50 protein-coding genes, 17 tRNA genes and 3 rRNA genes (1 of these 70 only partly in view) are annotated in these 57,671 nt (G+C 37.9%); 56 read left to right on the forward strand and 14 right to left on the reverse strand.

The features are described from left to right. Window positions 1-42: 42 nt before the first annotated feature. From MHH73_RS06475 to MHH73_RS06485, 3 genes are all read right to left on the reverse strand, one after another. Window positions 43-1,320: a PucR family transcriptional regulator gene (locus MHH73_RS06475; RefSeq protein WP_191817149.1), complete on the reverse strand. Its 1,278-nt coding sequence runs from the start codon at window positions 1,318-1,320 to the stop codon at window positions 43-45. Window positions 1,321-1,761: 441 nt separating this feature from the next. After that, entirely contained in the window at window positions 1,762-3,231 is a 1,470-nt protein-coding gene (gene putP, locus MHH73_RS06480) for a sodium/proline symporter PutP (RefSeq protein WP_191817150.1), read from the reverse strand. Window positions 3,232-3,587: 356 nt separating this feature from the next. Further along, window positions 3,588-4,703 carry an IS4 family transposase gene (locus tag MHH73_RS06485; protein ID WP_016201461.1) on the reverse strand — a complete coding sequence of 372 codons (1,116 nt, stop codon included), beginning with the start codon at window positions 4,701-4,703 and terminating at the stop codon, window positions 3,588-3,590. A 325-nt stretch (window positions 4,704-5,028) separates the two neighbouring features. Between MHH73_RS06485 and MHH73_RS06490 the strand changes: the two genes are divergently transcribed. From MHH73_RS06490 to MHH73_RS06525, 8 genes are all read left to right on the forward strand, one after another. After that, window positions 5,029-6,174, forward strand: coding sequence for an ABC transporter substrate-binding protein (locus tag MHH73_RS06490; protein ID WP_191817151.1), 1,146 nt, complete (start codon window positions 5,029-5,031; stop codon window positions 6,172-6,174). Between the two features lie 30 nt (window positions 6,175-6,204). After that, the gene (locus MHH73_RS06495) at window positions 6,205-7,080 is read left to right on the forward strand and encodes a branched-chain amino acid ABC transporter permease (RefSeq protein WP_191817152.1); all 876 of its coding nucleotides are present in this window, start codon (window positions 6,205-6,207) and stop codon (window positions 7,078-7,080) included. Window positions 7,081-7,095: 15 nt separating this feature from the next. Continuing rightward, window positions 7,096-8,073, forward strand: a complete 978-nt coding sequence (locus MHH73_RS06500) for a branched-chain amino acid ABC transporter permease (RefSeq protein ID WP_191817153.1) — start codon at window positions 7,096-7,098, stop codon at window positions 8,071-8,073. Next, the gene (locus MHH73_RS06505) at window positions 8,045-8,818 is read left to right on the forward strand and encodes an ABC transporter ATP-binding protein (protein WP_191817154.1); all 774 of its coding nucleotides are present in this window, start codon (window positions 8,045-8,047) and stop codon (window positions 8,816-8,818) included. The genes MHH73_RS06500 and MHH73_RS06505 overlap by 29 nt, the downstream gene beginning before the upstream one ends. After that, window positions 8,811-9,521 (forward strand): ABC transporter ATP-binding protein, encoded by a 711-nt coding sequence (locus MHH73_RS06510; RefSeq protein WP_191817155.1) that lies wholly within the window; start codon window positions 8,811-8,813, stop codon window positions 9,519-9,521. Before MHH73_RS06505 ends, MHH73_RS06510 begins: the two co-directional genes overlap by 8 nt. 340 nt (window positions 9,522-9,861) lie before the next feature. After that, the gene (locus MHH73_RS06515; RefSeq protein ID WP_191817156.1) at window positions 9,862-10,443 is read left to right on the forward strand and encodes a TetR/AcrR family transcriptional regulator; all 582 of its coding nucleotides are present in this window, start codon (window positions 9,862-9,864) and stop codon (window positions 10,441-10,443) included. A gap of 15 nt (window positions 10,444-10,458) precedes the next feature. Then, window positions 10,459-10,812: a DMT family transporter gene (locus tag MHH73_RS06520; RefSeq protein WP_191817157.1), complete on the forward strand. Its 354-nt coding sequence runs from the start codon at window positions 10,459-10,461 to the stop codon at window positions 10,810-10,812. Next, window positions 10,812-11,123 carry a DMT family transporter gene (locus tag MHH73_RS06525; protein ID WP_191817158.1) on the forward strand — a complete coding sequence of 104 codons (312 nt, stop codon included), beginning with the start codon at window positions 10,812-10,814 and terminating at the stop codon, window positions 11,121-11,123. The genes MHH73_RS06520 and MHH73_RS06525 overlap by 1 nt, the downstream gene beginning before the upstream one ends. A 44-nt stretch (window positions 11,124-11,167) precedes the next feature. Here MHH73_RS06525 and MHH73_RS06530 read toward each other — a convergent pair whose 3' ends face one another. Then, complete coding sequence (locus MHH73_RS06530) at window positions 11,168-12,001, reverse strand: squalene/phytoene synthase family protein (RefSeq protein ID WP_191817159.1); 834 nt, start codon at window positions 11,999-12,001, stop codon at window positions 11,168-11,170. Window positions 12,002-12,369: 368 nt separating this feature from the next. On the opposite strand from MHH73_RS06530, the gene MHH73_RS06535 reads away from it, so the two are divergent. Further along, window positions 12,370-14,100, forward strand: a complete 1,731-nt coding sequence (locus MHH73_RS06535; RefSeq protein ID WP_191817160.1) for an ABC transporter ATP-binding protein — start codon at window positions 12,370-12,372, stop codon at window positions 14,098-14,100. After that, complete coding sequence (locus MHH73_RS06540) at window positions 14,090-15,907, forward strand: ABC transporter ATP-binding protein (protein WP_318245529.1); 1,818 nt, start codon at window positions 14,090-14,092, stop codon at window positions 15,905-15,907. The genes MHH73_RS06535 and MHH73_RS06540 overlap by 11 nt, the downstream gene beginning before the upstream one ends. A 68-nt stretch (window positions 15,908-15,975) precedes the next feature. Here MHH73_RS06540 and MHH73_RS06545 read toward each other — a convergent pair whose 3' ends face one another. Continuing rightward, window positions 15,976-16,104 carry a YfhE family protein gene (locus MHH73_RS06545; RefSeq protein WP_191817161.1) on the reverse strand — a complete coding sequence of 43 codons (129 nt, stop codon included), beginning with the start codon at window positions 16,102-16,104 and terminating at the stop codon, window positions 15,976-15,978. Window positions 16,105-16,184: 80 nt separating this feature from the next. On the opposite strand from MHH73_RS06545, the gene MHH73_RS06550 reads away from it, so the two are divergent. After that, window positions 16,185-16,325, forward strand: a complete 141-nt coding sequence (locus MHH73_RS06550) for a hypothetical protein (RefSeq protein WP_191817162.1) — start codon at window positions 16,185-16,187, stop codon at window positions 16,323-16,325. A 174-nt stretch (window positions 16,326-16,499) separates the two neighbouring features. On the opposite strand, the gene MHH73_RS06555 is transcribed toward MHH73_RS06550, so the two are convergent. Next, on the reverse strand, window positions 16,500-17,411 hold the full coding sequence (locus MHH73_RS06555; protein WP_191817163.1) for a TIGR01777 family oxidoreductase: 912 nt from the start codon (window positions 17,409-17,411) through the stop codon (window positions 16,500-16,502). A 102-nt stretch (window positions 17,412-17,513) separates the two neighbouring features. Here MHH73_RS06555 and recX point away from each other — a divergent pair, with 102 nt between their 5' ends. Then, window positions 17,514-18,323, forward strand: coding sequence for a recombination regulator RecX (recX, locus tag MHH73_RS06560; protein WP_191817164.1), 810 nt, complete (start codon window positions 17,514-17,516; stop codon window positions 18,321-18,323). 15 nt (window positions 18,324-18,338) lie between these two features. Further along, window positions 18,339-18,665 (forward strand): YfhH family protein, encoded by a 327-nt coding sequence (locus MHH73_RS06565; protein ID WP_191817165.1) that lies wholly within the window; start codon window positions 18,339-18,341, stop codon window positions 18,663-18,665. Between the two features lie 35 nt (window positions 18,666-18,700). Here the strand turns inward: MHH73_RS06565 and MHH73_RS06570 are convergent, their stop codons facing one another. After that, window positions 18,701-18,859: a YpzG family protein gene (locus MHH73_RS06570; protein ID WP_191817166.1), complete on the reverse strand. Its 159-nt coding sequence runs from the start codon at window positions 18,857-18,859 to the stop codon at window positions 18,701-18,703. 19 nt (window positions 18,860-18,878) lie between these two features. Further along, a complete protein-coding gene (locus tag MHH73_RS06575) occupies window positions 18,879-19,049 on the reverse strand; it encodes a small, acid-soluble spore protein K (protein ID WP_191817167.1) in 171 nt (56 codons plus the stop codon). 120 nt (window positions 19,050-19,169) lie between these two features. Here MHH73_RS06575 and MHH73_RS06580 point away from each other — a divergent pair, with 120 nt between their 5' ends. Continuing rightward, the gene (locus MHH73_RS06580) at window positions 19,170-19,439 is read left to right on the forward strand and encodes a YfhJ family protein (protein ID WP_191817168.1); all 270 of its coding nucleotides are present in this window, start codon (window positions 19,170-19,172) and stop codon (window positions 19,437-19,439) included. A 73-nt stretch (window positions 19,440-19,512) separates the two neighbouring features. On the opposite strand, the gene MHH73_RS06585 is transcribed toward MHH73_RS06580, so the two are convergent. Beyond that, window positions 19,513-20,493, reverse strand: coding sequence for a metal-dependent hydrolase (locus tag MHH73_RS06585; protein WP_191817169.1), 981 nt, complete (start codon window positions 20,491-20,493; stop codon window positions 19,513-19,515). 86 nt (window positions 20,494-20,579) lie between these two features. Between MHH73_RS06585 and mutY the strand changes: the two genes are divergently transcribed. From mutY to nikC, 11 genes are all read left to right on the forward strand, one after another. Further along, entirely contained in the window at window positions 20,580-21,692 is a 1,113-nt protein-coding gene (gene mutY / locus MHH73_RS06590) for an A/G-specific adenine glycosylase (protein WP_191817170.1), read from the forward strand. A gap of 74 nt (window positions 21,693-21,766) precedes the next feature. Further along, window positions 21,767-22,519, forward strand: coding sequence for an enoyl-[acyl-carrier-protein] reductase FabL (gene fabL / locus MHH73_RS06595; RefSeq protein ID WP_191817171.1), 753 nt, complete (start codon window positions 21,767-21,769; stop codon window positions 22,517-22,519). A gap of 85 nt (window positions 22,520-22,604) precedes the next feature. After that, a complete protein-coding gene (locus MHH73_RS06600) occupies window positions 22,605-22,760 on the forward strand; it encodes a gamma-type small acid-soluble spore protein (protein ID WP_191817172.1) in 156 nt (51 codons plus the stop codon). A 179-nt stretch (window positions 22,761-22,939) separates the two neighbouring features. Continuing rightward, window positions 22,940-23,206: a YgaB family protein gene (locus tag MHH73_RS06605; RefSeq protein ID WP_191817173.1), complete on the forward strand. Its 267-nt coding sequence runs from the start codon at window positions 22,940-22,942 to the stop codon at window positions 23,204-23,206. A 261-nt stretch (window positions 23,207-23,467) separates the two neighbouring features. After that, window positions 23,468-23,998 carry a nucleoside tri-diphosphate phosphatase gene (gene ntdP / locus MHH73_RS06610; RefSeq protein ID WP_095370002.1) on the forward strand — a complete coding sequence of 177 codons (531 nt, stop codon included), beginning with the start codon at window positions 23,468-23,470 and terminating at the stop codon, window positions 23,996-23,998. A 167-nt stretch (window positions 23,999-24,165) separates the two neighbouring features. Next, window positions 24,166-25,914: an ABC transporter ATP-binding protein gene (locus tag MHH73_RS06615; RefSeq protein WP_318245530.1), complete on the forward strand. Its 1,749-nt coding sequence runs from the start codon at window positions 24,166-24,168 to the stop codon at window positions 25,912-25,914. A gap of 372 nt (window positions 25,915-26,286) precedes the next feature. Then, window positions 26,287-27,279, forward strand: coding sequence for an ABC transporter ATP-binding protein (locus tag MHH73_RS06620; protein ID WP_191817174.1), 993 nt, complete (start codon window positions 26,287-26,289; stop codon window positions 27,277-27,279). Then, the gene (locus tag MHH73_RS06625; RefSeq protein WP_191817175.1) at window positions 27,276-28,259 is read left to right on the forward strand and encodes an ABC transporter ATP-binding protein; all 984 of its coding nucleotides are present in this window, start codon (window positions 27,276-27,278) and stop codon (window positions 28,257-28,259) included. Before MHH73_RS06620 ends, MHH73_RS06625 begins: the two co-directional genes overlap by 4 nt. Before the next feature lie 17 nt (window positions 28,260-28,276). Continuing rightward, entirely contained in the window at window positions 28,277-29,875 is a 1,599-nt protein-coding gene (locus tag MHH73_RS06630; protein WP_191817176.1) for an ABC transporter substrate-binding protein, read from the forward strand. Between the two features lie 79 nt (window positions 29,876-29,954). After that, on the forward strand, window positions 29,955-30,959 hold the full coding sequence (locus MHH73_RS06635; protein ID WP_191817177.1) for an ABC transporter permease: 1,005 nt from the start codon (window positions 29,955-29,957) through the stop codon (window positions 30,957-30,959). A gap of 43 nt (window positions 30,960-31,002) precedes the next feature. Next, the gene (gene nikC, locus MHH73_RS06640; RefSeq protein WP_318245531.1) at window positions 31,003-31,872 is read left to right on the forward strand and encodes a nickel transporter permease; all 870 of its coding nucleotides are present in this window, start codon (window positions 31,003-31,005) and stop codon (window positions 31,870-31,872) included. A gap of 55 nt (window positions 31,873-31,927) precedes the next feature. On the opposite strand, the gene MHH73_RS06645 is transcribed toward nikC, so the two are convergent. From MHH73_RS06645 to MHH73_RS06655, 3 genes are all read right to left on the reverse strand, one after another. Continuing rightward, a complete protein-coding gene (locus tag MHH73_RS06645; protein ID WP_191817178.1) occupies window positions 31,928-33,013 on the reverse strand; it encodes an FUSC family protein in 1,086 nt (361 codons plus the stop codon). Window positions 33,014-33,474: 461 nt separating this feature from the next. Continuing rightward, window positions 33,475-37,944: a glutamate synthase-related protein gene (locus MHH73_RS06650; protein WP_341065664.1), complete on the reverse strand. Its 4,470-nt coding sequence runs from the start codon at window positions 37,942-37,944 to the stop codon at window positions 33,475-33,477. 346 nt (window positions 37,945-38,290) lie between these two features. Continuing rightward, the gene (locus tag MHH73_RS06655) at window positions 38,291-39,586 is read right to left on the reverse strand and encodes a glutamate-1-semialdehyde 2,1-aminomutase (protein ID WP_341065667.1); all 1,296 of its coding nucleotides are present in this window, start codon (window positions 39,584-39,586) and stop codon (window positions 38,291-38,293) included. A 169-nt stretch (window positions 39,587-39,755) separates the two neighbouring features. Here MHH73_RS06655 and MHH73_RS06660 point away from each other — a divergent pair, with 169 nt between their 5' ends. The 3 genes from MHH73_RS06660 to perR all read left to right on the forward strand — a co-directional run bounded on the left by MHH73_RS06660 (window position 39,756) and on the right by perR (window position 41,533). Further along, window positions 39,756-40,172 carry an ion channel gene (locus MHH73_RS06660; RefSeq protein ID WP_224935704.1) on the forward strand — a complete coding sequence of 139 codons (417 nt, stop codon included), beginning with the start codon at window positions 39,756-39,758 and terminating at the stop codon, window positions 40,170-40,172. Between the two features lie 76 nt (window positions 40,173-40,248). Beyond that, window positions 40,249-40,719 (forward strand): thioredoxin-dependent thiol peroxidase, encoded by a 471-nt coding sequence (gene bcp / locus MHH73_RS06665; protein ID WP_191817180.1) that lies wholly within the window; start codon window positions 40,249-40,251, stop codon window positions 40,717-40,719. A gap of 373 nt (window positions 40,720-41,092) precedes the next feature. Next, entirely contained in the window at window positions 41,093-41,533 is a 441-nt protein-coding gene (gene perR, locus MHH73_RS06670) for a peroxide-responsive transcriptional repressor PerR (RefSeq protein ID WP_180317040.1), read from the forward strand. Between the two features lie 150 nt (window positions 41,534-41,683). Here the strand turns inward: perR and MHH73_RS06675 are convergent, their stop codons facing one another. Next, window positions 41,684-42,046: a YgzB family protein gene (locus MHH73_RS06675; RefSeq protein WP_191817181.1), complete on the reverse strand. Its 363-nt coding sequence runs from the start codon at window positions 42,044-42,046 to the stop codon at window positions 41,684-41,686. A gap of 144 nt (window positions 42,047-42,190) precedes the next feature. Here MHH73_RS06675 and MHH73_RS06680 point away from each other — a divergent pair, with 144 nt between their 5' ends. From MHH73_RS06680 to MHH73_RS06800, 25 genes are all read left to right on the forward strand, one after another. Beyond that, window positions 42,191-43,051, forward strand: coding sequence for a nucleotidyltransferase-like protein (locus tag MHH73_RS06680; RefSeq protein WP_191817182.1), 861 nt, complete (start codon window positions 42,191-42,193; stop codon window positions 43,049-43,051). Between the two features lie 288 nt (window positions 43,052-43,339). Continuing rightward, window positions 43,340-44,888 (forward strand): 16S ribosomal RNA (locus tag MHH73_RS06685). A gap of 326 nt (window positions 44,889-45,214) precedes the next feature. Then, window positions 45,215-48,148, forward strand: a 23S ribosomal RNA gene (locus MHH73_RS06690). Between the two features lie 272 nt (window positions 48,149-48,420). Then, window positions 48,421-48,537: ribosomal RNA gene (gene rrf / locus MHH73_RS06695) — 5S ribosomal RNA — on the forward strand. The 16S, 23S and 5S rRNA genes sit together here with 17 tRNA genes alongside, the layout of an rRNA operon. 19 nt (window positions 48,538-48,556) lie before the next feature. Next, window positions 48,557-48,631 (forward strand) — tRNA-Asn (locus tag MHH73_RS06700). A gap of 2 nt (window positions 48,632-48,633) precedes the next feature. Then, window positions 48,634-48,727, forward strand: a tRNA-Ser gene (locus MHH73_RS06705). A gap of 19 nt (window positions 48,728-48,746) precedes the next feature. Beyond that, window positions 48,747-48,821 (forward strand) — tRNA-Glu (locus MHH73_RS06710). Window positions 48,822-48,824: 3 nt separating this feature from the next. Next, window positions 48,825-48,900, forward strand: a tRNA-Val gene (locus tag MHH73_RS06715). A 10-nt stretch (window positions 48,901-48,910) separates the two neighbouring features. Further along, window positions 48,911-48,984, forward strand: a tRNA-Met gene (locus tag MHH73_RS06720). A gap of 3 nt (window positions 48,985-48,987) precedes the next feature. Continuing rightward, window positions 48,988-49,064 (forward strand) — tRNA-Asp (locus tag MHH73_RS06725). Between the two features lie 55 nt (window positions 49,065-49,119). Beyond that, window positions 49,120-49,195 (forward strand) — tRNA-Phe (locus tag MHH73_RS06730). A gap of 3 nt (window positions 49,196-49,198) precedes the next feature. Next, window positions 49,199-49,271, forward strand: a tRNA-Thr gene (locus MHH73_RS06735). 11 nt (window positions 49,272-49,282) lie between these two features. After that, window positions 49,283-49,366, forward strand: a tRNA-Tyr gene (locus MHH73_RS06740). Between the two features lie 3 nt (window positions 49,367-49,369). After that, window positions 49,370-49,443 (forward strand) — tRNA-Trp (locus tag MHH73_RS06745). Between the two features lie 6 nt (window positions 49,444-49,449). Then, window positions 49,450-49,525, forward strand: a tRNA-His gene (locus tag MHH73_RS06750). Between the two features lie 46 nt (window positions 49,526-49,571). After that, window positions 49,572-49,646 (forward strand) — tRNA-Gln (locus MHH73_RS06755). Window positions 49,647-49,650: 4 nt separating this feature from the next. Further along, a tRNA-Gly gene (locus tag MHH73_RS06760) sits at window positions 49,651-49,725 on the forward strand. 16 nt (window positions 49,726-49,741) lie between these two features. Beyond that, window positions 49,742-49,815 (forward strand) — tRNA-Cys (locus tag MHH73_RS06765). A gap of 30 nt (window positions 49,816-49,845) precedes the next feature. Continuing rightward, window positions 49,846-49,934, forward strand: a tRNA-Leu gene (locus tag MHH73_RS06770). A gap of 19 nt (window positions 49,935-49,953) precedes the next feature. Further along, window positions 49,954-50,035, forward strand: a tRNA-Leu gene (locus MHH73_RS06775). A 3-nt stretch (window positions 50,036-50,038) separates the two neighbouring features. Continuing rightward, a tRNA-Gly gene (locus tag MHH73_RS06780) sits at window positions 50,039-50,109 on the forward strand. A gap of 309 nt (window positions 50,110-50,418) precedes the next feature. Continuing rightward, window positions 50,419-51,234: an ABC transporter ATP-binding protein gene (locus tag MHH73_RS06785; RefSeq protein WP_341065674.1), complete on the forward strand. Its 816-nt coding sequence runs from the start codon at window positions 50,419-50,421 to the stop codon at window positions 51,232-51,234. Between the two features lie 63 nt (window positions 51,235-51,297). Continuing rightward, the gene (locus MHH73_RS06790; RefSeq protein WP_341065677.1) at window positions 51,298-52,218 is read left to right on the forward strand and encodes an iron-hydroxamate ABC transporter substrate-binding protein; all 921 of its coding nucleotides are present in this window, start codon (window positions 51,298-51,300) and stop codon (window positions 52,216-52,218) included. 4 nt (window positions 52,219-52,222) lie between these two features. Beyond that, on the forward strand, window positions 52,223-53,263 hold the full coding sequence (locus MHH73_RS06795) for a FecCD family ABC transporter permease (protein WP_191814564.1): 1,041 nt from the start codon (window positions 52,223-52,225) through the stop codon (window positions 53,261-53,263). Further along, window positions 53,263-54,267: a FecCD family ABC transporter permease gene (locus MHH73_RS06800; RefSeq protein ID WP_404826100.1), complete on the forward strand. Its 1,005-nt coding sequence runs from the start codon at window positions 53,263-53,265 to the stop codon at window positions 54,265-54,267. Before MHH73_RS06795 ends, MHH73_RS06800 begins: the two co-directional genes overlap by 1 nt. Before the next feature lie 316 nt (window positions 54,268-54,583). Here the strand turns inward: MHH73_RS06800 and MHH73_RS06805 are convergent, their stop codons facing one another. After that, on the reverse strand, window positions 54,584-55,249 hold the full coding sequence (locus MHH73_RS06805) for a B3/B4 domain-containing protein (RefSeq protein WP_191814567.1): 666 nt from the start codon (window positions 55,247-55,249) through the stop codon (window positions 54,584-54,586). A gap of 86 nt (window positions 55,250-55,335) precedes the next feature. Here MHH73_RS06805 and queG point away from each other — a divergent pair, with 86 nt between their 5' ends. From queG to trmL, 3 genes are all read left to right on the forward strand, one after another. Then, window positions 55,336-56,475 (forward strand): tRNA epoxyqueuosine(34) reductase QueG, encoded by a 1,140-nt coding sequence (queG, locus tag MHH73_RS06810; RefSeq protein WP_341065681.1) that lies wholly within the window; start codon window positions 55,336-55,338, stop codon window positions 56,473-56,475. 92 nt (window positions 56,476-56,567) lie between these two features. Beyond that, window positions 56,568-57,434, forward strand: a complete 867-nt coding sequence (locus tag MHH73_RS06815; RefSeq protein ID WP_191814571.1) for an amidase domain-containing protein — start codon at window positions 56,568-56,570, stop codon at window positions 57,432-57,434. A 71-nt stretch (window positions 57,435-57,505) separates the two neighbouring features. Then, window positions 57,506-57,671, forward strand: the 5' end (the start) of a protein-coding gene (gene trmL, locus MHH73_RS06820; protein ID WP_191814573.1) for a tRNA (uridine(34)/cytosine(34)/5-carboxymethylaminomethyluridine(34)-2'-O)-methyltransferase TrmL. The gene runs 308 nt beyond the window's last position; 166 of the gene's 474 nt are visible here — the first part of the coding sequence; its start codon is at window positions 57,506-57,508; its stop codon lies beyond the right edge, outside the window.

Genomic DNA, 57,671 nt, shown 5'->3' on the forward strand with positions numbered 1-57,671 from the left:
CAAACAAGTGACAGTCCCTATTCTTTTTTTTTATAGAATCAGTTAGCGTTTTTCTTTGTTTTCATTGGATAGTTGGTGACCTTCTACAATAGATTGTTTTCGTCTTAATAGTTGTAGGTCAATAAAGAGTTGACATCTTGTATTGAAATCTTTGAAATCAATCGTTGTTAGTTGTTGAATCTTTTTCAAGCGATATTTAAGCGTGTTCTCGTGAATAAATAACTCGTCAGCAGTAGGTTTTAGCCGACAATTATTTAAGAGATAGATTTCAAGTGTTTGAATATAGTTCGTATGGCTTTGATCATCCTTTTTTAAAAGGATTAATATATCTTCATTTGTATAATTCGTTTGTTTATTATGCTGTTCAATAATAGCTAAATAGCGTAAAGTTTTTAACTTATTATATCTTACAGGAAGTGATTGTTCCTTATTAAAAAACATAGAAGTTTGAATCACTTCTAATGCTTCTGTGTAACTTTGACGCAGTTTATAAATGGAGGTATACTCATTTCCGATGCCCACGACGAGCGTACTTGACTCGTATTGTGTCCTTACTGTTAATGTAAGCAATTCAGCATTATCAATCAATGTTTGATCATTTTGCTCATGAGATGCTAGTAAGACAATCATTTCTAAATGGTAAAAGAAAATATATGCTGATTGAGTCATATTGTTTACAGATAGTCTAACCGTATTAATGATGTCATCAAAATTTTTCTCATCGCCTTCTTCTACCTTAAAAACTGTTACTACAAATGATTTCGGTATAGTCACATTTGCTGTCGCAGCTTCTACTTTCAGTTGCTGTTTTGTTTGAAAGGAATCTTCTATGACTTTTTCATAAAAATAATGGTCTTCTTCCACTTTTCCCTCTTTTGCAATTCGCTCTCTATTAAGTAGAAAACCAATATGAGAGGAAGCGGCTTTTAAGAATGTCAATTCCTTTTCTTTCAATTTAGGCGGAGTTTCCTGAACCCATATATAGCCGTATGTCTCATTTTTATAAATGGCTGATACTACCACACGCTTATTCATTTGAATATCCTTGAAAGCTTTTATACGAAACGGCTTTTTTGAATGAGAAAGTTGATCCACGATACCTTCATCACTTAAACGCTCAAAAATTGAAACAGGCCATTGCTTATTGAAAATCGTTTGCTTATTCACTTCATCATAATCTTCAGTGAAATAAGAACTATAGGCTATTAATGAAAATTGTGCATCTTCTATCACAATTGGTTTTCTTAATTGAATACTGATGATTTCCGCAATCTCTTCTATATTGGTAGAAGATTCAATTCGATCTAATTCATAATCCAAAATTTGCACTTCCCTCGTTCAATGGTCATAAGGTCACATATTCAATATTATATAAAAAAAAATGTTGTTATCCAAGCTTCCGATATCGTTCTCGAGCAACGGATTGAAGTAAGGAGAATGGTTGTATAGAAAAGAGTATTAAGTCAATAGGTAAGATTGACAGAAGAAAACTTATCAAACATTGTTTTAGTAAGCTAGCTATTGAGGGTTTTCAAAAGCAAAAGTGCAAAACGATATGTAGACAGTATCTAACTGTAACTGCCATCAATTATCCATTGCTACATTTGTTCTGCTATCACTCACAATTTTCTTTACAGAAGTCAAAGTTGGGTACCTTTCTTTTACGACATACTATCGGTGCAATCGAGTTTCTGCAATGATAAGAAACTCCCATTTGCACAAAAAAAGAACCGAACCTAAGTGGTTCGATTCTTATATGAGTTATCGTTGATTAAGTGCTTTTTTGTATTCCTCGAAATCCTCTTCTACTTTCTTCGGAGGCTTAGAAGTTATTAAACTAAATATAATAACTGCCAATAAACTGATAAAGAAGCCAGGAACCATTTCATAAAGTGTGTCAGATAATCCGACTGCAGACCAAATGATCACAGTTGCTGTTCCGAATATCATTCCTGCTAGAGCGCCCCAGCTAGTCATTCGTTTCCAGAATAGGCTTAATAAGATCATTGGTCCGAATGCTGAACCGAAACCAGCCCAAGCATAACCTACAAGGTCTAAAATCGTTGAGTTTTTCTCCCAAGAAATCCATAAGGCAATAATTGAAATGATCATGACAGAGATACGACCAATTAATACAAGTTCCTTATCAGTAGCTGATTTACGTAAGAAGGAATTATAAATATCTTCTGTTAGTGAACTAGATGTAACGAGTAATTGAGAAGATACTGTACTCATAATTGCAGCAAGTATAGCAGCAATGATAAATCCTGTAATTAATGGGTGGAATAATATTTCTCCTAAAAGGATGAATACTGTCTCTGGATCATCAATTGTGTAGGCCGTGTTATTGAAGAACCCGATACCAACAAAACCAATAAACATTGCTCCGATAATACAGAAAATCATCCATAGCATACCAATCCATGTAGCCGATTTTACTTGTTTAACAGATCTAATCGCCATAAAGCGGACAATAATATGTGGCTGTCCGAAATATCCAAGACCCCAGGCTAAGAATGAGATAATACCTAATACAGAAGTTCCGCGGAAAATATCTAGAAGGGCGGGGTCAATTTCTCTTGCTGTATCGATAGCCGTTCCTAATCCATTAATTTCTATTAATGCCACAATCGGCACTAAAATAAGAGCAATAACCATAATTAATCCCTGCACTAAGTCTGTTAAACTAACAGCGAGGAACCCACCAAACAAGGTATATGCAATAGTTACACCTGCAATAATTAAAAGGCCAGTATGATAGTTCATGCCAAATATGCTTTCAAATAATACGCCGCCAGACACCATTCCGGATGATACGTAAAAAGTAAAGAATACAAGAATAACTACACCTGAGACCATTCTTAATACTTTTGCTTTTTCGCCAAAGCGATTTTCCAAATAGCCTGGAATTGTTATGGAATCATTTGCTATTTCAGTATAAACGCGTAATCTAGGAGCAACATATACCCAGTTTAATAATGCGCCAATGATTAGTCCGACAGCAATCCAACCAGAACTAAGTCCGGTAGCAAACATTGCACCAGGTAACCCCATTACGAGCCAACCACTCATATCAGAAGCACCTGCACTAAGGGCAGTGGTTAATGGTCCTAAATCTCTTCCACCTAGCATATAATCATTTAAGTTTTTTGTTCTTTTATAGGAATAATATCCTATATAAAGCATACCAATCATATAAATAGTGATTGATATTAAAACACCCGTTTCCATAATATTTCTCCTTTCAACCCTATAATCTGTTTATTTAGTTCTGTAATTAACATTCCAAAAAAAGAGAGACGTTATTATACCAAAAAGACAATAAAAAAAAGACATGATAATCATGCTATTCCCTCAGAGATTTTTTTAGAAAGTCAATTATAGTAACTACCCAATAACTCATCTTTATAATCATATATTTTTCTAATAACTATATCAATCACTAGTGTTGCATAAATATTGTCGCAATTTTCAGTCTGATTATCCTCCCTGTTTAGAGCCAAAAAGGTAAATACCTATTCAAAGGTGGCTCCATCCATTTGGGTTTTTTTTACAATTAGACTTGTGCGACAACAACAATTTGCTTATTAAGGGATGGCTTTCCCTTCAATCTTTCGAAGCCAGATATGGGCTGGTTTCCACAATGCAGCCCTTAAATAACGGCTAATTTGTAAGGTTTTTCGCTTACTTCTTGTTTCAAGTTGTACGAGAACATGTAGGCAAAAAACAATCAGTGCGATAAACACTTGGTTTTGAATCGCCCATTCACTTTGACCGTAGAATTTTTTGATGCTGAGATGCTGTTTGATCCATTTAAAGAACAACTCAATTGCCCACCGTGATTTGTACATCTCTGAAATTTCTTCGGCACTCAAATCAAAACGATTGGTAATTAAATGCAGTTCATTTCCTTTTGAATCCATCACTTTTAGAAGACGAAAGTAATTTTCAGCACGGTTTTGAGTCGTACCAATCAACACCATTTGATCTGACAAAACAGCTGAATTCTCGGGTAGTTTAAAATTATAAACTTCCCGTATGACTGCGTTTTTCCGTAGCCTTGAAAGAAAAAAGTAACCATCATCTGTCATTCGGTCAAAGCGCTCGTAATCTAGGTAGCCACGGTCAAACACATACATGCATTCTTTATCATCAACCATGATTTCAAGCTGACCACGATCATGTTCTTTTGCCGTTGTTAAAACAGCCTTTTCAGGATAGGAACTCCCTTTTTCCATAAACACAAGTCTCAAATGCAACTTGACACCCGCTTTTGTTTTGCGGAACTTTGCCCATTTATGATTGGTCAAATTAAGTGGCAATGTGCTTGAATCAATAATTTTTAACGGCATAATAAGCTTTGTATAATGTGTTTTTGCATGAATTTGTGCGACTAAATCAAGGAAAAGCCTTTGAAATAAATCTGGATTTATACCGTTTAATCGGCGTGAGAGCTGAGAAATACTGATTGAATCAAGATCAATGCCTTTTTGTAGTTGGTCGTCGAAAAGACAATCGCTTAGCTCATGCAAACTTTCGACTTCTTGTAGCTGTGCAAAAAGGAGTAATTTTAGAAATGAGTCTGTTTTTAGTTTTTTCGTATAGTAATCTAATTTCAACGTTTTCACGGTTTCTTCAAAAAGTTGAAGATTTATTGGTGAAAACCATTGTCCAAATGAAGTTTTTCGTGTAATCTTGTCCATGAGTTGGTCCTTTTTTAGTGGATTTGGACGGGTTACCACCTGACTTATCCATTATAAAGGACTTTTTCTTTGCACAAAATAATAAAATTGAACATTTTGAGTATTTTTAATAGTGAAAATAAATTAATGCAACACTAGTGTATATCAATATATATTATATACAATCATCTATTGATATTTTTGTCTATTTCAGACAAGAAGACTGAAGTGAAAATAAATGCAATTCCTTAACAGAATTTTTTAAATATTTTATTTACAATGCAATATATTTATATTTTAATAGTAATATAGTTTTAAAGTTTTTACTCTCTGGGGGGCTAATAAAATGAGACAAGTATTAAAAAAATTCGTAGGAGTAGCTGCGGTATCTAGTATGTTATTACTTTCTGCTTGCGGTAATAGTGGGGATCAGACAAGTGGTAGCGAAGGTGGAAAAGTAGAAGCAGATATTGGTGTGGTCTCCTTCTTAACTGGCTCAGGTGCTGCATATGGTGAAGCGATACAAGGCGGTTTAAAGTTAGCACAGGAAGAAATAAATGCAAAAGGTGATGTGAAAATCAACCTAATCTTTGAAGATTCAGCAGGTAAGCAAGACCAAGCCTTAACTGCTGCTCAAAAATTAATTAACTCAGATAATGTAACAGCAATTATTGGGCCGACACTTAGTACAGAAATGAATGTCGTTGGACCAGAAGCGGACTTAAGTGGTGTGCCGATTATCGGAACGTCTACAACTGCTGAGGGAATTCCTCAAATTGGCGATTATGTTTTCCGTAATTCTATTCCTGAAGCGTTGGCTATTCCTGCATCAATGCAAAAGGCAGTAGACAAATATGATGTAAAAAAAGTCGCTATTCTTTATGGCAATGATGATGTGTTTACAAAGTCTGGTTATGACACGATGAAAAAAACAGCTGAAGAAATGGGACTTGAAGTTTTAACGACAGAAACGTTCCAAAAAGGTCAATCGGATTATAATGCCCAATTAACGAAGATTAAAAATTTGAATCCCGATTTAATTCTTGCTTCAGCGCTTTATAACGAAGGGGCAGTCATTATGGACCAAGCACGAAAAATGGGGATTGATGTCCCATTTGTTGGTGGAAACGGATTCAATTCTCCGGAAGTTATCAATATTGCTGGTAAGTCTTCAAATGGGTTGATAGTAGCAACACCATGGTATAGCGAAAAAGAAGATGAAAAAGTACAGGAATTTGTTACGAAATTTGAAGAGGAACATGGTCATGTTCCAGATCAATTCGCTGCTCAAGCCTATGACGCATTATACATCTTAGCAGATGCACTTAAAAATGCCGGTAGTTCAGATCGTGATGCTGTAAAAGATGCATTAGCTAAAACAAAGGATTTTGAAGGAATTCTCGGTAATTTCTCTTTTGACGAAGAGGGAGATGTATTAATGGACCCTACGGTGTTAGTAATTGAAGAAGAAAAATTCGTTGAATTTAAGTAAGAAGAAAAATGTGTTAGAAGGTGAGACACCGTGTTAATAGAACAATTAATTAATGGACTGACATTGGGCAGCATTTATGCAATTGTTGCCCTTGGATTTACTTTAGTATTTGGCGTATTAGGTATTATCAATATGGCACATGGCGAGATCTTTATGTTTGGGGCATTTATTGGAGTAATGATTACATCGACATTAAATGCCCCCTTATGGGTCGCTTTTCTAGGTGCGATTATCATTACGGCTATTATGGGTTACTTATTGGAGAGGTTTGCTTTAAGACCGTTAAGGCATAAACAAGGTGTATCACATCTAGCTCCACTAATAAGTACAATAGGTGTTTCTATTCTGTTAGAGAACTTATCACACCATCTTTTTGGTGCAGGGAATCATCCATTCAGAACAAGCTTTGCTGAAATCAGTTTTCAAATTGGATCAATTACCATTTATTTAGTACAAATCGTTATTTTTGTCATTTCTATCGTGTTAATGCTCGTATTAACCTTTTGGTTAGGTAAAACCAGAGCTGGAAAAGCATTAAGAGCAACGGCAGAAAATCTAGAAACGGCGAGTCTCTTAGGTGTCGATACGAAAAAAACCATTTTGATGACAGTGATCATTGCTTCAGCTATGGGTGGAATAGCTGGTATATTGGTCGGCATGGCTTTTAACTCAGTAACGCCGCAGATGGGTCTATCAATGGGCTTAAAAGGTTTAGCAATTATCATTCTTGGGGGAATGGGCAGTGTGAGAGGTGCCATGTTAGGTGGCCTCATTTTAGGATTAGCGGAAACCTTCATCGTTGTATACGGAGATTCAGGCTATCGAGATGCTATTGCATTCTTAGCAATTATTATTATTCTTCTCATTCGGCCGCAAGGGTTGTTTGGCCAGAAAATATCAACGTAAGAAGGTGAACGCAGGATGCTAGCAGAATTAATTAATCCGTACTATTTACAAGTAGGTTGCTTTATTTTAATTAATATTATTTTAGGTATCAGTGTATATATAACTTTATCAACAGGACAGTTATCATTGGCGAATGCTGGTTTCATGGGAATTGGCGCTTATACATCAGCACTATTAACGATTCATTTTGATTTGCCTATTATTATCGGTATTATCATCGGTGCATTAGTTGCCGCTTTATGTGGAGTACTAATTGGTATTCCAACATTAAGGCTTCAGGGAGTTTATTTAGCCATTGTAACCTTAGGTTTTGGAGAAGTTATTCGTGTTATTTTTGTCAATTGGGAAACCTTAACGAATGGCTCAGTAGGTATATCAGGAATCCCTCATATAGGTAGAGAAATACTGAAAACATTACAAGGGTTTGGCTTTCAACCGATGTCTATTGGATTACAAAATAATCAATTTATATTTTTAAGTATTTTTATCCTCCTATTATTAATTACCATCTTTGTGATTTGGTTTTTCAGAAGACAGCACCAATCAAGAGTGGGGAGAGCTTTTGCGGCGATTAAATTAGATGAAAAAGCTGCGGAATCAATGGGTATCAATATCACTTATTATAAAGTTTTAGCCTTTGCGCAAGGTGCACTTGTTGCCGGGTTTGCGGGTGCAATGTATGCTCATATACTTGCTTATATTAGCCCAGCCGATTTTGCCTATCATCGTGCGGTGGAAATTTTAATCTTTGTTGTGTTCGGTGGTAGTGAAGTGATTTGGGGTCCAATATTCGGAGCATTCTTCTTAACATTAATGCCTGAAGTGCTAAGGTTTATTAGTGAATATCGCTATATGATTTATGGACTGATCATCATTATTATGATGGCTGTCCGCCCACAAGGACTTATCGATGTGCCATTATTGAAGGCTTTAAGTAAAAAGGGTAGAAAAAGGGGGCAGAAGCATGGTACTGGAAATCACAAAAGTATGTAAAAATTTTGGTGGATTAAGTGCTTTGACTGATGTTACCTTCTCAATAAATGAAGGAGAAATTTTTGGTTTAATAGGGCCAAATGGAGCCGGTAAAACAACGATGTTCAATTTGATCACGTCCATGTTTACACCAACTTCAGGCCAAATTACTTTTAAAGATGAAGATATAACAACGATGAAATCCCATCATATTACTGAAAAAGGGATATGCCGGACGTTTCAGAATATCCGCTTATTTCCCGAAATGTCGGCACTAGAAAATGTCATGGTCGGGCAACATTCCCGCACTCGTTCAGGGGTATTAAAAAGTGTCTTTCGTACAGTGTCACAAAAGAAAGAAGAAGCAAAAATTAAAGATATAGCTGAAGAACTTTTAGACTTTGTCGGATTATCTACTTTTTCTGATCTCACTTCAGATAATCTCGCTTATGGACAACAAAGGCGACTCGAGATTGCACGCGCACTTGCCAGTGAGCCAAAAGTACTCCTGCTTGATGAACCGGCAGCTGGTATGAACGAGACTGAGACAAGTGATTTGTTTGATTTAATTAAGAAGATTCAACAGAAGGGTATAACGGTTTTAATTATTGAACATGATATGCCACTTGTGATGAAATTATGTGATCGCATAGCTGTATTAAACTTTGGCAAAAAAATTGCAGAAGGTACTCCGCTTGAGATACAGAACCACCCAGAAGTAATTGAAGCTTATCTCGGTAAGGAGGAGGAAGATCAATATGCTTGAAGTTAGTGGTATTCATGCAGGTTATGGGAAAATTCAAGTGTTAAAAGATGTATCGCTAGAAGTGGAAGAAGGAACGATTGTAACCATCTTAGGGGCAAATGGTGCTGGGAAATCAACCACAATGAAAAGTGTATCCGGATTATTAAAACCTTCTGCAGGGAAGATCTCTTTTCTTGGTGAAGATGTAACGGGGTTACGTCCTGATCAGCTCTTAAGAAAGGGGATTGCCCTCGTTCCTGAGGGAAGACAGATTCTTGCAGGTATGACAGTGCTAGAGAATTTAGAAATGGGTGCTTATCATAGGAAAGATTCCGAGATAGACTCAGATTTAAATAAAATGCTTGAGCGCTTTCCTATTTTGAAGGAACGTGAAAAGCAGCTTGGGGGGACATTATCTGGTGGCCAACAGCAGATGCTTGCCATTGCTCGAGCAATTATGAGTAGGCCGAAATTGTTGTTATTAGATGAGCCTTCTATGGGATTAGCTCCCCTTGTTGTGGCCGATATTTTTAAAATCATTAAAGAGATTAATCAATCAGGAACGACTGTATTATTAGTAGAACAAAATGCGAGACAAGCTCTAAAGATATCAGATAAAGGTTATGTGCTTGAAACGGGGAAAATGGTTGCAAGTGGCAATGCAACAGAATTATTAAGTGATGCCCGTATTATGGAAGCGTATCTTGGAAAGAGATCAAGTTAAGATGATGTAATTACCTCCACATCAGAAGACTAGAGGAGATCTGTTAAAAAACGGTCCCGCTAGTCTTTTTAGTTTGTAAATTTGTCTCAGTTTGATATTTGTAGAGGTTTATCAAAAAGAGGCGACAATAAATTGGAAGCGAAATGAAAAAGGAATTTGGAGATAATGAGAAGATGGGCTTCATGGATGTTAATGGACTTGAGTAGTATCTATTAAAAGTGAAACAAGGTCAAAGAGGGTTGACGATTAAAAGTGAAGGAATGAAAGTATTGATTGACTTTCATTTTATCCTGTGAAATAATCTACCTAACGGTCGTTAGTTAAGGGAGTGTGATAATTGATGAGTGCAGAACTTATTCGTGATGTTGCGCTAGTCCATTTTGCAGATAAGGGATATGAGGGAGCATCTTTACAGGATATAGCCACAGATGTAGGTATTAAGAAACCGTCGATATATGCTCATTTTAAAGGAAAAGATGACTTGTTTTTACATGTTGCAAACTATGTGTTTCAGCAGGAAAAGCGGAAGATGATTACCTTATTTGCTTCGAGAAAAAATTATTCATTAGAAGAGAATTTAGTTTATTTTTTTGATTGGATTGTCGAGGAAAACAAGCATAACGAACATGCAAAATTTTTACTGAGAGTGTCTTACTTCCCTCCAGCGAAACTTTATAATGAGGTAATGAGAATAGTCAATCCATTCTTTGCAGATATGGAAAGATTGTTAGCAAAATATATGAGAAAACACTCGAGCGTAGAAAATGACGAAAAAAAGTATCTGGATGAAGCACTTGCTTATATTACGATTGTTGATGGTGCTGTTATTGACCTTATTTTTAGTGGAGAAGACAGCTATTACAGGAGGGTTCGAGCTATCTGGCCGATATACTTTAAAGGCGTACAAACAATAAACAACTAGAAAGAAGGGGTATAGATGACTAGACATTGGTTACTTGTACTTTTAGCAGGTGTGTTAGAGGTTGGTTGGGTATCAGGATTAAAATATGCTCAAAACACGTTGGAATGGATTGCTACTGGAATTATTATTACGTTAAGTTTTATTATATTAATTCTTGCTACGAAGCATTTACCAGTAGGTACAGTTTACGCAGTATTTGCTGGTTTAGGTACAGCAGGTACAGTAATAGTAGAAATGGTTGTTTTCGGAGAGCCATTTAAATTGATGAAAGTACTATTAATTATTATGCTTCTAGCGGGTGTAGTCGGGTTGAAGTTATTATCTGACCGTGCACCAGTAGAGAATGTTGAAAAAGGAGGATCTCAATAATGTACTGGATTGCCTTAGTTATTGCAGGTTGCTTTGAGGTTCTCGGTGTATACCATTTGAAGAAAGTAGCTGAAAAGCAATGGAAATCTATTATTTTCCTTGCTTTATCATTTGCAATTAGTTTTTCTTTACTTTCATTTGCTATGACGGATATTGCTATGGGTACTGCTTACGCTATCTGGACAGGAATAGGTACCGTTGGAGCAGCGATAGTAGGGATGGTCGTTTTTAATGAACCGAGAGAATGGAAAAGACTTGTTTGTATTGCGCTTATCTTAGGCGCAGCGATTGGCTTAAAATTAATCTCCTAGGTGTAAAAATAAAAGGCAGCGAAGCTTTTAGTCGCTGCCTTTTATTATGACGTTTTCTTTATTACTTTATTTACAGTTTCATTTACTTCATCACGAGTCATTTTTTCTCGACCGTCGACTAACGCTTTTAATGTTCCATGGGCAAGTGAGAGTGGTATTTGACAGAAATTCACGATCGTCTCTGTCTCGATATTCGCTACGTACTCGTCAGCTAGAGATAGATTTTTATGCGCATAATCAAACATATCGTCTAGGCTATAACTATCTGGGAAAAAGCTTACACCACGTTCTGCATCTTCTTTATAATTTCTTAAAATGTTTACAGCTTGAAGTCCACGACCGAATCCAATTCCAAGCTCTTTATCGGCTTCAGTTCCATCATACCATTTCCATATGTCGGTTAACATCACACCAACTAATCCTGCAACTGTATACGTATATTGATCAAGGTCCGCTTCTGATTGTATCTGCCAATCTTTATCCACCCAGTCACCCATTCCGGATGCCATGATTGCAGTTGACTCAACTACTTTTATTCTAATTTCATCTGGACAGAAGGAAATCCAATCATATAGGCGAAGAGTAACTTCTGGTAATTCGTATTCAAATGGCTTGAACATCTCATTAAAGATTTCTTTACTGTATTGAGCGGATTGAAGGGCGTCACCGATATCATGCAATAGTTTGCTTTTGATAGCTGGTTCCAAGTCAGGATGATCTTCAATTTCATCAATAGCGCGCATACAAAGGTAAGCAGATGCAACGGTTTCTCTTAGCTCTGTTACTAATAAACTGATTGGAATGAAAAAAGTACGGCTTGTCTCTCTTAATGTTTCAATAACATCATTATGTAATTGGTCGTGATTCGTATTTTTCACCTTTTATCGCATCCTTTAGTTTTATAATTTAAAGTAAGTTACTTTTTACCATGTTCTGATAACATACACCTGATGCATGTTAGTATATGGATTACAAAGGAAATTTATCATATAGTTAAAAAATTCCTTATGATTGAATAATAGGTTAATGCTTAGTAAGTATTAATAAAAATAATTAAGATAAGTATGTTAAATTATGTTTAAATGAAGAACATCTTTTGAAAAAATGAATGTTCTCTACCTCTAAAAAATTTTAACATAACATCAAAGAAATAAAAATCAGAATGAATTATTTAAAAATTATGTAAAAAGGTATATGATAGGTCATATCTATTTAGTTAAACGAAGTATTAGTTTGGGGGACAGCTATGACAAAGATACTCAAATTTATTAAACCTTATCGAATCGCAGCATATATTGCATTAATACTTATGCTTATTGAGTTATCAGTTGAATTGCTTCAACCATTATTAATCGGCAAAATTATTGACGAGGGAATTCTAAATAATGATATGAGTGTGGTCCTTTATTGGGGAGGTATGATGCTCGTGCTCTCATTAATTGCCTTCTTTTCAGGAATTACAAACTCATATTATGCAGCGTATGTTGGACAAAATTTAGGATTTAGTATTCGAAAGAAATTAATGAAAAAGGTGCAATCTTTTTCATTCACCAACTTTAATACCTTTCCTCACGCTTCCCTGATTACAAGAATGACCAATGATGTGACACAAGTGCAAAATATCGTGTTTATGGGCTTGAGAATTATGTTAAGGGCTCCTTTGCTCATTATAGGTAGTCTTATATTAGCTGTTCTAGTAAATTGGCAGTTAGCGCTTATATTTCTAATTACCATACCGATTGTAGTGGTCTTCCTAGTTGTTGTAATGACTAAAGGTGGTAAGATGTTCAGGTCTGTACAACAGAAACTGGATACAGTCAATAATGTCATGCAGGAGAGTTTAATAGGCTTAAGATTGATTAAAGCGTATAACCGCAGAACTCATGAAGTAAAGAAGTTTACGAATGTAAGTAATAACTTAAGGGAACAAACAGCAAGCGCCCTAAGATTGATGGAAGCAGCTATGCCTGCTTTACTATTCATAATGAATGTTTGTATTATCTTTATTTTATGGATTGGCAGAGAACAATTACAAGCGACAAATATAGAAGTGGGGGAAGTCGTTTCAATTATTAATTATGCTACGAGAATGACTACTGCCTTTTCGATGTTTTCATTTATCATTATGGCTTTTTCGAGAGCTCGTGCTTCATCGGAGCGGATTGTAGAAGTACTTGAAGCGAAGATTGATTTAGAAGATGAAGAAGATGGCAAAAGCCTTGAACAGTTAAAAGGAGCGGTTACATTTGAGCATGTCTCATTTAGGTACCCAGGGATGTCTTCATATGTATTAAAAGATATTAGTTTTCATGTTCGTCCAGGGGAAACTGTCGCTATTTTGGGTAGTACAGGTGCGGGTAAAAGTTCTATTCTACAACTTATTCCTAGATTATATGATCCGACTGAGGGTGCAGTTTATGTGGATGGTATGAATTTGAAAGATATTAAAATGGATGATTTACGAAAGAGGATCGGCTTTACCCCTCAAGAGTCCATCTTATTTAGTGGTACAGTAGAAGAAAACTTAGCATGGGGTAAATCAGACGCGAGTTTATCCGAAATGAAAGCGGCGGCAAAAGACGCGCAAATACATGAAACCATTACTGATCTAAAAGATGGCTATGAAACAAAATTAGGACAAAAAGGAATTAATTTATCTGGAGGTCAAAAGCAAAGATTATCTGTTGCTCGTGCTTTAATAAGAAAGCCTAATATCCTCATTCTAGATGATAGTACGAGTGCCTTAGATTTGCAAACAGAGTCCAAAGTATTGGATGCCATTGATGAATATAAATGTACTTTATTCATTGTCACACAAAAATTAAGTACTGCCAAAAGAGCGGATAAAATTATGCTTATAGATGATGGGAAAATCATTGAAGAGGGTACACATGATCAATTGATGAATACATCTGCTCTTTATCGTGAAATAGCTTATTCTCAGTCAGAACAGGGGGCTATGGATCGTGTTTACTAAAATAATGGCCCCATTTAAACAACCAAAGTTACATAGTCAAATAAATGATAGAAGGAAAAAGCAACGTAAGCCGAATGACTTCGGTGCGGTTATTAAAAGAATTTGGTCTTACCTTGCAATCTATAGAATACGGCTATTATTACTCTTTTTTATGATTGTCATTAGTTCGGCGATGTCTTTGCTTGGTCCATTTTTAGTAGGAATAACAATAGATACTTTTTTAGAAGAAAATGAAGCGATTGTTTTCGCTTGGTTATTACTAGGTTTACTTGTAACTTATATCGTTCAATCATTGTCATTATGGCTACAAAACTATTGGATGATTGGTGTGTCTCAAGATACTGTATTCAATATGCGTGCAGATCTATTCAGGCAAATACACCGCTTACCTGTCGCTTTTTTTGACAAAAGACAACTTGGTGAATTGATGAGTAGGATTACGAATGATATTGAAAATGTTAGTGCGACTTTAAATAGTTCAATTATCCAAATCATTTCTAGTGTTTTCACACTCATCGGTACGATTGCAGTCATGTTATGGTTGAGTCCGCTACTAACAATTCTCACTCTTTTAATCATCCCAATGATGTTCTATGGAATGAAATGGATTACGAAGCGCACAAGTGTGTTGTTTAAAGAGCAGCAAAAAAACTTAGGAGAAATGAATGGCTATATTGAGGAATCTATTTCTGGACAGAAATTAATCAAAATGTTTTCACAAGAAGAAAAAGTGATGGATGATTTTTTGCATAAAGCAGAAAACCTAAGAATTTCTGGATTTTGGGCTCAAACATTCTCCGGGTTTATTCCTAAATTGATGCATTTATTGAATAATTTCAGCTTTGCTGTCATCGCTGCGATTGGTGGGATACTCGCATTAAATGGTGCAGTGAGTATTGGCACAATTGTTGTTTTTACGGAGTATTCTCGCCAATTTACAAGACCACTCAATGATTTAGCCAATCAATTTAATACGTTATTATCTGCCATTGCTGGAGCTGAAAGAGTTTTTGAGCTCATTGATGAGAAGGATGAATTGGCGAGCGAAAAAGATAAGCAGAAGCTTGAAGATATCAATGGTGAGGTCATTTTTAATCATGTGTCATTTACTTACGGGGAAGATAAAGAAATACTTTCCGATATATGTCTTGAAGCCCGTCCTGGTGATACTGTTGCTTTAGTAGGTCCAACAGGCGCTGGTAAAACAACCATAATTCAACTTATCAGTCGTTTTTATGAAGTGAGTAGTGGGAGAATATTGTTAGATAATCGTGACATCTCAACAATACATAAAGAGAGCTTACGGTCCCATATGGGCTTTGTTCTGCAAGATTCGTTTCTTTTTCAAGGGACTGTCAAAGATAATATCCGCTATAGTCATCTTGAGGCAACGGATGAGGATGTTATTCAAGCTGCAATCAAGGCAAATGCTCATTCATTTATTATGAAATTACCACAACAGTATGATACGAATTTGAGTTTTAATGGCAGCGGGATTAGTCAAGGACAGAAACAATTAATTAGTATCGCCCGTGCTTTTTTGGCACAACCAAAGATTTTAATTTTAGACGAAGCGACAAGTAATATTGATACGGTAACAGAAGTGAAGATTCAACAAGCATTACAAAAGTTAATGGTTAATCGAACATGTTTTGTCATTGCTCATCGGTTAAACACTATCCAAAATGCGGATAAAATTTACGTATTAAAAGGTGGGAAAATAATAGAAGAGGGTACACATCATTCATTGATGAAAGAAAAAGGTTTCTATCAGCAATTGCAAAATAGTAAAGAAAGAAGCGTATAAGGAAAGATGCCGGAACATCAATCTTTTGGTTGGTGTACTGGCATCTTTTTTAGTTGAGCGAATAGAAATTAATGTCTTTGTTGAAGGGGGTTTTTGGCTGCGCGATCCGCACGTTTAAATTCTTTTGCATATGTAACTTCTTGCATGCTAGAAAGACCATTTAAGATCTTTTCTTTCTTCTTTTTATCATTTGCCATAACAATCACCCTTTCTTAATTAATAGTAAACTTTAATAGATTGCCCAATATTAACGAGTAACATACGAAGGAAGTAAGAGATGGGGAAGAAGGGGAGAGGGTCATACAAGCTTTGGCTTTTAGAAGTGAAAGAGGAGCCTTTAGAGTACCGGCAAAAGGCAGCAAGAAACGGCAGAGAACATGCCCTCGAAATTTCCCCCGAAAAAGTACAATTAACTTAACGGATAACCACGGCGAATGGATAAACCACCACTATTAGAAAAAATTGGTTAATAATAAATCACAGTAAACAAGGTGAAATAAAAGGTCTATTTACGCAAAAAAAGATGCGTGATCACACTTAAGAGTCACGTATCTTCTTTATTTTAATCTATTTGTATCATCAAATATTATAGCTACTGCTGATAAATATCTTCTAATGCTTCTTTTAAATGAGTAAAATGAAAAGGATAATCATGGCTCAAAAGCTTATTTGGGATGACTTTTTGCCCTTCAGTTACGAGCATACTCATTTCACCAAGAATAACTTTTACTGCAAATGAAGGAACAGGTAGCCAATGTGGTTTATGGAGCACAGCGCTTAATGTATGACCAAACTCATTCATTGTTACTGGGTTTGGAGCAGTAAAATTGACGGCTCCTTCTATTGATTCATGTTCAATCATATATATGATTGCGGAGATAACATCATTAATATGAATCCAAGAAAGCCATTGGTTACCACTACCAATCCTACCTCCAGCATAGAGTTTATAAGGAAGGGCCATCTTAGGTAATGCACCTGCATTTTTATCGAGAATAATGCCGAAACGACAACATACCGTGCGTATATTCCAATCTTTTTCGGCAGTTTTTGCTATATCCTCCCAGTTTTTAACGACAGTACTTAAAAAATCTTCACCAGAATAAGGACTTCCCTCGTCAAATGTACGCTTATCAGATGTGCCATAATAACCTACAGCACTTGCATTAATAAGGGTGTATGGCTTTTCGTTTAGATGATCGATTAGGCGAATAACTTCATTTGTCGTATGCATTCGACTATGGTATATTCTTCTCTTTCTTTCTTCAGTCCAACGACCACTGTTGATTGATTCCCCAGCTAAATTAATGAGGACATCTATTCCTTCTAGCATTTCTTCTGGTTCATCCCCTTCATTTAACCATTGAACAAAGTGGAGACCTTGTCTATCTTGCTTCTTTGCGTTATTTCTCGTAAGGATATAAACTTGGTGATTTTCTTGTAACAATTGGTCAGTTAGTTTTTGTCCAATAAAGCCCGTTCCGCCTGTTATAGCAATTTTCATGTTGACCCCTCCCAACAAACTCTCTTCTATTTTCTAATTGAATTCAATGAAAAGTGGATTAAAACCTGTTTTTTTATGGTAAAGTTAAAGTGAGGTGAGGATATGCCTACAATTACTAAAATTACGATTCAAAAGAAAAATAAAGATCGCTACAATATCTATACGGACAGTGAGCATGGAGAGACGTATGCCTTCAGTGTGGATGAAGATGTGTTAATTAAATATAATATGAAAAAAGGGAAAGAGATTGATTCCTTACTCATCGGAGAAATTCAATTCCAAGATGAAATTAGAAAGGCGTACAATACGGCCATCCATTATCTTTCTAGTAGAATGCGTTCAGAAGGTGAAGTTCGTACACATTTAATCAAGAAAGAGTATGCTGTTGACTTGATTGATGAAGTGATCCATAAATTATATCAATACCAATTTTTGAATGATGAAGAATTCGCTATTGCCTATGTGAGGACACAAAAGAATACGACAGATAAAGGTCCAAATATAATAAAACATGAATTGAAAGATAAAGGTATAGCTGAAAAAATCATACAAGATGTGATAGAACTATACCCAAAAGAAGAACAAGTTGAAACAGCCATTTCTCTTTGTCAGAAATATACGCTTAAATATAAAAAAGATTCCTCAAGAATGATGCAACAAAAAATAGAGCAAATGTTAACGAGAAAAGGCTTCAGTTATGATATGATTCAGTTGGCACTTGAAGAAATACAATTAGAGAAAGACGATGATGAGGAAATGAGTGCTCTGGTGCGTCAAGCTGAAAAATTAAGTAGAAAATATAATCATGAAGAACCATTCATCTATGAGCAAAAATTAAAGCAAGCGTTATTTCGAAAAGGGTTTCCTTTGCATTTAATTGATGCCTATTTAAAAGAAAATAAAGATGTATGAGGAGGTCTTTTTACTATGCAAGAAAAAAGATATAGCCAATTGAGTGAATATGAGCTAAAACAAGAAATTGCTCAATTAAGAGAAAAATCTAGAAAAGCTGAGCAATTAGGCATGGTTAATGAGTTCGCTGTTTTAGAAAGAAAAACAGTGATGGCTAAGTCCTATTTACTCAATCCTGACGACTTTATTGCAGATGAGATATATGAAATAGAGGGAGATCCAGGCTCTTACTTTAAAATCGATTATATGAATGGAGTTTTTGCTTGGGGCTATCGCTTAGGTGGAGATAAAGAGCAAGAGGCATTGCCAATTGCAATGCTAGGCAAGTTGAAAAATCTTTAAAAAGAGGATGACGTATTTATCATCCTCTTTCATTGTTAAGGGGTTTTTTGTAAAGTCCGCTTGAGCTTAATAAGACTTTGCGTTGGTTTTGTTTCTCCATTTACTTGGTAATGTGCTTTTTTCGGATTGAAATGTCCGGATGCAAACGGACTGTTAAATTCGTTTTCACCAAAGATTTCTTTTTTGTTTACCATGTAAATTAACCCCCTAAGTTTAAAAATCAGTTGTATTGCTATTGCGATTTGATGATGCCTTCATCCGTTCCTGTGGCTGTGTTTGTGTCGTTCCATCTGCTCTTTTGGAAGCAAACGCAGCTTTGGCACGTGGTTCACCGTCAAATTTATTGTGATTCTGATTAGGGAAATGAGCGGCTTTATTACGCATCGTATTTGCCTCATTTCTAAAGTTATTTGCGAAGCGTCTTTATTCAACTTCGCCTATTCATTAGTATAAGCAAATACGTATTTCACACACGAAAAAAATAAATTGGAAGTAGGGTAAAAGATGAATGAATTTCAAAATAAACTTCTCAATCGTTTATTGGAGATAAATAATCAATTGTCTGTTCACATTGCCAGAACATGGATTGAATTGCTTTGGGAGGATTTTGAAGCGACTTATGCGAAGGCAGGTAAGAAATATCAAGGTGAAGAGATGACTGCAAAAGTAGTCAGCCAATGGATTGAAAATCATGGTGCTAAATTACATGAGTTTATCGCAAAAAATCCAAAATATAAACATTTACTTGATGAAGATAAAAATAAAATGAATTAAGGCAAAAAGAGCTCCACCGGGTTTGATAGGCGCATATGGGGGAGCTCTTTTATGTTGTTTGCACTTTTACTTTTTAATTTGTGATAATATCTAATTTCTTCTTCAATTTCTCCTCACTAAATATCCAGCCAGTATATGAGTTAATGATCGTTAAATCCTTGTCTAAATGGGCAACAGCAACAAATGGATAATATTCATTGCTACGATACCTTAAATCGATAAATCTTATTTCCACAATATTTTCGATTGTTTCAATTTCCCATCTATACACAGGAGAAAAGGAAAGAAAAGCAGAAATATTCTTATCTTTCGTTGCTGCGTTAAAAATAGCCGTGTTTGGTATAGGTACTCGCTTAAATTGATCGACAATACGAACTTGACCTCTAAGGGCGCGTCCAACAAAAAAGCTATCTTTATTTTTTATAGCAATTCGCCATTGGTTGTATTTCATAGTTGGTGATATAATGATTTCTGTTGCGTCAGGGATGAGCTTGCGAATTTTCGCTTCAACGGATTTCTTAGCAAAATAACGGAAGACATAATAAATAAATAAAATACAATAAATAACTAGGAATGTATACCCTGGGTCCATTCCGAATATCCACAGAAACAAACCGAACACATGCAAGGCAAAGATAAACGGATCAAATGTATTTATCATACCTAATGCTACCCATCTTGATGAAAATGGCCTTAAAGCTTGTGTACCATAGGCGTTAAAAATATCGACAAATACATGTAAAAATACAGCTATAAAGGTCCATAACCAAAGGTGAAAAAGATTTGTTTCCGGAAAAAATAAAAAAATTCCACCTGTTATAAGTAATGGCCAAAGTATCACGGCTGGAATGCTATGAGTAACACCCCGGTGGTTTCTAATATATGAAGCGTTATTTTTTAATTTTAATATGGTATCGATATCTGGTATTTGTGAACCTATAATTGTGCCGACCATTACACTTGCCGCGGTTATTGAACTATTGGCAACAACGGGATCAAGTGTTGCAAGTCCTCCGAGCGCGAGTCCCATGACTACGTGAGTTCCAGTATCCAAAAGAGGAATTCCTCCTTTTTGTTTTTAACATTTTATTTAGTATATTCCCTAATTAACATAGTTTCAAATCATGGAGGTTAAAAAAAATGAACAATTCTCAACTAAAAGATAATCCTATAGATATTTATGCATTTCAACAGGATTTATTATCTTGGTTTGAAAAAGAGCAAAGAGACCTACCATGGAGAAAGGATAAAGATCCATATAAAGTATGGGTGTCTGAAATAATGCTCCAACAAACAAGAGTCGACACCGTTATCCCATACTTTTTACGTTTTATGGAGGCATTTCCTACAGTAAAAGATCTTGCAGAAGCGGAAGAAGAAAAGGTGCTGAAACTTTGGGAAGGTCTTGGTTATTATTCAAGGGCAAGAAATTTACAATCTGCAGTAAGAGAAGTACATGAACAGTATGACGGTGTCGTACCTAACAATATTAAGGATATTTCTGCATTAAAAGGGGTTGGCCCTTACACTGCTGGTGCGATATTAAGTATTGCTTATGGCGAGCCAGAACCTGCAGTTGATGGCAACGTGATGCGTGTTCTTTCGCGTATTCTCATGATCGAGAATGATATTGCTAAAGCTTCTTCGCGTAAAATTTTTGAAGCAGCAGTAAGAGAGTTAATTTCTCATGACAACCCATCGTATTTCAATCAAGCTTTAATGGAGTTAGGTGCCCTCATATGTACACCAACTTCCCCCTCTTGCTTATTATGCCCGGTGAGGGATCATTGTCATGCTTTTTATGAAGGTAAGCAAGCGGAATTACCTGTAAAAACAAAAAAGGCGAAAAATAAGCATGTACAGATTGCATCCGCTATTCTCGCTAATAGTAAGGGTGAGCTATTAATCCGCAAAAGATCAAACAAAGGATTATTAGCCAATCTATGGGAGTTTCCGAATGAAGAAATTCACCTTCAAATCGAATCAGATAAACAGCAACTCCAAAATCAATTATCGAAGTCATACGATACGCATGTAAAAATAAATCAGCGGATTGGTCAGCTCGATCATGTGTTTACGCATCTTACATGGCATATCAATTTGTATGAAGGTGAAATTCATTCAGTGACCGAAACAGACAATGTAAAGTTAGTACCTTTAGAAGATATAAAAAAATATCCATTCCCCGTCTCCCATCAAAAAATGTTCATGCAGTATATGCAGCATAAGGGTAAGGTATTAGCGGATGAATGAGATTGTCAATCATAACACAACAAGATAAAATGGATAAGATGGAAGAAATGGACATTGAAAGGAGCAAGTTTTAGATGAATGAAAGAAAAGTTGCACTAATTACAGGAAGTAGTAGAGGTATTGGTAAAGCTACTGCATTGAGACTTGCACAAGAGGGGTATGATATTGTTTTAAACTATGCTCGTAGCCGTTCACAAGCGGAAGAAGTCGCAGCGGAAATCGAATCATTAGGAAGAAAGGTATTAACAATTAAAGCAAATGTCGGTGATAATGAAAAAATAAAATCGATGTTTGCTCAAATAGATGAAACTTTTGGCCGTCTAGATGTTTTTATTAGTAATGCTGCATCCGGCGTACAAAGACCTATTATGGAACTTGAGGAATCTCATTGGAATTGGACAATGAATATTAATAGTAAAGCATTGTTATTTTGTGCAAAAGAAGCAGCTAAATTAATGGACAAAAATGGCGGTGGAAAGATTGTCAGCATTAGCTCACTAGGTTCTATACGCTATCTGGAAAATTATACTGTAGTCGGTGTTTCTAAAGCGGCTGTAGAGGCTTTAACAAGATACTTAGCTGTTGAATTAGCGCCGAAAAATATATGTGTGAATGCCGTTTCAGGTGGAGCGGTGGATACAGAGGCATTAAAACATTTTCCAAATAGAGAAGAGTTGTTAGCTGATGCAAGTGAAAAAACGCCAGCTGGTAGAATGGTCTCTATTGATGATATGGTTAATTCGGTCATGTTTTTAGTATCTGACGATGCCAGCATGATTCGCGGACAAACGATAATCGTGGATGGTGGCATCTCTTTATTAGTTTGATTTAATATTCGGAATATAATTACTTCGAAAAAACAGGATAATATCTCTCGCTCTGGTTAAATTAAGGAGCGTGGAGGTGATTAGGATGGCTAAAAAGCAAAATCAACAACAACAAAACCAACAACAATATAATCAAGAATTTGCGAGTGAAACAAACGCTCAAGAAGTAAGACAACAAAATCAACAAGCTGAAGCTCATAAGCAAAAAGCGAAAAACCAAAACAACCAAAATCAACAATAGTTCTTCATTAAAAGGCGCTCCTTTTTTCAAAGGGGTGCTTTTTTAAATGTTAACTTAGAGATTGAATATAACTTTACTATTTCGACAAAAGTTCTATCTCCTCAACAAGAATCTGCAAAGGAATCAATACAAAAAAGATAGAATAGTTTAGAAAAGACTTTAAAGGCTGGTGTATTTTTATGAATGAATTTCAAGCATTGGTTGAAGAACAAATGAAAACAATGGATCATTTACTTTATTTACAAAGTGAAGTGGAGCGATGTCATGAACTTCAAAATGAACTATCCCGTTTGCGCTCTACAACAACTGTAAGCGATATTCACTGTGAAATCGAAAAAATGAATAATGAATTAAATGAAATCGTGGCCTTATTTGAACAGCAAACGGACGAAGTTGTTAAATTATTTCGCAAACAAAATATTAAAAATGCGAAGATTATCGTTTAGTAAACATATGTTAAAGGCAAGAATGATACAATAGGTTGAGCGTTACATAAATAATTACTGCTGAATCTACCGACAATTAAGCTGTCTTTGTTTTAAAATTCATTTTTTAACGTTATAATAAATAGAAAATAGGATCTGCACTTTGTTACCTTTGATCATCAATCAACTTATCGGGAGCATTATAAAAGGTAATAAGTTTGAGAGAATGTCCTTTTTAATAAAAGGTTCCAAAGCTTCCAGAAAGGAAAGTAGGGGAAAAGAATGGCGGTACCCATAGAAGGTGAACCGGTACAAATTCATAGTTATAAACATAATGGGCACATCCATCGCGTCTGGGAAGAGTCAACAATCCTTAAAGGTACGCAAAACTTAATTATTGGAGCAAATGATCGTACAATGGTTACTGAATCAGATGGTCGAACATGGATTACGAGAGAACCGGCAATCTGTTATTTTCACTCACAATATTGGTTTAATATTATCGGAATGCTGAGAGAAGATGGCGTGTACTATTATTGTAATTTAAGCTCTCCGTTCATATACGATGGAGAGGCGGTTAAGTATATTGACTACGATTTAGATATTAAAGTTTTTCCTGATATGACCTTTAATTTATTGGATGAAGATGAATATGAGCGTCATCGACAAGAAATGCGTTACCCCACACCGATTGATAAAATCTTGTGGGCAAATGTGGACAAGTTGATATTCTTAATTAGACAACGAAAAGGTCCTTTTGCACCGGATTTTGTGGATGGTTGGTATGAAAGATACTTAACTTACCGAAGATAAAATGTTTTATTTGCGCCTGTTGATATGATAACAACAGGTTTTTATTTGGCATGAAAAATATATGTATCTTTACATAAGGAATATCTAGAAGGCTTGACGAAGAAATGAATTCAGGACAATCTGGATAGATTATAAGATAACAGAACAAAAAGGGTGACAGGCTAAAATTGAACATAATTAAAAGATATATGCGTTTTGTTAAGCCGTATCGCCTACAGATTTTCTTAACGATACTGATTGGTATTGTGAAATTTGCAATACCATTATTAATCCCGCTGTTAATTAAATATGTAATCGATGATATAGTCGGAAATGATGCGCTTACACAACCTGAAAAAATGACACAACTTTTAACGATTATGGGTATGATGTTGATTATTTTTGTGATTGTAAGACCACCTGTAGAATATTATCGGCAATACTTCGCACAATGGGTAGCGAGCAAAATTTTATATGATATTAGAGATAAGCTTTTTACTCATATTCAAAAATTAAGCTTTAAATTTTATGCGAATAATCGATCGGGTGAAGTGATATCTAGAATCATAAATGATGTAGAGCAAACAAAGAATTTTGTTGTTACAGGACTGATGAATTTGTGGCTGGATATGGCCACAATTATTATAGCCGTTGCAATTATGTTTACGATGAATGTTAAATTAACGCTTGTATCCCTTATTTTAATGCCGTTTTATGCATTAAGTGTAAAATACTTCTTTGGGAATTTACGAAAGTTAACAAGAGATCGATCACAAGCTTTAGCTGAGGTTCAAGGTTATTTACATGAAAGAGTTCAAGGAATGGCCGTTATTAAAAGCTTTGCCACAGAAGATCATGAACAAAAAAATTTCATGAAGCATAACAGTAAATTTTTATCAAAGGCGATTGACCATACGAAGTGGAACGCAAAAGCATTTGCAGTTGTGAATACAATTACTGATATTGCTCCTCTGCTAGTAATTGCCTTTGCTGGATATCAAGTAATACAAGGTCAAATCACTCTAGGTGTGATGATGGCTTTTGTAGCCTATATTGACCGTTTATATAATCCACTTAGAAGGCTAGTCAATTCATCGACAACATTGACACAATCTATCGCTTCAATGGATCGTGTGTTTGAATTAGTTGATGAAAAATATGATATTGATGATAAAGAAAATGCTATCCCTTGTAGAAATGTAGCTGGTCATATTGAGTTTAAAGATGTTCATTTTAAATATAATAACGAAGATGGTGCTGTTCTTCGTCATATTAATTTAGATGTGAAACAAGGGGAAACCATCGCTCTTGTTGGAATGAGTGGTGGAGGAAAATCTTCACTCGTTAGTTTAATTCCCCGCTTTTATGATGTTTCAAGTGGGCGAATTTTACTTGACGGTGAAGATATTCGTTCGTTTCAAGTAAGAAGTTTACGAGATCAAATTGGTATGGTCCTACAAGATAATATACTATTTAGTGAATCAGTAAAAGCAAATATATTACTCGGGAAGCCTGATGCAAGTGATGAAGAGGTCATTAGAGCCGCAAAGGCAGCTAATGCCCATGGATTTATAATGGATTTGCCTGAAGGGTATGAAACGAAAGTGGGAGAACGAGGAGTTAAGCTTTCCGGTGGGCAAAAACAACGAATTGCCATTGCGCGTATATTCTTGAAAAACCCTCCAATTCTTATATTAGATGAGGCGACTTCTGCATTAGACTTAGAGAGCGAGCATCTTATTCAAGAAGCATTAAATGATTTGGCAACGGATCGAACGACGTTTATTGTCGCTCATAGATTATCTACAATCACACATGCCGATCGCATTGTTGTCGTTGAATATGGTGAAATCGTAGAGACAGGCACACATGAGGAATTAATGGAGAAGCAAGGTCATTATTATAAGCTTTTCCAAGTACAACAACTTGAATCGTAATGATATACTCTTACTAAATAAATCACATTCATGTAAAATTCTTTTTAGAGTTTTGACATGTATGTGATTTTTAGTTTCAGTTGGATTGGGTTAGCAGCCGAAAACAGGTAGTTCCTAAGATATTCTAAAAAGTGAATGGAGATAAGTTCTGTCACTCCCTTCTCTATAAAATTTATAAATTGCTATTTTATTATATTAATAATTGGAAAATTCGGAATTATATCACAAAACCTTAATAAACTAGCGAAACTTTTAAGAATTATAATTATATTTAAATATTTCTGAAAAAACAATAGACTTATTCTTACATATTTTATAAAATATTAAAAAACGGAGGGAGAATGTAGAAGAAACTGTTAAAGGGGTGACATAGTGACGCAATCTCCGGTATTAGAGGTAAGAAACCTAGAAACTTCGTTTGTAACTAAAGACGGAGAAGTAACCGCCGTCGATCAGGTAAGTTTTACTATTCATAAAGGAGAGGTAATAGGTATTGTTGGTGAATCAGGTTGTGGTAAAAGCGTAACATCATTGTCTATTATGAAGCTTGTGCCGCAACCACCTGGGAAAATAGTTGGCGGGGAAATACTACTTAACGGTGAGAATATAGTAGGGGCAAATGAAAAGAGAATGAGAGAAATTCGTGGTAATGAAATCGCGATGATTTTCCAAGAGCCGATGACTAGCCTCAATCCGCTTTTTAAAATAGGGGAACAAATGACAGAAGGCATCAAAATACATATGAAAAAGTCAAAAAAAGAAGCAAATGAAATTGCGATTAAAATGCTAAAGCTAGTTGGCTTACCAAGAGCTGAGGCGATAATGAAAGAGTATCCTCATCAGTTATCCGGTGGAATGAGACAGCGGGTAATGATAGCCATGGCGCTGTCTTGTAATCCTGAGGTACTAATAGCTGATGAACCAACAACTGCTTTAGATGTAACCATTCAATCGCAAATACTTGGTCTGATGAAAGAGCTAAATAAAACTTTGCAAACTTCTATTATGATGATTACTCATGACCTTGGCGTAGTGGCTCAAATGTGTGAACGTGTCATTGTAATGTACGCAGGACAAGTGGTAGAAGAAGCAAAGGTAGGAGATTTATTTAAGAACCCAAAGCATCCTTATACACAGGGATTATTAAAGTCGGTTCCAGATATTAGAGGGGAGCATTCGAGATTATATTCCATTCCAGGCAATGTACCGAAACCAGGATCCATTACGAAAGGTTGTCGTTTTGCTGAAAGATGTGAATTTGCTCATGAACGCTGCGTAATAGAAGACCCTGTATTGTATAAGGAAGATGGGCAAGAGCATACCGTAAGATGCTTTCTACATGAGAAGAGGAGGGAAGTCTCATGAGTAAAGCCATATTAGAAGTAGAAAATTTAAAAAAATATTTTCCGATTACTGCTGGCGTCTTCAATCGCAAAGTCGCAGATGTAAAAGCAGTAGACGATATTAGCTTTTTTGTTAATGAAGGAGAAACATTAGGGATTGTTGGTGAATCGGGTTGTGGGAAGTCAACAACTGGGCGGATGCTAATGAGATTAATAGAGCCCACCGAAGGAAAGATTTCATTCAACGGCAAAGAAATTACGAAATTATCAGATTATGAAATGAGGAAAATGAGAAAAGACATGCAGATGGTCTTTCAAGATCCATTTGCTTCACTCAATCCACGTCACTCAGTCGAACAAATATTAGAAGAACCGTTAATTGTTCATGGGATTGGAGATAAAGTTACACGGAAGAAGCAAGTAAGAGAGATGCTTGAAGTTGTCGGATTAAGTGGTTATCATGCTAAACGCTATCCTCATCAATTTAGTGGTGGGCAAAGACAACGGATTGGAATTGCACGCGCATTAATGACTAAACCAAAATTAATTATTGCGGATGAACCTGTGTCTGCTCTGGATGTATCCATACAGGCACAAGTATTAAATTTATTAGAAGACTTACAGAAAGAATTCGGTCTAACCTATATATTTATTGCTCATGACCTAGGGGTGATAAAACATATTAGTGACCGTGTAGGGGTTATGTATTTAGGAAGAATGGTTGAATTAACAACCGCTAAACAATTGTATGATAAGCCACTTCATCCATATACAGAAGCACTTCTAAGTTCCGTTCCGGTACCTGATCCAGAAATAGCTGTTGCTCAGGAAGTGCTATCTGGAGATATCCCTAACCCTGCTGATCCACCAAACGGTTGTGCATTCCATACGAGATGTTCAAAATGTATGGAGATTTGTAAGCAAGAACGACCACTTTTGCAGGAAATAGAAGATGGACATATGGTGGCTTGCCATTTATATGAAAAAGAGCTTGCAAATTAGAAGGGAGAGAATGAGGAATGAAGAAAAAGAAAAGTTTTTGGCTACTTATTGTTTTAATGGTTAGCACGCTTATCTTTGCTGGATGTAATAGTTCTACATCAGGTGATAATGGAGATGAAGGCGGAGAAGCAGATGAAGGAAGCACTGGAGGAACGCTTGTCTTTGGTCGAGGAGGAGATTCAACTTCGCTTGACCCAGCAATTACAACTGAAGGAGAAGCTTTTAAAGTAACGAAAAATATTTTTGAAACCCTTGTTGAATTTGGTGAGCAAGATACGGAGCTTCATCCTGGTCTGGCAACAGAGTGGGAAACGAGTGAGGATGGATTAACTCAAACACTTAAACTTCGTGAAGGAGTTAAGTTCCATGATGGGACAGATTTTAATGCAGAAGCTGTCGTTTTCAACTTCGAACGGTGGATGGCAGGAAATAAAGAACAGTTTTATTATTACAATTCTCAATTTGGAGATAAGGTTGATAGTGTAACAGCAGTTGATGATTATACGGTTGAAGTTAAGTTAAATACTGCAATTGCTCCTTTCTACAAAAACTTAGCGATGTCTCCATTTGGTATTGCAAGTCCAACAGCTATTGAAGAACATGGCGATAAATTCCTTGAAAACCCTGTTGGAACAGGTCCGTTTGTATTCCAAGAATGGAAAAGGAATGACAGAATTACAATCGTTAAGAATGAAGATTATTGGAATAAAGACCTACCTAAATTAGACTCAGTTATTTTTAGATCTATTCCTGAAAACTCGGCAAGACTGAACGCTTTATCTTCTGGAGAAGTTGACTTAATTGATGGTGTGAATTTCAGTGATGTCCAACAAATTGAAGATAATCCAGACTTACAAGTATTTGAGAGACCGACAATGAATGTTGCTTATGTTGGATTAACGAATACGAGGGGTCCATTACAGGAAAAGCTAGTCCGTCAAGCTCTTAACCATGCGGTGAATAAAGAAGAAATCATCAATGCATTCTATGCTGGAGCAGCGGACCCAGCTGTAAACCCAATGCCACCGGTAATCTCTGGTTATAATGATGAAATTGAAGATTATCCATATGATCCAGAAAAAGCAAAAGAATTACTGAAGGAAGCTGGATATGAAGACGGATTTGAGATGGAATTATGGGCAATGCCAGTTCCAAGACCGTATATGCCAGATGGTCAAAAAATAGCTGAAGCACTACAAGCTGATTTTGCTGAAATTGGTGTTAAAGCTAAGATTGTTTCATATGAATGGGGAACATATTTAGAAAAAGCAAATAAAGGAGAAGCTGATTCATTCTTACTTGGATGGACAGGTGATAATGGTGATGCAGATAACTTCTTATACGTATTACTAGATGAAGATGCCATCGGATCAAATAACTACACTTACTATAAAAACAGTGAAGTACATGATTTATTATTAGAGGCGCAAGCAACTACTGATCAAGCGAAACGAGATGAGTTATACAAAGAAGCACAAGTAATTATAAAAGAAGATGCACCATGGATTCCGCTCGTTCATTCACGTCCTATTTTAGCTGGAAAATCTAATATTAAGAATTTCCTACCGCATCCAACAGGTTCTGATTTGCTTTCACATGTGGAAATCAGTCAATAAATAATAGAGGGATAGAAAAGGGAGTGACACACTCCCTTTTCTATTCATCTGATAATAATGTAGTAGTAGAGGTGAGAAGATGTTAACTTACACAGTTAGACGGTTAATTGCATTAATACCTGTTTTATTAGGTTTATCGCTGATTGTTTTTCTAATGATTCGTGCTATCCCGGGTGACCCAGCTCAAATCATATTAGGACAACTAGCTACAGAAGAGGCGATAGAGGCATTAACGATACAACTTGGGTTAGATCAACCGTGGTATATTCAGTATTTTACATATTTAGGGGATTTATTGACTGGTGATTTGGGAGAATCAATCAAAACCAATACAGCGATAAATCAAGAAATTTGGCCATACTTAGCAGCAACTTTAGAGTTATCCTTTTGTGCAATGGTAATTGCCATTTTTATAGGGGTAAATGCTGGTATCATAAGTGCATGGTTTCAACATTCTTGGTTTGATTACATAGCGATGATTTTAGCACTGATTGGTGTTTCAATTCCTATTTTTTGGTTAGGTTTGATGGAACAGTGGTTCTTTTCTATTCAGCTTGATTGGTTACCGACATCTGGCAGGGAAGAGGTTAGAGACCCTGTTACATCTATAACAAATATATATTTAATAGATACATTGATTCAAGGTAGGTTTGATCAATTTGTTGATGTGTTACGACATTTAATTTTGCCAGCTTTTGCATTAGCTACAATTCCGATGGCCATCATTGCTAGAATAACAAGATCTTCCATGCTAGAGGTGATGAAATCTGACTACATTAGAACGGCAAGAGCGAAAGGAATAAGAATGTTTTGGGTTGTGTACAAGCATTCATTAAAAAACGCAGTGATTCCTGTTCTTACAGTGATAGGGTTACAAACAGGCTTATTGTTAGGTGGTGCGATCCTTACCGAAACGATATTTAGTTGGCCGGGTATGGGCAGATATATTTACGATGCGATTAGTGCAAGAGATTATCCTGTCATTCAATCTGGAATATTAGTGATTGCATTTATATTTGTCATGATTAATTTATTCATAGACTTATTGTACGCTGCAATCGATCCGCGAATTAATTATCGTTAAGGGAGGAATAGACGTGGAAGTATCAGTAAATAATAAACCACCTATTCAGCCAAAAAATAATGAAGATAAAGTACAATCGCCTTGGGTGGAGGCGTTACAAAGCTTCATGAAAAACAAAATTGCCTTAGTCGGTACAGGAATAGTTGTTTTTTTTATTCTTTTAGCTATTTTTGCACCATTCATTGCACCACAGGGTATTAATGAGCAAAATATGACAAATAGACTTCAAGAACCATCAGCAGAACATTGGTTTGGTACCGATGATTTTGGACGAGATATTTTTTCGAGAGTGATTTATGGGGCGAGAATATCATTGTGGGTTGGTTTTTTAGCGGTCATGGGTTCAGCTGTTGTAGGTTCTTTATTAGGGATTATAGCGGGGTATTACGGGAGATGGGTTGATACAATTATCTCAAGGATTTTTGATATCATGCTTGCTTTTCCTAGTATTCTTTTGGCGATTGCTATTGTGGCGGTTTTAGGACCATCATTGCAGAATGCATTAATTGCGATAGCAGTTATTAATATTCCTAACTTTGGGAGGTTAATTCGTTCTAAAGTTTTAAGTGTTAAACAAGAGGAGTATATTGTAGCCGCAAAAGCAGTAGGGATGAAAAATAGCCGAATTCTATTTAGACATGTGCTTCCAAATAGTATGGCTCCTATTATCGTTCAAGGAACTTTGGCAATTGGTACGGCTATTATTGAAGCAGCTGCTCTAGGGTTCTTAGGTTTAGGAGCAGAGGCGCCGAATCCTGAATGGGGTAAAATGCTTTCAGACGCAAGGGTATTACTTATCCAAGCACCGTGGACAATGATATTCCCTGGAATTGCTATCATGTTAACAGTTCTTGGCTTTAATTTAATGGGGGATGGATTAAGAGATGCCCTAGACCCGAGGATGAAGAATTAGAATGATTTTGAAGAAAAGGCTATCGGAGCTTTTATATCCGATAGCCTTTTATCTTTTATTGTTCGTCAACGGCTTCATCTAATGTTAAAGAAGAGTCTTCTTTATGGAACCTTTGAAAGCTACTAATAAGACAATTCAATCGCTCCACTTGCTCATTATAATCCATCATTGCAGAGACAATATGCATAGTATGAGCTAATTCTACTTGCCTATCATCTGAAATGAGATGCTGTTGCTCTAAAAAGAGCGTGAAAAGTTCCTTTCTGCTTAAAGTAATATCGCCTTCTTCAAAAACGACTTCAGGTCGAACTTTCCCAATAAATTTTAATACGGCATGTTCATGATAATGAGTAATAATATCTAACTGTTGCTGGATAAGATGTTGAAAATCTTCGGGCATTTCTGCTAGATCATTTTCAAAGCGATGCATCTTTTTTAATGTTTCTAAAGCCTTTTTATTTGCGGCATTCATTTGCCGGTAAATGACTAATTTTCTCGGTTTGGACTGGTTCTTCTTTTTAAAGTAATTACGTTCTTCTTTATATAAAGAAAAAAGTGTATCAATCTTGGTTAATCCTTCTTGCATGGTACGGATATCATTCTTCAATAAATGATGTTCGGAGGCATGCCTTATATTTAAACGAATCCACTTTGTAATTTCTTCGGTTAAATTAGAAATCTTCACATATAACTTCTTCTCATATTTCGGTGGAATAAACACCAGGTTAACAATAAATGCAGAAAATATCCCAAGGATAACTGTCGAGAATCTGAGAATGGCAAACTCGGTAAAGGTATCTCCTGGTGTGACCATAATCGCTACCATTGTAACAAGTGATAAACCGATCGTGTTATCAAGTTTTAATTTTAAGTTAATCGTAATAACCACTATTGCTGCTAAACCAATAATAAGAATATCATGACCGAATAATAGGACAAATAATACCGCGATCACTGCTCCGATTATATTCCCTTGAATTTGTTCAAGTACAGATAAATAAGAACGATAAATCGTTGGTTGCAGTGCGAAAATAGCTGCAATCCCTGCAAAAACAGGAGAAGGGAGTTGAAAAAGTTCTGCTAAAAATAAAGATAGTATGATTGCGATCCCCGTTTTCAGAATGCGGGCGCCAAGCTTCATATTTAAATAATCCTTTCTGCTCAATCATTAGTATGGCTGTCATGATAAACACCCATTCTTACTTTATACGTTTTTTTTCTTTATTAAACAATTATGTACTATACATGGATATTAGTATAAGTTCAATAGACAAATATGAAAAGTCACTAAAATTAATAAAAAATTAAAGTGGTAACATTTAAACGAAGAAATAGAAACACATCAAAAAAGAAGAAGAGGGAGAAATTTGTTGGATGAGCCGAGAATCGCATCAAAAAATCCAGCTAGAGAGAATAATTTAATAGAATCAGGCGCAATATTGGCTAACTTTAAATAGGATTTTATGCAAATATTGTAGCAGGTCGAACCCATTTACACCCGTAGTGAATGAGTCACATAATATCCATAAAGAAACACGAGAAATTCTTCATTAGAATTCCTCGTGTATAAAGTCTATGACAGCAGAATAGATGTATGTTATATCACTCAGTTGAAACAGAAGGGTCTGCTTGCTCTTTAACTGGAACAACTTGCATAAAGTGACTACCTAAATCTGATAAAAGAGCTTTCAAATCATTCGCTTCATCTTCTTGGTTTTGGCCCATCAATAGATTGATATATTTTTCTAATAGTTCTTTTACATCTTCTAACCCATTTTGGTCAAGTTCGGTTACGTTTACTTTTGCACCTTTGGCTATTCTTCTTTCAATGGCCGCTTTTGTTAATCCCATTTCAGGTTGATGTCTTAAGTAGACGACGCCACCTGTCATCCCTGCACAAATCCATGGACCCGGATCACCTAATACAAGGCCGCGACCGTTCGTCATATATTCAAATGCAAATCCTTTAATATTCGCATTTGTACCGATTTTTCCAAATTCCTTCTCTGGAATTGGAGTTGTTAGTTGCCCACCAATAATCATGTCAGCTCCAGATAAACGGATACCAGCTCTTGCATCAGCATTTCCTTGTGCAACGAGAAGTCCGACTTGGGCACCGTAGCCAAAACCTTTTCCAACAGACCCATTATAATACTGCCCATTCTTACCTTTCGATTTGAAAATTAAGATTTGCCCACCGAAGGAAGTTTTACCAATCCCATCTTGCGCACCGCCTGCTACTTCGATGTTTATGCCGAAACTGTTATATGCCCCTAATCCGTTACCAGGGATAGATCCACCATTATATTTGAGATCAACTGGAGGAAGGGTTTTATATGATCCATCTAAGCGTCCTCTTACACGATGACAAGATACACGACTACCAAGTACCCTTTGCTCTGAAGTAACATTAGAGAAGGTACGTGATTGGTGCAATTCTTCTACACTTTTGTCTAGATATTCAGCTCCAACAGCCACTTGTAATTGTGCCTCACTAACTTCTTTAGGTTGCTCATTATTGCTGAGCTGTGAAATTTCTAATGTACGAAGTAAATAATCTAAGTTCAATTGTTCTTTTCCTTTTACTTGTTCAAGTAAATCTGTACGTCCAATAGCGTCTTGTAGATTGCGAATACCGATGCTGCCAGCAAGTGCTTGTAGTTCTTTACCGAAAGCAGAATATAAGTTGACTAATCCTTGGACAGCAGATTCAAATTGACGAGGAACGAATCTTCTTAACCCATGTTCTTTTGCTTCTGCCTCTGAATCAATTTGCGTAGCAATTCCTACATGACAAGTATCTAGATGACAACCACGGCAAGTTGTGCAACCGATGGCTAACATAGATAATGTACCAAAACCAACTCTATTTGCACCAAGTAACATAACTTTTAAAACATCACTAACACTTTTTAAGCCACCATCTGCCCATAGCTCAACATAATCTCTTAATCCAGCTTCTAGTAAGGCGTTATGTGCCGCTTTAACACCAATTTCAACTGGTAATCCAACATGTTGGAGTGCGTGGATTCTAGCTGCACCTGTACCACCATCAAATCCACTTAATGTGATAATATCCGCACCAGCTTTAGCGATACCTACTGCAATTGTACCAATATTAGGCACAACAGGAACTTTAACTGACACTTTCGCTTTATCATTCGCTGTTTTTAATTCATGAATCATTTGTGCTAAATCTTCAATAGAATAAATGTCATGATTATTTGACGGTGAAATTAAATCAGATCCAATTGTTGCATTTCTCGCTTCAGCTATTTTCGCTGTTACTTTAGAGCCTGGTAGATGTCCACCTTCACCAGGTTTGGCTCCTTGGCCGATTTTAATCTCAAGGAGGTTAGAAGAGTTAAGAAGCTCAGCGTTTACACCAAATCGTCCTGAGGCAACTTGCTGGCCTCTAGTGCGAGGATATTTCCCGAGCATATCTTTTATTTCTCCGCCTTCACCATTTAAACTAATCATATTTAGTCTTTCTGCACCTTCTGCATAAGCTCTAAAAGCAATTTCATTCTGCGAACCGAAGGACATAGAAGAAATAACGAATGGTAAGCTATGATCTCCAACAGAAATATTCACATCTTCTGGTGAAATTTTGGTTTCTGATTGTTTAAAATCAGTTAGGTGACGAATGGTTGTTGGGTTCTGATCTTCTTGTTCACTTATCTTTTCACGGTAAGCACCATATTCACCAGTAGACGCAACTTCACCAATTGCTTTCCAAATCCTTGGGAATAGATGGAAGGTTTTCCCGATTCTATTTTTCTCATTAATAAAGTCTTCCGCTCTTAAAAAAGCATCTTCTTGCATATGAACAAAATTGTATTTAAGCTCACCTGAACCAAAGAAATTGATGATGTTTAAATATTCAGCGATTTCTTCATTTATGCCAATGGTTGAGAATAGGCGACCATATCCTCTTAGTTCATGAATTCCGATTGTAGAGATTACTTTTTCCAATCCTTTTGTTAAAGCAGAATATAGGTTAATAAGAGGAGTTATTTCCTCGTTGGCTACAGTTATAAACATATAATATGGGCTAATCAAATCTGCACCTAAACCGTAAGCCGTTATAATATCATGTAATGACCTGATAGAAGCGGAACGTAAAAGTAAAGAACAATCTCTTCTTAGTGTTTCTTTTACTAATGCTTGATCAATGGCAGAAACGACTAAGTGTGGATCCATCCAATAGGAATCTTCTTGATGGGCACTGGCATCATTCAAGACAATAAGGGTTTTACCAGCTTTAACTGATTCAATCGCTTCTTTTGATAAGCGTGAAATCGCCTCTTTGATTGTTTCATCTTTGGAAAAAGTGATAGAAAGATAGGCAATTTTCTTTTGTGCTTGATAATATTCAGTTACTTGATCATAGCTAGGCTGATTGATTTCCTTTACACACTCGTATCCTAATTTTCCTTCTATTAATAATGGTGTTTGTAATTCAAGTACATCTACGGATTCTTCATTATTAAAGAGTGATGGTCTTTTACCGATAATGGTTCTAGTTGAGAAATGTTCTGTTTCTCTATCTCTATCAATAGCAGGGTTAGTAACAACTGCGACACTTTCTTTAATAAAATCAGCGATATTTGTTCTCTCACCATTTAAGGCTGCTAATGGAGCATCATGGCCAAGTGAACGGATAGGTTCCGCACCTTTTTCTGCCATTTGTTCTACTAAGTTTACATGGTCTCTTTCCCATCCGAATGCTTTATATTGACCATTATGAATCTTTGTAGGGAAAGCTATTGTAGTTACTTTATTCAAAATTGGCGCATTTAAACGATTTTTATAATCTTTAACATTTACACGAGAAGAGAAACGATTGAATGTTTCTTCTTGATAATTTTCATGTTCATATTTTTCTAGTTTATTCCCGTTCCATTTGAAACCAACTTTTTCACCAGGAGATAAAGGCTTTGGTTCACTTACATATTCACTCGATGAGATAATCCCTGGTTCAGATGAGAATAAATAAGAGCTTTCAGTCTCTAACATCCAAAGGGGTCTTAATCCAAGGGAGTCGACACTATATACTGCTTCATTTCCGAATCTTGAAATAATTCCGGCAGGACCTTGAGCGAAATGTCCCCAAGCTTCCCTAATATAAGTATATAAATCTTGTAAATGTGGAGGATATGACTTGATTTCATTAATGATTGGAGGGAAGAGTACGTCCATCGCTTCAAATAATGAATAGCCATCTCTACAAATGAGTGTTTCAATTGTTCTGCTTAAATCTTGGGAATCACTACCCCCTCTAACGAGTGGAACATTAATCATTCTAGCTTCGTCACGCAATTTTGCAATCGTATTAATTTCGCCATTGTGCCCTAAGACGGCAAATGGTTGCACACGAAAAAAGCTTGAAAGGGTATTAGTTGAATAACGATTATGGCCAAGTGTCATAGTAGAAGCTACTAATGGATTGGCTAAGTCATGATAATATTTAGGTAAAATATCGCCAGCTCCCATTACTTTATACACAGCATGGAACTGACTAAGGGAAGCTACGTGAATAAATTCATTTTTTTCTGCTTCTACAATGACTTCTAATATCGTTTGATTAAGATCTGCTTCATTTTTATCAACCGTACAGGCAATTTGCCAAAATACCGGGTTCTCTTGAATCGCAATCGGTCCAAGAGCAGAAGAATCTGTCACTTCATCTGATTCGAAAATTAAAGAAAATCCATTGTCATCAAGAAGTTGGCGTACTTCTGTTTTGAAGGTTTCACTTTGTTCATTACGAGTGAAAAAGAGATGACCGACGACGAAATTGGGTGTGTCAACAACTGTTGGATCGATTTGAGCTTTTTTAAGCTTTTCTTTCCAGAGTGTACGGGGGATATCGATATGAATCCCAACGCCATCTCCTTCTCCATTAATAAAACCTGCACGATGGTTCATCGTTACTAATGCATCTATACAACTGAAAATATTTTCACGTGTTGGAATCTTTTCTTTCTCTAATGAAGAAACAATACCACATGCATCGTGTTCTTGATTATTAAAATTTTTGAATTGGGAAGGGGTCCATTGTTGAGTCATAGTATTCGGCTTTTTGAGGCAATGCCTTAAGCCGTTCACCTCCTAGTTTAGTAATGTTTTTGAGGTTGCTAGATTGCTAAGATTTCTAGCGAAGTTAATTGAAATGATATTTAATTAGGTAACGCATTAAAGTGTTTCGGTAACGAAGGAATTATACAGAATATTTACATTATCATATCACATGAATTTTCAGAAATCAATTATTTATACATTTTTATGGATACGAAAAATGTTGAGAATGTATAAAAATGTATAGAAGAATCTATATTTGTAAACGTTTTCATAGTATGTATCAAAAGAAAAAGAGAGCTGGTCGGCTCTCTTTTTCTGTATAAAAAATGAATAATTACTGGTTTGCTAACTCTTCGAAAGAATCATGGACTGCTTGAATGGTAGCGTCAATATCTTCCTCTGTATGAGCAATTGTAAGGAACCATGCTTCATATTTGGAAGGTGCAAGGTTGATGCCTTTATTTAGCATTAATTTGAAGAACTTAGCAAACATCTCACCGTCTGTATTTTCAGCTTGTTCATAGTTCATTACCTTTTCATCAGTAAAATATACGGTTAATGCTCCTTTTAATCGATTGATTGAAATGGAGATATTGAACTGTTTGGCCGCATTCATGATGCCTTCTTCAAGCTTTGCGCCTAATCTATCTAAGTATTCATAAACTCCAGGTTGTTTTAAAATTTCTAAGCATGCAATCCCGGCTAAGATGGATGCAGGGTTTCCAGCCATTGTTCCTGCTTGGTATGCAGGACCTAGTGGAGCAACACTCTCCATAATCTCTTTTTTTCCACCGTAGGCACCAATGGGTAGACCGCCGCCAATAATTTTTCCTAATGCTGTGAGGTCTGGTTGCACACCTAATAAATCCTGTGCACCTCCAAAGTGAAAACGAAAAGCGGTAATCACTTCATCATATATAACGAGTGAACCATGTGCATGACTTATCTCGTTTACCTTTTCCAAAAACCCTGGTAAAGGCTCGACAATACCGAAATTACCTACAATCGGCTCTACTAAAACACCGGCAATCTCATGTCCCCATTTGTCCATTGCTTGTCTAAATGGATCAATGTCATTAAAAGGAACGGTGATTACTTCTTTTGCAATCGATTCAGGTACTCCGGCAGAATCAGGTGTACCAAGAGTTGATGGCCCAGAACCAGCCGCAACTAATACTAAATCTGAATGTCCGTGATAACAACCGGCAAATTTAATTATTTTATCTTTTCCTGTATAAGCTCTTGCAACTCTTATGGTTGTCATTACAGCTTCGGTGCCGGAATTCACAAACCTTACTTTTTCTAAATTAGGCATCGCCTCTTTCAGAAGTTTAGCGAAGTCTACTTCATACGGAGTCGGTGTGCCAAATAGTACACCTCTTTCAGCAGCTTCTTTAATGGCATTCGTTATATGGGGGTGAGCGTGTCCTGTAATAATGGGACCGTACGCTGCTAAATAATCAATATATTGATTACCATCCACATCAAAAAAGTAAGCGCCTTGGCCTCTCTCCATTGCGACAGGTGATCCTCCACCAACAGCTTTATAAGATCGGGATGGGCTGTTTACGCCTCCTACAATATGTTCAACAGCTTCTTTATGTAGTCGTTCGGAATTGATAAAATGCATCAATATTCCTCCTTAAGTAATATAATTTCCATATATATTTTAACATGTAAGTTATCGATCTGTTAAAAGCAAAATATTTTCATATCTATCGTTAGTAAGACAACTTGTCATACTCTCAAAAGGTTGAACGTATAATGGTAATACCGTCACGAGAGAGGTGAGGTTAGTCGTGCTATTTTTTTTCGTTATTTTTACTGTTACATTATGTATTTTTATGAGTATGCAAAGCCTTTTAACACCTAAAAGAACGAAGGGAAGATGGGTGTCATTAGATAACTTTTTTTATTTAATCTGTCTTTATGCTACGATTTTAATTGCTTTTGGGTTAATATATATTATTCTCGATTTAAATGGGCATGTTGTGTTAATAGATGAAACAAGCTATGGGGGGATCAATTTTTTAGATCGTCTTGCATCGGGTTTTTATTTTAGTGCTGTTACTCTTTTTTCATTAGGTTATGGAGATGTTATACCAGTTGGCTTAGGCCGTATGGTAGCGATGGTTGAAGCGCTGATAGGCTATGTTATTCCAACTGCTTTTGTTGCAAGAGTTGTTTTTAATATTGATAATAAGAATGATCAATGAGAAGAAGGGTGTTTACTTGTATTTCACTCTTATTTTTTATAGTCTAAAAAAAACATGTTCAAGGAGTGAGTTATATATGAGTATAGAACTTGGAGAAAAAGCGCCCACATTTACATTAGAAGGAAGTAATGGAGAGGTTGTTAATCTAGAAGATTTTCGAGGGAAGAATGTCATCTTATATTTTTATCCTAAAGATATGACACCTGGTTGTACAACTGAGGCATGTGATTTCCGTGATAAGCATAATGATTTTTCTGACGTGAATACGGTGATTATTGGTGTTAGTCCTGATCCAATTAAACGTCATGAGAAATTTATTGAGAAACATGAATTACCATTCCTTTTGCTTGCAGATGAAAACCATGAAGTTGCAGAAAGTTACGGGGTTTGGAAGTTGAAAAAGAATTTTGGTAAAGAATATATGGGTATAGAACGCTCTACGTTTGTGATTGACGAGGAAGGTAAATTAATAAAAGAGTGGCGAAAGGTGAAAGTAAAAGGACATGTAGAAGATGCATTGCTTTTCTTGCAAAATAGAAAAGGTTAGACTTTTGAATACCATGATAATAACTTGCCCATTTTAATGAATTTAAGGCTTTTGTCCACGCAAGAGAAGCCAGTTTGAATATGATTAAACTAGGGCATACCTCCTCAAATATATTTTCCGGACTTTTAAATGAGTCCGGAATTTTTTTATAACTGACGGGCTAAATTTGTCTATTGTAGGAAGTAAAAAAACAGAAGTATTTACAACGTTCATTTTTATAAAACAAGATGGAATATTAAATGAGTTTAGTCTATATGATAAAATAAGAAAAACATACTTCTTGAAACGCGGTTATTGACAACTTTCAATAATTATTAGTAAACTATTTATAAAGATTATAATATAAGAATGAATAGAAGTGAGGTGCATGACGGTGGCGCAAACACATCTTAAAGAAGCATTAGATACGTTAAAAGATACAGGGGTTCGCATTACTCCACAGCGTCATGCGATACTTGAATATTTAATAAACTCAATGACGCACCCAACAGCTGATGACATATACAAAGCATTAGAGGGAACGTTCCCAAATATGAGTGTGGCTACAGTTTACAATAATTTAAGAGTATTTCGTGAGGTTGGGTTAGTAAAAGAACTAACCTATGGAGATTCATCCAGCAGATTTGACTTTGTAACAACACAACATTATCACGTTATCTGTGAAGGTTGTGGTAAAATTGTTGATTTTCATTATCCTGGTTTGGATGAAGTTGAACAATTAGCGGCACATGTGACGGGCTTTAAAGTAAGTCACCATAGAATGGAAGTTTATGGGGAATGTCCAGAGTGTTCAAAGAAAAAAGAAATGCATTAAAATGTATAAAGCTGTCAGCGTACTGCTGCCAGCTTTTTCTCTGTATTTTTTTATGCTTTGTTTTCTATAGGAATCATCATACATATAGTTAGAGGTTAAATAATCATTTATTGTCTGTTTTAGATTTACAACCTTTTGCGTGAAAATAATCTACTGCTTTAATGAGGTATCTTTTCGATTATATTTTTCGTCAAATTCTTTTCCTTCTAATGTGCGATCGAGCGTTAGTGGTTCGCGACAATGCATACACATATCAACCCGGCCTAATATTTTGGTTGGCTTGTTACAATTTGGGCAAACAACTTGGATCGCTTTAGTGGAAAGAATACCAATCCACAAGTAAATTACCGTACTAGCAATAATGAATAATACACCCAAAAGCATACATATAGACATAATTAATGGTGAAGTTCTGAAGAAAATACCTATGTACATGACAATAAACCCAACAAATATTAAGCTTAGAGCAAAGGTTCTTATTTTATTTATTTTACTCGAATATTTTTTTGCCATCTTGATCCCTCCTAAACACTAACTATATCATACCATTGTATGAAAAAATAAAAAAATTGTCACTATTTGCTGGTGTTTATCAAAGGGAATTTAGATAAATTGTCGAACTAATATTTAAAACGAAAAAATTATGGGGGCGTTATGATGGAAGATATACTCCGTCCTATTTATCAAGAAAGAGCTAGTCAACCAAATACATTAGGTGTGTTAATTGTAGAGGGAAATGAAAAGACAATTTCAAATAGAGATACGTTTGATGCAATACTCTTAATTATCGTAGAAAATGCGGATACGCCTATTTTTGTGAAACATTACACATTTGAAGATAAAAAAGCCTCAATGCAAATAATAACGAAGCAACAATTGGATCAATGGATACTAATGGGTAGTAATAGAAAGATTTTTGATTGGCTATATAGTGGGAAGGTTTTATTTGATCGCAACGAATATATAGGAAACTTACGTGATAAATTAAACGAATTCCCTTTCAAGGATAGAAAGCTCAAAATGGGACTAGAGTTTGCTAAGTTGATAAGAAGGTATACAGATGGAAAAACTCTGTTTGAAAATCAAAATTATTTTGATGCTTATAATAATGTTGTTCATTCTTTGCATCATTTAGCGAGACTCTCTATTATTGAAAATGGTTTCCATCCAGAAGTAACACTGTGGAATCAAATTCGCCATATGGAACCAGAAATAATGAAACTGTATGAAGAGTTAGTACAAAGTCATGAACCGCTTGAGAAAAGGTTAGAGTTATTGTTTTTAGCTTCGGAATTTTTAATCCATTCACGAACAAAAGCTGGTGTCAGCCATTTACTTGAAGTTTTAGCGGAACAATCAGTTTGGACAATTCAAGAGATCATCCAGCATAAAGAACTGAGACACTACTCAGTGGATTTGATGATTCTATTAGAATATTTAATTGATAAAGGGTTTATTAAAGTAATAAGTGAAGAAACAAAAGGAAAAGGAATTAAACACCGATATTACAGTTTGTGAAGAAAATTATATTAAAAAAACAAAAAGTGGTTGACCAAGGAAAAAATTGATGATATATTAATAACCGTCGCTAATAACTGTTTGAATAGCAGCTAACGCGGCGGAGTGATTTTTTAAAAAAAGTGTTGACTATACAACGGATGGTGTGTTAATATTTTAAAGTCGCTCCTTAAGCGAATGAGATTGTTCTTTGAAAACTGAACGAACATAAACGTCAAGCGTAATTCTAAAAAAAGCTGATTTATCAGCAACAAAGCACCATAGGTGCAAACGAGCTAATCAAACACTTTATTGGAGAGTTTGATCCTGGCTCAGGACGAACGCTGGCGGCGTGCCTAATACATGCAAGTCGAGCGAATCGGAGGGAGCTTGCTCCCAATGATTAGCGGCGGACGGGTGAGTAACACGTGGGCAACCTGCCTGTAAGACTGGGATAACTCCGGGAAACCGGGGCTAATACCGGATAATATCTATTTATACATATAATTAGATTGAAAGATGGTTCTGCTATCACTTACAGATGGGCCCGCGGCGCATTAGCTAGTTGGTGAGGTAACGGCTCACCAAGGCGACGATGCGTAGCCGACCTGAGAGGGTGATCGGCCACACTGGGACTGAGACACGGCCCAGACTCCTACGGGAGGCAGCAGTAGGGAATCTTCCGCAATGGACGAAAGTCTGACGGAGCAACGCCGCGTGAGTGATGAAGGTTTTCGGATCGTAAAACTCTGTTGTTAGGGAAGAACAAGTATCGGAGTAACTGCCGGTACCTTGACGGTACCTAACCAGAAAGCCACGGCTAACTACGTGCCAGCAGCCGCGGTAATACGTAGGTGGCAAGCGTTGTCCGGAATTATTGGGCGTAAAGCGCGCGCAGGCGGTTCCTTAAGTCTGATGTGAAAGCCCACGGCTCAACCGTGGAGGGTCATTGGAAACTGGGGAACTTGAGTGCAGAAGAGGAAAGTGGAATTCCAAGTGTAGCGGTGAAATGCGTAGAGATTTGGAGGAACACCAGTGGCGAAGGCGACTTTCTGGTCTGTAACTGACGCTGAGGCGCGAAAGCGTGGGGAGCAAACAGGATTAGATACCCTGGTAGTCCACGCCGTAAACGATGAGTGCTAAGTGTTAGAGGGTTTCCGCCCTTTAGTGCTGCAGCAAACGCATTAAGCACTCCGCCTGGGGAGTACGACCGCAAGGTTGAAACTCAAAGGAATTGACGGGGGCCCGCACAAGCGGTGGAGCATGTGGTTTAATTCGAAGCAACGCGAAGAACCTTACCAGGTCTTGACATCCTCTGACAATCCTAGAGATAGGACTTTCCCCTTCGGGGGACAGAGTGACAGGTGGTGCATGGTTGTCGTCAGCTCGTGTCGTGAGATGTTGGGTTAAGTCCCGCAACGAGCGCAACCCTTGATCTTAGTTGCCAGCATTTAGTTGGGCACTCTAAGGTGACTGCCGGTGACAAACCGGAGGAAGGTGGGGATGACGTCAAATCATCATGCCCCTTATGACCTGGGCTACACACGTGCTACAATGGATGGTACAAAGGGCTGCAAGACCGCGAGGTTTAGCCAATCCCATAAAACCATTCTCAGTTCGGATTGTAGGCTGCAACTCGCCTACATGAAGCCGGAATCGCTAGTAATCGCGGATCAGCATGCCGCGGTGAATACGTTCCCGGGCCTTGTACACACCGCCCGTCACACCACGAGAGTTTGTAACACCCGAAGTCGGTGGGGTAACCTTTTGGAGCCAGCCGCCTAAGGTGGGACAGATGATTGGGGTGAAGTCGTAACAAGGTAGCCGTATCGGAAGGTGCGGCTGGATCACCTCCTTTCTAAGGAATATACGGAATTAACTTGATGTTAGATTGTTCGTTCAGTTTTGAGAGTATAATCTCTCAATTCAATCGTTCTTTGAAAACTAGATAATGTAATGAAGAAGATTACCGAGTAATCGCCACCTTAGTTATTTTCTCTCTATATAATTATAGATAGAGTAAAGATACTAAACTTTTTTTAATGAACACAACCGTGAGGGTTGTGAGAAGCAAGCAGTTCAAGGAAGCGAGTGAGGAAACACCGGAGTGTGCGTCTTGTGCACATGAGGATGTTGACGAGTGAGCTGACACCGAAATGCGTAGCTTATCGCAAGCCGAACATAGGTTAAGTTAATAAGGGCGCACGGTGAATGCCTTGGCACTAGGAGCCGATGAAGGACGGGACTAACACCGATATGCTTCGGGGAGCTGTAAGTAAGCTTTGATCCGGAGATTTCCGAATGGGGAAACCCCCTATCCGTTATGGGATAGGATCCATACCTGAATACATAGGGTATGGAAGGCAGACCCGGGGAACTGAAACATCTAAGTACCCGGAGGAAGAGAAAGCAAACGCGATTCCCTGAGTAGCGGCGAGCGAAACGGGATTAGCCCAAACCAAGAGGCTTGCCTCTTGGGGTTGTAGGACATTCTATACGGAGTTACAAAGGAACGAGATAGACGAAGAGGTCTGGAAAGGCCCGCCATAGGAGGTAAAAGCCCTGTAGTCGAAACTTCGTTCCCTCCAGAGTGGATCCTGAGTACGGCGGGACACGAGAAATCCCGTCGGAAGCAGGGAGGACCATCTCCCAAGGCTAAATACTCCCTAGTGACCGATAGTGAACCAGTACCGTGAGGGAAAGGTGAAAAGCACCCCGGAAGGGGAGTGAAAGAGATCCTGAAACCGTGTGCCTACAAGTAGTTAGAGCCCGTTAATGGGTGATAGCGTGCCTTTTGTAGAATGAACCGGCGAGTTACGATTACATGCGAGGTTAAGTTGGACAGACGGAGCCGTAGCGAAAGCGAGTCTGAATAGGGCGAATATAGTATGTGGTCGTAGACCCGAAACCAGGTGATCTACCCATGTCCAGGGTGAAGTCCAGGTAACACTGGATGGAGGCCCGAACCCACGTACGTTGAAAAGTGCGGGGATGAGGTGTGGGTAGCGGAGAAATTCCAATCGAACTTGGAGATAGCTGGTTCTCTCCGAAATAGCTTTAGGGCTAGCCTCATGCGTAAGAATCTTGGAGGTAGAGCACTGTTTGGACTAGGGGCCCTCATCGGGTTACCGAATTCAGACAAACTCCGAATGCCAAAGATTTATCCATGGGAGTCAGACTGCGAGTGATAAGATCCGTAGTCAAGAGGGAAACAGCCCAGACCACCAGCTAAGGTCCCAAAGTATACGTTAAGTGGAAAAGGATGTGGAGTTGCTTAGACAACCAGGATGTTGGCTTAGAAGCAGCCACCATTTAAAGAGTGCGTAATAGCTCACTGGTCGAGTGACTCCGCGCCGAAAATGTACCGGGGCTAAACGTATCACCGAAGCTGTGGATTGAACATCGTAGATGTTCAGTGGTAGGAGAGCGTTCTAAGGGCGTTGAAGCTAGACCGTAAGGACTGGTGGAGCGCTTAGAAGTGAGAATGCCGGTATGAGTAGCGAAAGATGGGTGAGAATCCCATCCACCGAATGCCTAAGGTTTCCTGAGGAAGGCTCGTCCGCTCAGGGTTAGTCGGGACCTAAGCCGAGGCTGAAAAGCGTAGGCGATGGACAACAGGTTGATATTCCTGTACCACCGTATTCTGTTTGAGTGATGGGGGGACGCAGGAGGATAGGGTAAGCGCACTATTGGATGTGCGTCTAAGCAGTTAGAGGGACCATGAGGCAAATCCCATGGTCACATACCTTGAGCTGTGATAGCGAGGGAAATTTAGTACCGAAGTTCTTGATTCCACACTGCCAAGAAAAGCCTCTAGCGAGGAATAAGGTGCCCGTACCGCAAACCGACACAGGTAGGCGAGGAGAGAATCCTAAGGTGAGCGAGAGAACTCTCGTTAAGGAACTCGGCAAAATGACCCCGTAACTTCGGGAGAAGGGGTGCTCATTAGGGTGTTAAAGCCTTGATGAGCCGCAGTGAATAGGCCCAGGCGACTGTTTAGCAAAAACACAGGTCTCTGCGAAGCCGCAAGGCGAAGTATAGGGGCTGACGCCTGCCCGGTGCTGGAAGGTTAAGAGGAGAGGTTAGCTCACGCGAAGCTTTGAATCGAAGCCCCAGTAAACGGCGGCCGTAACTATAACGGTCCTAAGGTAGCGAAATTCCTTGTCGGGTAAGTTCCGACCCGCACGAAAGGCGTAACGATCTGGGCACTGTCTCAACGAGAGACTCGGTGAAATTATAGTACCTGTGAAGATGCAGGTTACCCGCGACAGGACGGAAAGACCCCGTGGAGCTTTACTGTAGCCTGATATTGAATTTTGGTACAGCTTGTACAGGATAGGTAGGAGCCTTAGAAGCCGGAGCGCTAGCTTCGGTGGAGGCGTCGGTGGGATACTACCCCCGCTGTATTGAAATTCTAACCCACATCCCTTATCGGGATGGGAGACAGTGTCAGGTGGGCAGTTTGACTGGGGCGGTCGCCTCCTAAAGAGTAACGGAGGCGCCCAAAGGTTCCCTCAGAATGGTTGGAAATCATTCGTAGAGTGTAAAGGCACAAGGGAGCTTGACTGCGAGACCTACAAGTCGAGCAGGGACGAAAGTCGGGCTTAGTGATCCGGTGGTTCCGCATGGAAGGGCCATCGCTCAACGGATAAAAGCTACCCCGGGGATAACAGGCTTATCTCCCCCAAGAGTCCACATCGACGGGGAGGTTTGGCACCTCGATGTCGGCTCATCGCATCCTGGGGCTGTAGTCGGTCCCAAGGGTTGGGCTGTTCGCCCATTAAAGCGGTACGCGAGCTGGGTTCAGAACGTCGTGAGACAGTTCGGTCCCTATCCGTCGTGGGCGCAGGAAATTTGAGAGGAGCTGTCCTTAGTACGAGAGGACCGGGATGGACGCACCGCTGGTGTACCAGTTGTCTTGCCAAAGGCATCGCTGGGTAGCTATGTGCGGAAGGGATAAGTGCTGAAAGCATCTAAGCATGAAGCCCCCCTCGAGATGAGATTTCCCATAGCGCAAGCTAGTAAGATCCCTGAAAGATGATCAGGTTGATAGGTTAGAGGTGGAAGTGTGGCGACACATGCAGCTGACTAATACTAATCGATCGAGGACTTAACCAATTCGAAATGCGGAGGCGCCTTGCCCAGGTGCGACAAGCATAAGACGAATTTGACAGGAGGTTGTTCTTTAACCTCATGACAAATTTGGCTTATGACCTCGAGCACCTAGGCGCCGCAGCTAGACAACACTACCTTAGTAGTACCGTCAGCACGCATAGGCGATTACTCAATAACATTCTTCTTCAACATTACCTAGTTTTCAGAGAATGATTTATAAAATTTCTCTTGAAAAATTCATAAAAGACGTTATAATAATAAATGTCTTTAAAAAGTCCGGTGGCGATAGCGAGAAGGTCACACCCGTTCCCATACCGAACACGGAAGTTAAGCTTCTCAGCGCCGATGGTAGTTAGGGGCTGTCCCCTTGTGAGAGTAGGACGTTGCCGGGCATACATACTATAATATTATTCCGCAGTAGCTCAGTGGTAGAGCATTCGGCTGTTAACCGAACGGTCGTAGGTTCGAATCCTACCTGCGGAGCCAATGGAGAGCTGTCCGAGCTGGCCGAAGGAGCACGATTGGAAATCGTGTAGGCGGTTTATAGCCGTCTCAAGGGTTCAAATCCCTTGCTCTCCGCCATTAAAACATAAAATAAATTGGCCCCTTGGTCAAGCGGTTAAGACACCGCCCTTTCACGGCGGTAACACGGGTTCGAATCCCGTAGGGGTCACCATTTGGAGGATTAGCTCAGCTGGGAGAGCATCTGCCTTACAAGCAGAGGGTCGGCGGTTCGATCCCGTCATCCTCCACCATTATTATTATCGCGGGGTGGAGCAGTCCGGTAGCTCGTCGGGCTCATAACCCGAAGGTCGCAGGTTCAAATCCTGCCCCCGCAATTTGGTCCGGTAGTTCAGTTGGTTAGAATGCCTGCCTGTCACGCAGGAGGTCGCGGGTTCGAGTCCCGTCCGGACCGCCACTACATAATTTTTCACAAATTTATAAAAGAAACATATTGTAAAACGTATAAGTTTGGCTCAGTAGCTCAGTCGGTAGAGCAAAGGACTGAAAATCCTTGTGTCGGCGGTTCGATTCCGTCCTGAGCCACCATTTGCCGGCCTAGCTCAATTGGTAGAGCAACTGACTTGTAATCAGTAGGTTGGGGGTTCAAGTCCTCTGGCCGGCATCGTTTTTCATGGAGGGGTAGCGAAGTGGCTAAACGCGGCGGACTGTAAATCCGCTCCTTCGGGTTCGGCAGTTCGAATCTGCCCCCCTCCACCATCTAGGGGTATAGTTTAATGGTAAAACGAAGGTCTCCAAAACCTTTGATGTGGGTTCGATTCCTACTACCCCTGCCAATTATGGCGGTTGTGGCGAAGTGGTTAACGCATCGGATTGTGGTTCCGACATTCGTGGGTTCGATTCCCATCAGCCGCCCCATTAATTTTAATTCACATTTTTTGCTATCAAACATAGAATATATAAGTGGGCTATAGCCAAGTGGTAAGGCAACGGATTTTGATTCCGTCATTCGCAGGTTCGAACCCTGCTAGCCCAGCCATTTTGCGGAAGTAGTTCAGTGGTAGAACATCACCTTGCCAAGGTGAGGGTCGCGGGTTCGAATCCCGTCTTCCGCTCCAAAACCTTTATATTAATGGCGGCATAGCCAAGTGGTAAGGCAGAGGTCTGCAAAACCTTCACCACCGGTTCAAATCCGGTTGCCGCCTCCAATACAAATTCACTATTTTTAAACACCTCATGCCGGGGTGGCGGAACTGGCAGACGCACAGGACTTAAAATCCTGCGGTAGGTGACTACCGTACCGGTTCGATTCCGGTCCTCGGCACCATAATTTAATAAAAAATATTGCCGGTGTGGCGGAATTGGCAGACGCGCACGACTCAAAATCGTGTTCCGTAAGGAGTGTCGGTTCGACCCCGACCACCGGTATATGCGGGTGTAGTTTAGTGGTAAAACCTCAGCCTTCCAAGCTGATGATGAGGGTTCGATTCCCTTCACCCGCTTATAGAAGTTAAAGACTGTAGACAATCTCTATTTATTAGAAGATTGCCTGCAGTCTTTTTTATTTACCTTTAAAAAGTTTATAATGACTAAAAGTGAAGTGAATGGATTAAATTCGGTAACGAGAAACGTATTCTCCTTAAAAATATAAGGGGAATAACAGTTGGATAAAAAGAAGTAAGCTGAAAGTGAAAACTTTTCGTATTGATGGTTGACAGGATAGCTTTTATTAGATAAACTTTTCTTTGAAGTTGATAATCATTATCAATGAGTTGATGATGATCTAAAATGTTCGGATGGAGTGAATGACCTTGTCTAGATTATTTACTGAAGACTTGAAAATTGCATACGGTGATAGAGAGATTGTGAAGAATTTAAACATGATGATACCAGACGGTGAGATTACGGCTATTATTGGGCCGAATGGTTGCGGTAAATCGACTGTCTTAAAGACGATTGCGAGAATTATCCAAGCCAAATCTGGGTCTGTATATCTTGATGGTAAGCAAATCAGTAAGGAATCGACAAAAGCAATCGCACAAAAAATGGCCATTCTTCCTCAATCTCCAGATGCTCCTGAAGGTTTAACGGTTTCAGAGCTAGTATCATATGGAAGGTTTCCATATCAAAAGGGAATGGGAAGATTAACAGCAAAAGATCGCCAAGTGATAGATTGGGCACTCCAAGTAACAGGAATTGCAGAATTTAAAGATAGAGAAGTAGATGCATTGTCTGGTGGACAGCGTCAAAGAGTATGGATTGCGATGGCTTTGGCTCAAGAGACTGATATTATCTTACTAGATGAGCCGACTACATATTTAGATATGTGTCATCAACTGGAAGTATTAGAACTGTTAAAAGAGCTTAATCATTTAGAAAATAGAACAATTGTTATGGTTATTCATGATTTAAACCATGCAGCTAGGTTTGCTGATTATTTGATTGCTATGAGAGCAGGGAAAATTATTAAAAATGGTGCTGCGAAGGAAGTTATGAATAAGCAGATTTTAAGAGAAGTATTTAATATTGATGCAGAAATTGGTATTGATCCACGTACACAAAAACCAATCTGTTTAACGTATGATTTAATTGATAGTAGGATGGTAGTTCAAGAGCAAGTCGTTTAAAGATTTGCTTCTTTTTTTGACTATAATTGAGAATGATTATTATTTAAAAGGTGGATGGAGAACTTGAAAAAGCAATTGGTATTTTTATTTTTTATTCTATTATTAGTTTTAACAGCCTGCGGAAATGGTGGTAATGAATCGTCAGGTGAAGGCAGTAAGGAAACGGAAAAAGAAACATATACATATGAATCCGAAAATGGAGAAATGGAGTTACCTGCTAATCCTAAAAAAGTAGCATCAATGGCTTACACTGGTAATGTTCTATCCTTAGGGATTACGCCAGTAGCAATAGATGAGTGGTCTAAAGCGAACAAATTTTATGGTGATAAACTGAACGAAGCTGAAGTTATTACAGCAGATAATGTAGAGAAATTATTAGAATTAGAACCAGATTTAATTATCGCTTATTCCACTGACGAAAATCTAGATAAATACAAAGAAATTGCACCAACCGTCACATTAACTTATGAAAAATATGGCTATTTAGATCAACATCTTGAAATAGGTAAGGTGTTAGGAAAAGAGCAAGAAGCACAAGCATGGGTGGAAGAGTGGAAAGAGAAGACAGCTGCTGAAGGTGAGAAAGTAAAAAAGACAATTGGTAACGATGCGACTGTTATGGTATTTGAGACTTTTGGTAAGGACATGTATGTGTATGGTGAGAACTGGGGACGAGGAACAGAAGTCATCTATCAAGCACTTGGTTTAAAAGCACCTAAAGCGGTAGAAGAAGAAGTATTTGGACCAGGATACTTAGCTATATCTTCAGAAGTCATACCCAAATATGCTGGAGATTATATTTTTTTAGGAGATGGACAAGGAGCTGATAATTCCTTTACTGAAACAGATGTTTGGAAAGGTATCCCAGCTGTGGAAAATGACCGCGTGATTACATTTGATTCTTCTTCTTTCTATTTTAATGATCCGATTTCATTGGAAAAAGAATTAGCATTTATCGTTGAGAATTTACTTGGGGCTAAGTAATGTAATGAAAAATAATACTCTTAATGAAGCAAAGGAAAAGAAAATATATGCACGTCCTGCAGTTGCTTCCATTATTCTTGCACTAAGCTGCCTACTTTTAGTAGGTAGCTTAGTTTTGGCTATTTCAGTTGGAGCAGCGAGTATATCATTTGCAGATGTTTGGCAAGCTGTATTTGCTTATCAACAAGGAAATGAAGACCATCAAATTATAAGAAGTATACGATTACCTCGTGAGCTAGGTGCTGCTGTTGTCGGAGCTGCTTTCGCTGTTAGTGGTGCCATTATGCAAGGAATGACAAAAAATCCTTTAGCGGATCCGGGTTTACTAGGTTTAAATGCAGGTGCAAGTTTAGGACTAGCGATTGCCTTCTCGTATGTAGGTAATACAAATTATATGATTATTATGTTGTTCTCATTTATTGGAGCAGGGATTGCTGCTTGCTTAGTATTTGGGTTTAGCGCAATGAACAGAGGCGGGATGACACCTCTAAAAATAACATTAGCTGGTGCGGCAGTAACCGCTTTTCTTTCATCGATTGGAGAAGGGATAGCACTTATAAATAAATTATCACAAAGTATTGCCTTTTGGACTGCTGGTGGCGTTTCAGGAACAACATGGGCGCAATTGCAAATTGTTACACCTACAGTACTTTTGGGTATTATGATCGCCATCATGCTTTCAAGAAGTTTGACTGTATTAAGCTTTGGAGAAGATGTAGCTAAAGGGTTAGGGCAAAGAACTTTTATTGTTAAGGCTGTGCTTATGACGGTTGTGCTTATATTGGCAGGAGCCGCGGTTTCTCTTGTTGGGGCGATTGCTTTTGTTGGTCTTTTAATTCCCCATATCGTGAGATTTTTAGTCGGTAATGATTATAGGTGGATTATTCCGTGTTCAGCCGTAATAGGTAGTGTGTTTTTAGTTTTAGCCGATACGGCAGCGAGAATGGTTAATCCTCCGTTTGAAACGCCAATGGGGGCAATTGTAGCGATACTTGGCTTACCTTTCTTCTTGTATCTTGCAAGAAAGGGGAGATCATTAATATGATGAGTACCCGCCATTTAAAACGTTCAATTATTATCATTATCTCGACGTTTGTGTTACTCTTGCTTATCTTTACAATAAGTGTAGCAACGGGATTTGCCTCTTTAAGTCCGGATCGTCTTTTGCCAACATTATTTGGTAATGGAACGGCGAAGGAAAACCTGATACTATTTACCTTTAGATTGCCTAGGATACTGATTGCGGTGCTCGCAGGAATGGGGTTAGCTTTGTCCGGAGCAATCTTACAGAGCATTACGAGGAACCCGTTAGCAGACCCGGGAATACTAGGGATCAATTCCGGCGCCGGTTTGTTTGTTGTTTTCTTTGTTTTGTTATTTGGAAATAGTACAGGCAATCATTTATATTTATTGCCACTATTCGCTTTAATTGGCGGATTAATTACTGCTATATTCATTTATCTTTTCTCTTACAAAAAAGGGGAGGGTATTCAACCTGGAAGAATGCTTTTAGTTGGTGTCGGATTAGCTGCTGCTATAAATGGTGCATTGTTAACTCTTGCTTCTAAAATGGCTAGAGAAGAGTATGATTTCTTTGCCAACTGGGCTGCAGGGAGAATATGGGGGGATGATTGGTTATTTGTCTTTGCTCTACTACCTTGGCTTGTACTATTAATTCCGTTCATTTACTTTAAATCAAATACGCTTAATACTATGGCTTTAAATGAAGAGCTTTCTGTCGGTCTTGGAGTTAAAACGAATAAGGAACGGTATACATTGTTATTGGTTTCTGTGGCCTTAGCAGCTGCGTCAGTATCCGTTAGTGGTGGGATAGCTTTTATCGGTTTGTTGGCACCCCATATTGCAAGAAGCTTAGTCGGTCCTAGACATCAGTTGTTTTTACCTGTTGCGGCAATGTTTGGGGGGTTACTTTTACTTTCAGCCGATACGATTGGCAGAGTGTTACTTGATACGATTGGCATACCAGCAGGAGTAATTGTATCATTTATTGGGGCGCCATATTTTCTATATTTAATGGCTAAAAAATAGTAGTCTTAAGAAATTGAAATGACCCCTAAGGCAACTCGGGTAAAATGGGTTCGGTATTGCACCGGACTCATTTTATATTTCTCCTTTATGCGTTTTGTGTAAATGCTCCACCACTTTCAAATTCCTTCAAGTAAAGGAATTCTGATTTCATTTCCCTTTAAAAGCTCTATTAACAGCAACTAACTTTTCCTTAAAGCTTTAAATTTGGCCATAGAAAAACTGCACCTCCAGTCGTTAGATTGTATCTAACAATGGGGATGCAGTTCATATGAATTGTTCGGATCTTTTTTTTGAAGAACGATTCTGTCTTAACTTTTTAAACGATTACCTCAACTTGTCCGCTACCCCCGTGTACTTGAATAAACATATCTTTTAGGGAGTGGAGCAGTGCTTGTGCCTCATCTACTTCAATGGAGTGTCTTAAAAAAACAACTTGTAACGCATTGGTTGTCTGTTCATTGACATTTGTTCTGGTAGAATCAACAAATGGACTACCAAACGGACCAAGTGAATCACATATAATAATTAAGTCTTTTAATGAATTTTCGCGCCCATTTAATCCTTCGTATACTTCTCCATCATGTCCGACCCTCACTTCAATATTTCCGTTGAGACAATCTAGATCGTATATGCCAATCGGGACTTCGTATTTTAATGAGAAAAAGTTATTAATATCAGCGGCACTGTTGATGCTTTGTAAGTAGTTCTGTTTTTTTATTCGGCGATACATCGCTTCAGCAGAGTGGCGATATTTGTTAGGGTCTTTACCTGTTTGTTTGAAAATACTTCTCCATTCTTTTATCCCTGCAAATTCAGTTATCTTCTTTTCTTCAAGGTCAAAAAATAATGACTCTTGAAAGAGCTGTAAGCGACCCTTTACCATTTGGGGAGAACCTGATATAGTGATATGATTGTATGTAATAATGCCTATTTTGAATTGAGGGAATAAGGCTTTTAAATCTTTTGAAATGTTGATTTCCAATATTTACACCTCCTGATTTTATAATACAAGTTTATCATGAGAGGGAAGATGAATCACATGGAAAGCCAAGGAGGAGTGAATAATCCTTGAATATAGCAGAACTAAAAGAAGAAATCATTCGTTATAGTAAGACGATTGGAATAGATAAGATTGGCTTTACAACTGCATCCACTTTTGATGGTTTGCGGAATAGATTAATGAAACAACAAGAGCTGGGTTTCCAATCGGGTTTTGAAGAGCCTGATATAGAGAAGAGAGTCAACCCTGCGTTATTGATGGACCAACCGATGTCGATTATTAGTATTGCCTTAGCTTATCCAACAAAGATGAAGGATAGAGTAGTGAGTAAACCGGGTGAGAGAAGAGGTATTTTTTGCCGAGCTTCTTGGGGAGATGACTATCATTTAGTGTTAAAAGATCGCCTAAGTAAGTTAGAAGCTTATTTAGAAGAGCTTGTTCCTGATGTCCGCTTTACATCAATGGTCGATACAGGAGCTTTATCTGACCGTGCTGTAGCAGAGCGAGCCGGTATAGGGTGGAGTGGAAAGAATTGTTCGATCTTTACACCTGAATTCGGCTCTTATGTCTATTTAGGTGAAACCATTACAAATATTCCTTTTGAACCGGATGAACCACTAGAATCAAAGTGTGGGACTTGTACGAAATGTATTGATGCTTGTCCTACAGGCGCACTCGTACAAGGCGGGCAACTAAATGCGCAACGTTGTATTTCCTTTATTACGCAAACAAAAGGATTTATGCCCGATGAGTTTCGCGAAGAGTTAGGGAATCGAATTTATGGCTGTGATACGTGTCAAACAGTTTGTCCAGAAAATAAAGGCAAGGATTTTCATTTTCATGAAGAAATGGAGCCAGATTCAGAAATTGTCAAACCTTTGTTAAAACCAATCCTTCATATGAGCAATAAAGAGTTTAAGGAGAAATTTGGTCGTCTTTCTGGGTCATGGAGAGGGAAGAAACCCATTCAGAGAAATAGTATTATCGCTTTAGCTCATTTTAAGGACGAATCAGCTGTGGAAGATTTAATCATGTTAATGAAAAAAGATCCGCGACCAGTAATAAGAGGAACGGCAGCATGGGCATTAGGGAAAATTGGAGGCGAAGAGGCAGAAAAAGCTTTACAAGCATTACAAGCTTCTGAGAACGATCCCGAAGTCCAACAAGAGATCGAAAAAGGTTTAAAGATGTTTAATCCTATTATGTAGGAGGTGCAAGAGAAAGTGATGTCCTTACTTTCTCTTTTTTATCGTTAAAATTCCGTTATGAACATATGCATGTTAATGGAGGGAGTGATACGATGAAAGAACAATTGCAAGAACAATTAGAAAAAAGGGTTAGGCAATGTGTGAGCAATGAGAGAGAATCAACTCATACTTGTATGAAGATAAAAAATAAAAAAAGAAGTTTAGAAAAAAGGGGAGCAAGTATCGTAAAGGCAAAGGCAATTGGAAAAATCAAAGGAGAGCCGCAAATAAAAGAAGATAGTAAATATATTTCGTACATGGCGCATTTTCAATATTTAATTAAGCAAGGGAAAACTTTTTATATTGAAGAAGAGGTAGAAGAACGAATGGCCGAGTTTTATAAAGAAACGCTTGTTGAGGATAAAGAAAAGTTGGTTCTTTATGATCAAAAAACGGTTGATTTCTTAGAGGAAGATTCGCGTGCTTCTTATCCATTTCAGTATGACCGCAGAAAAGCGGTACAATATGCAGAAAAATGGTGGAATAGCCATAATCCACAGTTCCACGCATTTGATGTGGATTGTACGAATTATATATCGCAATGTCTACATGCGGGGGGCGCACCGATGCGTGGATTTCCAGCGAGAGGAACAGGGTGGTGGATGCGGAGTAAAAATTGGAGCTATAGTTGGAGTGTGGCTCATTCTTTGCGTATTCACTTGGCTAACTCGACAATCGGATTACGAGCGAAAGAAGTGGAGCGTCCTGAGGAATTATTGCTAGGAGATATCATTTGCTATGATTTTCAAGGAGATGGTCGTTTTGACCATACGACGATTGTGACGGCTAAAGATGAGCAGAAGATGCCGCTTGTAAATGCTCATACGACTAATAGTCGCAAACGATATTGGGATTATGAAGACTCTACTGCCTATACAGAAAATATTAAATACAAATTCTTTACGATTTATGACGCCTAGCACTTATCTTTCGTAATAAGCAGAAGAGGTGTATAATAAGAGCGAGATATTATAATAGAGGTGAACAATTAGTGTCAGTGAATGTTGTTTTATATCAACCAGAAATTCCAAGCAATACAGGTAATATCGCCCGTACTTGTGCAGCTACTTATACAACGCTTCATTTAATTCGACCATTAGGGTTTTCAACGGATGATAAGATGTTAAAAAGAGCGGGATTAGATTATTGGACGTTTG

Origin of the sequence: Cytobacillus sp. FSL K6-0265, assembly GCF_038003465.1 — a bacterium.
Lineage (GTDB): Bacteria > Bacillota > Bacilli > Bacillales > Cytobacillaceae > Cytobacillus > Cytobacillus stercorigallinarum.

What these genes read in the sequence shown, in the direction of transcription:
- putP (WP_191817150.1), bottom strand. Translation starts at nt 3,231, where the DNA reads ATGGAAACGGGTGTTTTAATATCAATCACTATTTATATGATTGGTATG.
- MHH73_RS06485 (WP_016201461.1), bottom strand. Translation starts at nt 4,703, where the DNA reads ATGGACAAGATTACACGAAAAACTTCATTTGGACAATGGTTTTCACCA.
- MHH73_RS06490 (WP_191817151.1), top strand. Translation starts at nt 5,029, where the DNA reads ATGAGACAAGTATTAAAAAAATTCGTAGGAGTAGCTGCGGTATCTAGT.
- MHH73_RS06500 (WP_191817153.1), top strand. Translation starts at nt 7,096, where the DNA reads ATGCTAGCAGAATTAATTAATCCGTACTATTTACAAGTAGGTTGCTTT.
- MHH73_RS06505 (WP_191817154.1), top strand. Translation starts at nt 8,045, where the DNA reads ATGGTACTGGAAATCACAAAAGTATGTAAAAATTTTGGTGGATTAAGT.
- MHH73_RS06510 (WP_191817155.1), top strand. Translation starts at nt 8,811, where the DNA reads ATGCTTGAAGTTAGTGGTATTCATGCAGGTTATGGGAAAATTCAAGTG.
- MHH73_RS06515 (WP_191817156.1), top strand. Translation starts at nt 9,862, where the DNA reads ATGAGTGCAGAACTTATTCGTGATGTTGCGCTAGTCCATTTTGCAGAT.
- MHH73_RS06520 (WP_191817157.1), top strand. Translation starts at nt 10,459, where the DNA reads ATGACTAGACATTGGTTACTTGTACTTTTAGCAGGTGTGTTAGAGGTT.
- MHH73_RS06525 (WP_191817158.1), top strand. Translation starts at nt 10,812, where the DNA reads ATGTACTGGATTGCCTTAGTTATTGCAGGTTGCTTTGAGGTTCTCGGT.
- MHH73_RS06535 (WP_191817160.1), top strand. Translation starts at nt 12,370, where the DNA reads ATGACAAAGATACTCAAATTTATTAAACCTTATCGAATCGCAGCATAT.
- MHH73_RS06545 (WP_191817161.1), bottom strand. Translation starts at nt 16,104, where the DNA reads ATGGCAAATGATAAAAAGAAGAAAGAAAAGATCTTAAATGGTCTTTCT.
- MHH73_RS06550 (WP_191817162.1), top strand. Translation starts at nt 16,185, where the DNA reads ATGGGGAAGAAGGGGAGAGGGTCATACAAGCTTTGGCTTTTAGAAGTG.
- MHH73_RS06555 (WP_191817163.1), bottom strand. Translation starts at nt 17,411, where the DNA reads ATGAAAATTGCTATAACAGGCGGAACGGGCTTTATTGGACAAAAACTA.
- recX (WP_191817164.1), top strand. Translation starts at nt 17,514, where the DNA reads ATGCCTACAATTACTAAAATTACGATTCAAAAGAAAAATAAAGATCGC.
- MHH73_RS06565 (WP_191817165.1), top strand. Translation starts at nt 18,339, where the DNA reads ATGCAAGAAAAAAGATATAGCCAATTGAGTGAATATGAGCTAAAACAA.
- MHH73_RS06570 (WP_191817166.1), bottom strand. Translation starts at nt 18,859, where the DNA reads ATGGTAAACAAAAAAGAAATCTTTGGTGAAAACGAATTTAACAGTCCG.
- MHH73_RS06575 (WP_191817167.1), bottom strand. Translation starts at nt 19,049, where the DNA reads ATGCGTAATAAAGCCGCTCATTTCCCTAATCAGAATCACAATAAATTT.
- MHH73_RS06580 (WP_191817168.1), top strand. Translation starts at nt 19,170, where the DNA reads ATGAATGAATTTCAAAATAAACTTCTCAATCGTTTATTGGAGATAAAT.
- mutY (WP_191817170.1), top strand. Translation starts at nt 20,580, where the DNA reads ATGAACAATTCTCAACTAAAAGATAATCCTATAGATATTTATGCATTT.
- fabL (WP_191817171.1), top strand. Translation starts at nt 21,767, where the DNA reads ATGAATGAAAGAAAAGTTGCACTAATTACAGGAAGTAGTAGAGGTATT.
- MHH73_RS06600 (WP_191817172.1), top strand. Translation starts at nt 22,605, where the DNA reads ATGGCTAAAAAGCAAAATCAACAACAACAAAACCAACAACAATATAAT.
- MHH73_RS06605 (WP_191817173.1), top strand. Translation starts at nt 22,940, where the DNA reads ATGAATGAATTTCAAGCATTGGTTGAAGAACAAATGAAAACAATGGAT.
- ntdP (WP_095370002.1), top strand. Translation starts at nt 23,468, where the DNA reads ATGGCGGTACCCATAGAAGGTGAACCGGTACAAATTCATAGTTATAAA.
- MHH73_RS06625 (WP_191817175.1), top strand. Translation starts at nt 27,276, where the DNA reads ATGAGTAAAGCCATATTAGAAGTAGAAAATTTAAAAAAATATTTTCCG.
- MHH73_RS06630 (WP_191817176.1), top strand. Translation starts at nt 28,277, where the DNA reads ATGAAGAAAAAGAAAAGTTTTTGGCTACTTATTGTTTTAATGGTTAGC.
- MHH73_RS06635 (WP_191817177.1), top strand. Translation starts at nt 29,955, where the DNA reads ATGTTAACTTACACAGTTAGACGGTTAATTGCATTAATACCTGTTTTA.
- MHH73_RS06645 (WP_191817178.1), bottom strand. Translation starts at nt 33,013, where the DNA reads ATGAAGCTTGGCGCCCGCATTCTGAAAACGGGGATCGCAATCATACTA.
- MHH73_RS06650 (WP_341065664.1), bottom strand. Translation starts at nt 37,944, where the DNA reads ATGACTCAACAATGGACCCCTTCCCAATTCAAAAATTTTAATAATCAA.
- MHH73_RS06655 (WP_341065667.1), bottom strand. Translation starts at nt 39,586, where the DNA reads ATGCATTTTATCAATTCCGAACGACTACATAAAGAAGCTGTTGAACAT.
- bcp (WP_191817180.1), top strand. Translation starts at nt 40,249, where the DNA reads ATGAGTATAGAACTTGGAGAAAAAGCGCCCACATTTACATTAGAAGGA.
- MHH73_RS06675 (WP_191817181.1), bottom strand. Translation starts at nt 42,046, where the DNA reads ATGGCAAAAAAATATTCGAGTAAAATAAATAAAATAAGAACCTTTGCT.
- MHH73_RS06680 (WP_191817182.1), top strand. Translation starts at nt 42,191, where the DNA reads ATGGAAGATATACTCCGTCCTATTTATCAAGAAAGAGCTAGTCAACCA.
- MHH73_RS06795 (WP_191814564.1), top strand. Translation starts at nt 52,223, where the DNA reads ATGAAAAATAATACTCTTAATGAAGCAAAGGAAAAGAAAATATATGCA.
- MHH73_RS06800 (WP_404826100.1), top strand. Translation starts at nt 53,263, where the DNA reads ATGAGTACCCGCCATTTAAAACGTTCAATTATTATCATTATCTCGACG.
- MHH73_RS06815 (WP_191814571.1), top strand. Translation starts at nt 56,568, where the DNA reads ATGAAAGAACAATTGCAAGAACAATTAGAAAAAAGGGTTAGGCAATGT.